Annotated in this window: 53 protein-coding genes, 2 tRNA genes, 1 pseudogene and 1 riboswitch (1 of these 57 only partly in view); of the genes and pseudogenes, 23 read left to right on the top strand and 33 right to left on the bottom strand. The window is 70.9% G+C overall.

From position 1 onward, the window contains the following. Together ABZ725_RS03970 and mctP are read left to right on the top strand one after the other, a co-directional pair. Positions 1–14, top strand: the end of a protein-coding gene (locus ABZ725_RS03970) for a DUF3311 domain-containing protein (RefSeq protein ID WP_358801165.1). 253 nt of this gene lie to the left of the window's left edge; the window shows 14 of its 267 coding nt (coding positions 254–267); its start codon lies off the left edge, out of view; its stop codon occupies positions 12–14. Beyond that, positions 11–1,627 (top strand): monocarboxylate uptake permease MctP, encoded by a 1,617-nt coding sequence (mctP, locus tag ABZ725_RS03965; RefSeq protein ID WP_358801164.1) that lies wholly within the window; start codon positions 11–13, stop codon positions 1,625–1,627. Before ABZ725_RS03970 ends, mctP begins: the two co-directional genes overlap by 4 nt. A gap of 47 nt (positions 1,628–1,674) precedes the next feature. Here mctP and ABZ725_RS03960 read toward each other — a convergent pair whose 3' ends face one another. After that, complete coding sequence (locus ABZ725_RS03960) at positions 1,675–5,274, bottom strand: ATP-binding protein (protein ID WP_358801163.1); 3,600 nt, start codon at positions 5,272–5,274, stop codon at positions 1,675–1,677. Positions 5,275–5,389: 115 nt separating this feature from the next. On the opposite strand from ABZ725_RS03960, the pseudogene ABZ725_RS03955 reads away from it, so the two are divergent. The 3 genes and pseudogenes from ABZ725_RS03955 to ABZ725_RS03945 form a co-directional block, all read left to right on the top strand. Continuing rightward, positions 5,390–5,488, top strand: a pseudogene (locus ABZ725_RS03955) (GNAT family N-acetyltransferase); the annotation flags it as partial. Positions 5,489–5,565: 77 nt separating this feature from the next. After that, positions 5,566–5,655, top strand: a riboswitch (cobalamin riboswitch). A 143-nt stretch (positions 5,656–5,798) separates the two neighbouring features. Continuing rightward, complete coding sequence (locus ABZ725_RS03950; RefSeq protein WP_358801162.1) at positions 5,799–8,168, top strand: ribonucleoside-diphosphate reductase subunit alpha; 2,370 nt, start codon at positions 5,799–5,801, stop codon at positions 8,166–8,168. Next, entirely contained in the window at positions 8,168–9,193 is a 1,026-nt protein-coding gene (locus ABZ725_RS03945; protein WP_358801161.1) for a ribonucleotide-diphosphate reductase subunit beta, read from the top strand. Before ABZ725_RS03950 ends, ABZ725_RS03945 begins: the two co-directional genes overlap by 1 nt. On the opposite strand, the gene ABZ725_RS03940 is transcribed toward ABZ725_RS03945, so the two are convergent. Then, a complete protein-coding gene (locus ABZ725_RS03940) occupies positions 9,106–9,357 on the bottom strand; it encodes a hypothetical protein (RefSeq protein ID WP_358801160.1) in 252 nt (83 codons plus the stop codon). The two genes, ABZ725_RS03945 and ABZ725_RS03940, sit on opposite strands and share 88 nt — an antisense overlap. Positions 9,358–9,536: 179 nt before the next feature. On the opposite strand from ABZ725_RS03940, the gene ABZ725_RS03935 reads away from it, so the two are divergent. Next, positions 9,537–10,505, top strand: a complete 969-nt coding sequence (locus tag ABZ725_RS03935) for a helix-turn-helix domain-containing protein (protein ID WP_358801159.1) — start codon at positions 9,537–9,539, stop codon at positions 10,503–10,505. A 10-nt stretch (positions 10,506–10,515) separates the two neighbouring features. Here the strand turns inward: ABZ725_RS03935 and ABZ725_RS03930 are convergent, their stop codons facing one another. The 10 genes from ABZ725_RS03930 to ABZ725_RS03885 form a co-directional block, all read right to left on the bottom strand. Continuing rightward, a complete protein-coding gene (locus ABZ725_RS03930) occupies positions 10,516–11,886 on the bottom strand; it encodes a cytochrome P450 (protein ID WP_358801158.1) in 1,371 nt (456 codons plus the stop codon). Continuing rightward, the gene (cyc1, locus tag ABZ725_RS03925; RefSeq protein WP_358801157.1) at positions 11,883–12,941 is read right to left on the bottom strand and encodes an epi-isozizaene synthase; all 1,059 of its coding nucleotides are present in this window, start codon (positions 12,939–12,941) and stop codon (positions 11,883–11,885) included. The genes ABZ725_RS03930 and cyc1 overlap by 4 nt, the downstream gene beginning before the upstream one ends. 336 nt (positions 12,942–13,277) lie before the next feature. Then, entirely contained in the window at positions 13,278–13,928 is a 651-nt protein-coding gene (def, locus tag ABZ725_RS03920; RefSeq protein WP_351903211.1) for a peptide deformylase, read from the bottom strand. 147 nt (positions 13,929–14,075) lie between these two features. After that, positions 14,076–15,056, bottom strand: a complete 981-nt coding sequence (locus ABZ725_RS03915) for a hypothetical protein (protein ID WP_358801156.1) — start codon at positions 15,054–15,056, stop codon at positions 14,076–14,078. A gap of 125 nt (positions 15,057–15,181) precedes the next feature. After that, on the bottom strand, positions 15,182–16,480 hold the full coding sequence (locus ABZ725_RS03910; protein ID WP_358801155.1) for an HD domain-containing protein: 1,299 nt from the start codon (positions 16,478–16,480) through the stop codon (positions 15,182–15,184). Continuing rightward, positions 16,477–17,817: an HD-GYP domain-containing protein gene (locus ABZ725_RS03905; protein WP_358801154.1), complete on the bottom strand. Its 1,341-nt coding sequence runs from the start codon at positions 17,815–17,817 to the stop codon at positions 16,477–16,479. The genes ABZ725_RS03910 and ABZ725_RS03905 overlap by 4 nt, the downstream gene beginning before the upstream one ends. A gap of 214 nt (positions 17,818–18,031) precedes the next feature. Continuing rightward, complete coding sequence (locus ABZ725_RS03900) at positions 18,032–18,433, bottom strand: roadblock/LC7 domain-containing protein (RefSeq protein ID WP_351903199.1); 402 nt, start codon at positions 18,431–18,433, stop codon at positions 18,032–18,034. A 59-nt stretch (positions 18,434–18,492) separates the two neighbouring features. Beyond that, positions 18,493–18,651 (bottom strand): hypothetical protein, encoded by a 159-nt coding sequence (locus ABZ725_RS03895; RefSeq protein WP_351903605.1) that lies wholly within the window; start codon positions 18,649–18,651, stop codon positions 18,493–18,495. Between the two features lie 242 nt (positions 18,652–18,893). Beyond that, complete coding sequence (locus ABZ725_RS03890) at positions 18,894–19,775, bottom strand: hypothetical protein (protein ID WP_358801153.1); 882 nt, start codon at positions 19,773–19,775, stop codon at positions 18,894–18,896. After that, on the bottom strand, positions 19,772–20,137 hold the full coding sequence (locus ABZ725_RS03885) for a hypothetical protein (protein WP_358801152.1): 366 nt from the start codon (positions 20,135–20,137) through the stop codon (positions 19,772–19,774). The genes ABZ725_RS03890 and ABZ725_RS03885 overlap by 4 nt, the downstream gene beginning before the upstream one ends. A 164-nt stretch (positions 20,138–20,301) precedes the next feature. Between ABZ725_RS03885 and ABZ725_RS03880 the strand changes: the two genes are divergently transcribed. Further along, positions 20,302–20,667, top strand: coding sequence for a hypothetical protein (locus tag ABZ725_RS03880; RefSeq protein ID WP_351903190.1), 366 nt, complete (start codon positions 20,302–20,304; stop codon positions 20,665–20,667). A gap of 103 nt (positions 20,668–20,770) precedes the next feature. Here the strand turns inward: ABZ725_RS03880 and rsrA are convergent, their stop codons facing one another. The 4 genes from rsrA to ABZ725_RS03860 all read right to left on the bottom strand — a co-directional run bounded on the left by rsrA (position 20,771) and on the right by ABZ725_RS03860 (position 23,496). Beyond that, on the bottom strand, positions 20,771–21,100 hold the full coding sequence (gene rsrA, locus ABZ725_RS03875) for a mycothiol system anti-sigma-R factor (protein ID WP_351903187.1): 330 nt from the start codon (positions 21,098–21,100) through the stop codon (positions 20,771–20,773). Then, positions 21,097–21,792, bottom strand: a complete 696-nt coding sequence (gene sigR / locus ABZ725_RS03870) for an RNA polymerase sigma factor SigR (protein WP_351903184.1) — start codon at positions 21,790–21,792, stop codon at positions 21,097–21,099. Before sigR ends, rsrA begins: the two co-directional genes overlap by 4 nt. Before the next feature lie 257 nt (positions 21,793–22,049). Continuing rightward, positions 22,050–22,679 (bottom strand): alpha/beta family hydrolase, encoded by a 630-nt coding sequence (locus ABZ725_RS03865; RefSeq protein WP_358801151.1) that lies wholly within the window; start codon positions 22,677–22,679, stop codon positions 22,050–22,052. 1 nt (position 22,680) lies between these two features. Next, on the bottom strand, positions 22,681–23,496 hold the full coding sequence (locus tag ABZ725_RS03860) for an SOS response-associated peptidase (RefSeq protein ID WP_358801150.1): 816 nt from the start codon (positions 23,494–23,496) through the stop codon (positions 22,681–22,683). Positions 23,497–23,546: 50 nt separating this feature from the next. Here ABZ725_RS03860 and ABZ725_RS03855 point away from each other — a divergent pair, with 50 nt between their 5' ends. The 4 genes from ABZ725_RS03855 (at position 23,547) to ABZ725_RS03840 (ending at position 27,279) form a co-directional block, all read left to right on the top strand. Next, positions 23,547–24,269 carry a M50 family metallopeptidase gene (locus tag ABZ725_RS03855; RefSeq protein ID WP_351903176.1) on the top strand — a complete coding sequence of 241 codons (723 nt, stop codon included), beginning with the start codon at positions 23,547–23,549 and terminating at the stop codon, positions 24,267–24,269. Between the two features lie 206 nt (positions 24,270–24,475). After that, a complete protein-coding gene (gene aroA / locus ABZ725_RS03850) occupies positions 24,476–25,804 on the top strand; it encodes a 3-phosphoshikimate 1-carboxyvinyltransferase (protein WP_358801149.1) in 1,329 nt (442 codons plus the stop codon). 11 nt (positions 25,805–25,815) lie between these two features. Further along, positions 25,816–26,826 carry a ribosome small subunit-dependent GTPase A gene (rsgA, locus tag ABZ725_RS03845; RefSeq protein ID WP_351903170.1) on the top strand — a complete coding sequence of 337 codons (1,011 nt, stop codon included), beginning with the start codon at positions 25,816–25,818 and terminating at the stop codon, positions 26,824–26,826. Positions 26,827–26,955: 129 nt separating this feature from the next. Next, complete coding sequence (locus ABZ725_RS03840; RefSeq protein ID WP_351903167.1) at positions 26,956–27,279, top strand: multidrug efflux SMR transporter; 324 nt, start codon at positions 26,956–26,958, stop codon at positions 27,277–27,279. Between the two features lie 16 nt (positions 27,280–27,295). On the opposite strand, the gene ABZ725_RS03835 is transcribed toward ABZ725_RS03840, so the two are convergent. Next, positions 27,296–27,910: a helix-turn-helix domain-containing protein gene (locus ABZ725_RS03835; protein ID WP_358801148.1), complete on the bottom strand. Its 615-nt coding sequence runs from the start codon at positions 27,908–27,910 to the stop codon at positions 27,296–27,298. 137 nt (positions 27,911–28,047) lie between these two features. Here ABZ725_RS03835 and hisN point away from each other — a divergent pair, with 137 nt between their 5' ends. From hisN to ABZ725_RS03805, 6 genes are all read left to right on the top strand, one after another. Further along, positions 28,048–28,848, top strand: a complete 801-nt coding sequence (hisN, locus tag ABZ725_RS03830) for a histidinol-phosphatase (protein ID WP_358801147.1) — start codon at positions 28,048–28,050, stop codon at positions 28,846–28,848. A gap of 174 nt (positions 28,849–29,022) precedes the next feature. After that, entirely contained in the window at positions 29,023–29,415 is a 393-nt protein-coding gene (locus ABZ725_RS03825; RefSeq protein WP_351903157.1) for a CBS domain-containing protein, read from the top strand. 228 nt (positions 29,416–29,643) lie between these two features. Further along, positions 29,644–30,060, top strand: coding sequence for a Fur family transcriptional regulator (locus ABZ725_RS03820; protein WP_358801146.1), 417 nt, complete (start codon positions 29,644–29,646; stop codon positions 30,058–30,060). Positions 30,061–30,149: 89 nt separating this feature from the next. Continuing rightward, positions 30,150–30,917, top strand: coding sequence for an ABC transporter ATP-binding protein (locus tag ABZ725_RS03815; RefSeq protein WP_358801145.1), 768 nt, complete (start codon positions 30,150–30,152; stop codon positions 30,915–30,917). Positions 30,918–30,922: 5 nt separating this feature from the next. Beyond that, positions 30,923–31,807: an ABC transporter permease gene (locus ABZ725_RS03810; protein WP_358801374.1), complete on the top strand. Its 885-nt coding sequence runs from the start codon at positions 30,923–30,925 to the stop codon at positions 31,805–31,807. Then, entirely contained in the window at positions 31,804–32,961 is a 1,158-nt protein-coding gene (locus ABZ725_RS03805; RefSeq protein WP_358801144.1) for an ABC transporter substrate-binding protein, read from the top strand. Before ABZ725_RS03810 ends, ABZ725_RS03805 begins: the two co-directional genes overlap by 4 nt. A gap of 100 nt (positions 32,962–33,061) precedes the next feature. Here the strand turns inward: ABZ725_RS03805 and ABZ725_RS03800 are convergent. The 4 genes from ABZ725_RS03800 to ABZ725_RS03785 all read right to left on the bottom strand — a co-directional run bounded on the left by ABZ725_RS03800 (position 33,062) and on the right by ABZ725_RS03785 (position 38,394). After that, a tRNA-Met gene (locus ABZ725_RS03800) sits at positions 33,062–33,135 on the bottom strand. 82 nt (positions 33,136–33,217) lie between these two features. After that, positions 33,218–35,098: a tetratricopeptide repeat protein gene (locus tag ABZ725_RS03795; RefSeq protein ID WP_358801143.1), complete on the bottom strand. Its 1,881-nt coding sequence runs from the start codon at positions 35,096–35,098 to the stop codon at positions 33,218–33,220. A gap of 206 nt (positions 35,099–35,304) precedes the next feature. Next, positions 35,305–35,378, bottom strand: a tRNA-Met gene (locus ABZ725_RS03790). A 40-nt stretch (positions 35,379–35,418) separates the two neighbouring features. Then, complete coding sequence (locus ABZ725_RS03785) at positions 35,419–38,394, bottom strand: UPF0182 family protein (protein WP_358801373.1); 2,976 nt, start codon at positions 38,392–38,394, stop codon at positions 35,419–35,421. Between the two features lie 163 nt (positions 38,395–38,557). On the opposite strand from ABZ725_RS03785, the gene ABZ725_RS03780 reads away from it, so the two are divergent. Further along, positions 38,558–39,100 carry a PPA1309 family protein gene (locus ABZ725_RS03780; RefSeq protein ID WP_351903139.1) on the top strand — a complete coding sequence of 181 codons (543 nt, stop codon included), beginning with the start codon at positions 38,558–38,560 and terminating at the stop codon, positions 39,098–39,100. 37 nt (positions 39,101–39,137) lie between these two features. Here ABZ725_RS03780 and ABZ725_RS03775 read toward each other — a convergent pair whose 3' ends face one another. The 4 genes from ABZ725_RS03775 to ABZ725_RS03760 all read right to left on the bottom strand — a co-directional run bounded on the left by ABZ725_RS03775 (position 39,138) and on the right by ABZ725_RS03760 (position 42,362). After that, entirely contained in the window at positions 39,138–40,229 is a 1,092-nt protein-coding gene (locus tag ABZ725_RS03775) for a PDZ domain-containing protein (RefSeq protein WP_358801142.1), read from the bottom strand. 54 nt (positions 40,230–40,283) lie between these two features. Then, complete coding sequence (locus ABZ725_RS03770; RefSeq protein WP_358801141.1) at positions 40,284–40,448, bottom strand: hypothetical protein; 165 nt, start codon at positions 40,446–40,448, stop codon at positions 40,284–40,286. 186 nt (positions 40,449–40,634) lie between these two features. Beyond that, the gene (locus ABZ725_RS03765; RefSeq protein ID WP_358801140.1) at positions 40,635–41,096 is read right to left on the bottom strand and encodes a molybdenum cofactor biosynthesis protein MoaE; all 462 of its coding nucleotides are present in this window, start codon (positions 41,094–41,096) and stop codon (positions 40,635–40,637) included. A gap of 156 nt (positions 41,097–41,252) precedes the next feature. After that, positions 41,253–42,362 (bottom strand): SDR family oxidoreductase, encoded by a 1,110-nt coding sequence (locus ABZ725_RS03760; RefSeq protein WP_358801139.1) that lies wholly within the window; start codon positions 42,360–42,362, stop codon positions 41,253–41,255. A 192-nt stretch (positions 42,363–42,554) separates the two neighbouring features. Here ABZ725_RS03760 and ABZ725_RS03755 point away from each other — a divergent pair, with 192 nt between their 5' ends. Both ABZ725_RS03755 and ABZ725_RS03750 read left to right on the top strand, forming a co-directional pair. Continuing rightward, on the top strand, positions 42,555–44,006 hold the full coding sequence (locus tag ABZ725_RS03755; RefSeq protein ID WP_351903124.1) for a zinc-dependent metalloprotease: 1,452 nt from the start codon (positions 42,555–42,557) through the stop codon (positions 44,004–44,006). Next, positions 44,003–44,518 (top strand): NUDIX hydrolase, encoded by a 516-nt coding sequence (locus ABZ725_RS03750; RefSeq protein ID WP_358801138.1) that lies wholly within the window; start codon positions 44,003–44,005, stop codon positions 44,516–44,518. Before ABZ725_RS03755 ends, ABZ725_RS03750 begins: the two co-directional genes overlap by 4 nt. 70 nt (positions 44,519–44,588) lie before the next feature. On the opposite strand, the gene ABZ725_RS03745 is transcribed toward ABZ725_RS03750, so the two are convergent. From ABZ725_RS03745 to ABZ725_RS03730, 4 genes are all read right to left on the bottom strand, one after another. Continuing rightward, a complete protein-coding gene (locus ABZ725_RS03745; RefSeq protein ID WP_351903119.1) occupies positions 44,589–45,344 on the bottom strand; it encodes an AIM24 family protein in 756 nt (251 codons plus the stop codon). An 18-nt stretch (positions 45,345–45,362) separates the two neighbouring features. Then, a complete protein-coding gene (locus ABZ725_RS03740) occupies positions 45,363–46,043 on the bottom strand; it encodes an AIM24 family protein (protein ID WP_351903116.1) in 681 nt (226 codons plus the stop codon). A gap of 11 nt (positions 46,044–46,054) precedes the next feature. Further along, complete coding sequence (locus ABZ725_RS03735) at positions 46,055–47,734, bottom strand: TerD family protein (RefSeq protein ID WP_358801137.1); 1,680 nt, start codon at positions 47,732–47,734, stop codon at positions 46,055–46,057. A 145-nt stretch (positions 47,735–47,879) separates the two neighbouring features. Continuing rightward, positions 47,880–48,476 carry a M48 family metallopeptidase gene (locus tag ABZ725_RS03730; protein ID WP_351903110.1) on the bottom strand — a complete coding sequence of 199 codons (597 nt, stop codon included), beginning with the start codon at positions 48,474–48,476 and terminating at the stop codon, positions 47,880–47,882. Positions 48,477–48,717: 241 nt separating this feature from the next. Here ABZ725_RS03730 and ABZ725_RS03725 point away from each other — a divergent pair, with 241 nt between their 5' ends. Both ABZ725_RS03725 and ABZ725_RS03720 read left to right on the top strand, forming a co-directional pair. Beyond that, complete coding sequence (locus ABZ725_RS03725; RefSeq protein ID WP_358801136.1) at positions 48,718–49,932, top strand: TOMM precursor leader peptide-binding protein; 1,215 nt, start codon at positions 48,718–48,720, stop codon at positions 49,930–49,932. Beyond that, complete coding sequence (locus ABZ725_RS03720) at positions 49,925–51,313, top strand: AarF/ABC1/UbiB kinase family protein (RefSeq protein WP_351903104.1); 1,389 nt, start codon at positions 49,925–49,927, stop codon at positions 51,311–51,313. Before ABZ725_RS03725 ends, ABZ725_RS03720 begins: the two co-directional genes overlap by 8 nt. Before the next feature lie 186 nt (positions 51,314–51,499). On the opposite strand, the gene ABZ725_RS03715 is transcribed toward ABZ725_RS03720, so the two are convergent. From ABZ725_RS03715 to ABZ725_RS03700, 4 genes are all read right to left on the bottom strand, one after another. Continuing rightward, positions 51,500–51,826 carry a hypothetical protein gene (locus ABZ725_RS03715; RefSeq protein WP_351903101.1) on the bottom strand — a complete coding sequence of 109 codons (327 nt, stop codon included), beginning with the start codon at positions 51,824–51,826 and terminating at the stop codon, positions 51,500–51,502. Next, the gene (locus ABZ725_RS03710; protein ID WP_030038270.1) at positions 51,823–52,191 is read right to left on the bottom strand and encodes a WhiB family transcriptional regulator; all 369 of its coding nucleotides are present in this window, start codon (positions 52,189–52,191) and stop codon (positions 51,823–51,825) included. Before ABZ725_RS03710 ends, ABZ725_RS03715 begins: the two co-directional genes overlap by 4 nt. Positions 52,192–52,368: 177 nt before the next feature. After that, positions 52,369–52,686, bottom strand: a complete 318-nt coding sequence (locus ABZ725_RS03705; protein ID WP_358801135.1) for a hypothetical protein — start codon at positions 52,684–52,686, stop codon at positions 52,369–52,371. A gap of 189 nt (positions 52,687–52,875) precedes the next feature. Beyond that, positions 52,876–55,092, bottom strand: a complete 2,217-nt coding sequence (locus ABZ725_RS03700) for an ATP-dependent DNA helicase UvrD2 (protein ID WP_358801134.1) — start codon at positions 55,090–55,092, stop codon at positions 52,876–52,878. A 202-nt stretch (positions 55,093–55,294) separates the two neighbouring features. On the opposite strand from ABZ725_RS03700, the gene ABZ725_RS03695 reads away from it, so the two are divergent. Beyond that, a complete protein-coding gene (locus ABZ725_RS03695; protein WP_351903091.1) occupies positions 55,295–55,537 on the top strand; it encodes a mycoredoxin in 243 nt (80 codons plus the stop codon). Positions 55,538–55,644: the final 107 nt, after the last annotated feature.

The raw sequence follows: 55,644 nt of genomic DNA, 5'->3' as shown, positions 1-55,644 counted from the left end.
GTGCGGCGGAATGAACGACGGCGTGAACGGCGTGGCACTCGCCGTCTTCATCTTCTTCTTCCTGGCCGTCACGGCCATGGGCTTCCTGGCCGCGCGCTGGCGCAAGGCCGAGAACGAGAACAGCCTCGACGAATGGGGCCTGGGCGGCCGGTCGTTCGGCACCTGGGTCACCTGGTTCCTGCTCGGCGGCGACCTCTACACCGCGTACACCTTCGTCGCCGTCCCGGCGGCGATCTACGCGGCGGGCGCGGCCGGCTTCTTCGCGGTGCCCTACACGATCCTCGTCTACCCGCTGATCTTCACGTTCCTGCCCCGCCTGTGGTCGGTCTCCCACAAGCACGGCTATGTGACGACCTCCGACTTCGTGCGCGGCCGCTGGGGCTCGAAGGGCCTGTCGCTGGCGGTCGCCCTCACCGGCATCCTGGCAACGATGCCATACATCGCACTGCAGCTCGTGGGCATCCAGGCGGTGCTCGACGTGATGGGCGTCGGCGGCGGCGAGGACACCAACTGGTTCGTGAAGGACCTGCCGCTGCTGATCGCGTTCGGCGTGCTGGCCGCCTACACCTACTCCTCGGGTCTGCGGGCCCCCGCGCTGATCGCGTTCGTGAAGGACACGCTGATCTACATCGTCATCGCGGTGGCGATCATCTACATCCCGATCAAGCTCGGTGGGTTCGACGACATCTTCGCCAAGGCGGGCGAGGCGTTCAGCCAGACCAACCCGGCGACGGGCAAGCCGCGCGGCGCACTGGCGCCGGGCGAACCCGGTCAGTGGACGTACGCGACACTGGCGTTGGGCTCGGCGCTGGCGCTGTTCATGTACCCCCACTCGATCACGGCGACGCTCTCCTCCCGCAGCCGTGAGGTGATCCGCCGCAACACCACGATCCTGCCGCTGTACTCCCTCATGCTGGGTCTGCTCGCACTGCTCGGCTTCATGGCGATCGCCGCCGGGGTCAAGGTCACCAACGGGCAGCTGGCCATCCCGCAGCTGTTCGAGGACATGTTCCCGGCCTGGTTCGCGGGCGTGGCGTTCGCGGCGATCGGCATCGGCGCGCTCGTGCCTGCGGCCATCATGTCGATCGCGGCCGCGAATCTCTTCACGCGCAACATCTACAAGGACTTCATCAAGCCGGACGCGACGCCCGCGCAGGAGACCAGGGTCTCCAAGCTGGTCTCGCTCCTGGTGAAGGTGGGGGCCCTGGTCTTCGTCCTCACCATGGACAAGACCGTCGCCATCAACTTCCAGCTGCTGGGCGGCATCTGGATCCTGCAGACGTTCCCGGCCCTGGTCGGCGGCCTCTTCACCCGCTGGTTCCACCGCTGGGCCCTGCTCGCCGGCTGGGCGGTCGGCATGGTCTACGGCACGGTCGCCGCGTACGGCGTCGCCTCCCCGACCCAGAAGCACTTCGGCGGCTCGTCGAAGGAGATCCCGGGCATCGGCGAGATCGGCTACATCGGCCTGACGGCGTTCCTCCTGAACGTCGCCGTCACGGTGGTCCTGACCTTCGTCCTGAAGGCGGCGAAGGCCCCGGAGGGCGTCGACGAGACCAGGCCGGAGGACTACACGGCGGACGCGGGGGACGCGGGCGTCCAGAAGGAACTGCCGGCGGCGACGCACTAGTCCGCACCGGCCGGACCTCTCCGACGGCCAGGCGTGTCCCGCGCTGTTCAGCGGGTGCGCCTGGCCATCGCGTCCCAGAAGTCGTCCAGCTCGCCTACACGCATGCTGACCCAGTGCGGTGTCTTGCGGCGCAGGAGCCTGGGGAGGCGCCGCCGCAGCCGTCCCGGCAGCAGGGCCTGTTGCTGGCGGCAGAAGGGCTCGCGGATCTCGTCCCGGGGCACCGAGCCGCGCGGCGGGTACGGGCAGAGCTGGAACTTGCAGTCGGGCAGGCACTGGGAGCCCGGGGCGGGCGGCTCGGCCTTGCCGGCCGGCCATCCGGGGTGCAGCGGTCCGCGGTCGGTGCGAATGCACGGCGGGAGCGGCATGCCGGGCTGCTCCACGCGGGCCATCCGCTCCTCGACCTCGTCCGGGTGGCCGTCCCGTTCGATGAGGTTCACCATGACCAACACATCGGCGACCAGGCGCTGGGCGCGCCCGTCGAGCGTGCTCCAGCCGACCGAGGGCGGGATCCACAGGTTGTGCCTGCGGGAGCCGCCGTCACGGCCGACGCGGGCGCCGATGTTGTCGGCGGTGCCCTTCTCGTCGATCCACAGGAAGCGCTCGGGCTGCCCGGTCTCGAGGGCCAGGGCCACCAGGTCGCCCGCCTCGGCGACGAACGGGTGGAGCAGGCACCGCGGCGAGTCGCCGTTCACCCCCGGCGGGCCGGGCGCCCGGTTGACCGTGCCGGCCATCGACAGCCAGCGCCGGACGGTCTCCACGGCGGTGGCCCCACCGACCGTGCGGGACGCGGGGTTCGATCCGCCGCCGCGGGCGTGTGCCGGCCGGCCGCTGTCGTCCGGGAGTTCCCACAGGCACAGCGCCTGGAGCAGGCTCAGTTGTGCGTACCAGCACCGCGAGCGCTCCAGGAGCGTCACCGCCTGGCGGATCAGGCCGGCCCGGCTGCCCGGGTCCGACTGCGGGTGGCGGATGCGCCGGTTGGCCGCGTACTTGAACCCCTGGGCCAGTGCGGCCTCCAGCGCGAGCGGCATGTCGGGGGTGCCGCCGGTGTGTACCGGGTCCAGGTGGCGCAGCCACTTGGCGAGGCGTTCGGACGCCTCGTCACGGTGGGCGGCGTCGACGGAGCCCAGGAGCATGGGCAGGATCCAGGCCCGCATCATGAAGTTACGGAGCAGCCGCACCCGCCGTTCCTCGTACTCGTCGTTGAGTTCGCGCCGTTTCTGCTGGAGCTGTTCGAGGGTGAGCTGCTGGCGGCGCAGCCCTTGGCGGCGGTTGGACGACACAGGGGTGGCGTAGGTCGCCAGCGCCATCTGCGCCGCCCATGTCTGGTAGTTCTGCCTCCTTTCGTTCTTGAGGCGGTTGACCTGATCGATGTACTCGCGGACGGGGTCGCTGTCGAGGCGGAACCGCTCGCGGATCACGGTGAACGCCTCGTTGCCTCCGGCGCCGCACTCCTGGGCGGCGGCCAGGCGGATCGCGTAGGAGGGCTCCTCGAGGGCCATGTCGAAGAGCTCCGAGTACAGCGTCGACATGCCGAGCCGCCCGGAGACCGTCCGCAGTGTCGCCCCGAGCTGCCTGACGAAGGCCAGTTTCGCGTCGTCGAGGCTGCGGCGTTCCCCCTTGATGCCGGACCAGCACGCGTGCACCGAGTGCACGATGTCGTCCAGGTGCCCTGGGGACTCCTCCGCGCTCTCGACCTCCAGCGCCGCCGCGTAGAGGTCGAGGACTTTCGGGTCGTAGGTGCGGTGTTGGGCCGCCGAGCGGAGCCGGTGGGTCAGGGTGCGGCCGTACACGGGTGCCTGCCGTACCCACTCCTCGGCCTCCTTCTTCACCTCGGCCCGGACACCGCGGCCCCGGTCGGCGAGTTTCGCGGCCCGCCGCCGGGAGAGGAACACCAGGGCGATGAGCAGCTCCCGGCTGGGGCCGGGCGGTCGCAGCGCCTGGTCGACCAGCTCTCCGGCGACCCGCTCCCCCAGCTCGTCCAGGACGCGGAATCCCAGATAGGCCTGGATGATGCTGTGCGGGAAACGGACCTTTCGCCCCAGGCTCTCCACCAGCTTGAGCTTGTGCGCGTTGGCCGCGTGACAGGCGAGCGCGGCTTGGCACTGTTCCATGCTGCCCTCGCTGAGCCGCTTGCGCTCCTCCTCGCCGAGCAGCCTGCACAGGGCGTTCCAGATCTGTTCGCGGTGCCACTCGGAGAAGACGTTGACGCGCTTGCCGTACCGGTCGAAGCCGCGGGCTCTGGTCCACAGGTGCTCCGCGTGGCCGGCCGCATACCGCACCGGACCAGGGTGCACGTCCGTGCTCAACAACTCGTCGAAGCCGACCTCCAGTTTGTCCTGGAGCAGGCCGACACAGGCCATCGCGGCGACCACCGCCACGGTGTCCTGGCGCTCCTGCAGGTTCAGCGCGACCTTCTCCCGCAGCCGACCCGCGCACAGCTCCTCGGCCCATCGGTCCAGCAGCCGCAGGCGCAGCATGCCCCGGTCCCGGCCCGAGGTGTCCAGGTGGCCCGGCTCGTCGGGGCGCAGCCGGCCGTGGTGATGCAGATCGCGGACGATCTGGAGGTAGATGGGCGACTCGGTGACCTCCGCCCGCTCCACGAGGTCGTCCAGGTACCGCTCCTCGGCGTCCGAGGCGCGCGCCTCGACGAAGTACAGCGCCTCCTCCTCGCTGAGCGGCTCCAGCTCCACGATGGCGGCGACGGTGTTCTCCAGCGGGCTGTGCGGCCGGGAGGCGATGACCAGCGGCAGCCGCTCCTTGTAGGCCCGTTCGATGGCCCGGCGGATGATGTTGTCCCGGTTCTGCTGGAGTCCCTCGTCGAGCAGGGCCTCCTCCAGCCCGTCGGCGATGACGACGGGCTTGTCGTCGGCGAGCAGTTGCTGCCAGACCCGGTCGATCTTGGTGCGGGCCAGGGTCCCCTGAGGCGTCTCCTCGGCGAACCTCTTCTTGGCCAACCGCTCGAAGTTCAGGGTGGCCTCGTCCGTCGCGTCCCGGAGCCGGATCGGCACGGGTACGGCGTCCTGACGGGCCAGCAGTTCGGTGAGCCGTACGAGGACGGCGGTCTTGCCGACGCCGACGCCTCCGACGAGCAGATAGGGCCGGCGGGTGTCGCGGTCGCGCAGCCGTTGGGCGATGACCTCGGCGACCTCCTCGCGGCCCACGATCTCGTCGGTCTCCGGGCCTGCGGTGAGCACCAGCTTGTCGGGCTTTGTGCGGGCGTCCAGGAGATAGCGTCGCTTGGTCCAGCTGTACCAGCAGAACAGGAACAGCGCTGCGGCGATCGAGGCGGTGAGGACGGGCCCGATGAAGCGCAGCAGGGCGTCGAAGCCGCCGTTGCCCTTGCGCCACTCCTCAAAGCCGGTCGTCTCCCCCGTGATCAGGATGTACAGGCCTTCCCCGCACCAGGCGAACACCGTGAGCAGAGCGAGCAGCCAGACGAACCGGGTCACGTTGGCGTAGGAGAACCACCTCCGCCATTTCCTGGGCCGGGTGGTTCCGCGCCGGGCCTCCCGGCGGATGGTGTGGGTGTGCCAGCGGCCGACGAGGGCGCCGCGGATCCGTTTGCCCCAGCGTCTGAGTTCCAGTGTGGCCATCGGCGCGTTGGGCAGACGGGTCTTGCCGGGCGGGTGGCGGACGACACTCGTCATGAGTCTGCTCCCTCCGAGAGGGTTCTCGGGACGGGGGACTGTGCGGTGTCGGCACCTACCTTCCATGGAAGCACTCCGGGGACGACCCGCAACCCGGCCGTCCCCGGCTGTCGGCTACGAACGCCTCGGTTTCGTCCGCACACCAGAGCGGGACTGGAATCCCCTGCCACAGCTGGACGACATCACTCTCCTCACCTACGAGTTGACGCTCTGAAATCAGCGCGACACAACATCTGGGGGTGACACGACAGGCAGGCACAAGATGTATGCTCATGCTCGCTGTCGCCGCAGGGGAATCCGGTGCGAATCCGGAACTGTCCCGCAACGGTGTACACGCGTGCATCTCCATCCATATGTGCACGCCTGTTCAGTCCGAGGTCCTGCCGACAGCGCGCCCGGCCGTCCCGGTCCGGGTGCCCTGACGTCCGGGCCTCGCGGAGTGGGCCGGTGGACGCGACGCCCCGTGCGCTCGTGTGCTGCCCTGCCCTCCGCCAGGCCCCCTGCCGAGCGAGGGAGAGCCTCACGTGACCATCGCGCCAGCCGACCCGGTTTCAGTCTTCGAGCTGGAGACCGACGGTCCCGGGAACGCGTTGCTGCGGACCCTGACCGAGCTGACCGCCGACCTTCCCGACGCCGCCCCCGGCCGGGTCGCCGCCGCCGCCCTGCGCGGCCGGTCCTCGCGGGCCGACGAGGCGGAGCTGCGCGAGCTGGCGACGGAGGCGGCCGCCGGTCTGATCTCCGAGGACCCCGCCTACTCGAAGCTGGCCGCCCGGCTGCTGACCATCAGCATCGCCGCGGAGGCCGCCTCCCAGGGGGTCACGTCGTTCACCGGCTCGGTCTCCGTCGGCCACCGCGAGGGTCTGATCGCGGACCGCACCGCCGAGTTCGTGCGCGTCCACGCGGCCCGCCTCGACGCGCTGATCGACACGACCGCCGACGACCGCTTCGGCTACTTCGGGCTGCGCACCCTGCACAGCCGCTACCTGCTGCGGCACCCGATCACCCGCAAGGTCGTCGAGACGCCCCAGCACTTCCTGCTGCGCGTCGCCGCCGGCCTGGCCGAGGACGACAGCACACGGGCGCTGGACGAGGTCGCCGCGCTGTACGGGCTGATGAGCCGCCTGGACTATCTGCCGTCCTCCCCCACGCTCTTCAACTCCGGCACCCGGCACCCCCAGATGTCGTCCTGCTACCTCCTCGACTCCCCGCTGGACGAGCTGGACTCCATCTACGACCGCTACCACCAGGTCGCCCGTCTCTCGAAGCACGCCGGCGGCATCGGGCTGTCGTACTCCCGGATCCGCAGCCGCGGTTCGCTGATCCGCGGCACCAACGGGCACTCCAACGGCATCGTGCCGTTCCTGAAGACGCTGGACGCCTCGGTCGCCGCCGTGAACCAGGGCGGCCGGCGCAAGGGCGCGGCCGCGGTCTACCTGGAGACCTGGCACTCCGACATCGAGGAGTTCCTGGAGCTGCGGGACAACACCGGCGAGGACGCCCGCCGTACGCACAACCTGAACCTCGCGCACTGGATCCCGGACGAGTTCATGCGGCGCGTGAACGCGGACGAGCAGTGGTCGCTGTTCTCGCCGTCGGACGTGCCCGAGCTGGTCGACCTGTGGGGCGCGGAGTTCGACGCGGCCTACCGCAAGGCCGAGGAGGCGGGCCTCGCGAAGAAGACCATCCCGGCGCGTGACCTGTACGGCCGCATGATGCGCACCCTCGCGCAGACCGGCAACGGCTGGATGACCTTCAAGGACGCCGCCAACCGCACCGCCAACCAGACGGCCGAGCCGGGCCACGTCGTGCACTCCTCCAACCTCTGCACGGAGATCCTGGAGGTCACGGACGACGGCGAGACGGCCGTGTGCAACCTGGGTTCGGTGAACCTCGGCGCGTTCGTCGACACGGCGGCCGAAGACGGCGACGGCATCGACTGGGAGCGGCTGGACGCGGCCGTCCGCACCGCCGTCACCTTCCTCGACCGGGTCGTCGACATCAACTTCTACCCGACCGAGCAGGCGGGCCGCTCCAACGCCCGCTGGCGGCCGGTCGGTCTGGGCGCGATGGGCCTGCAGGACGTCTTCTTCAAGCTGCGGCTGCCGTTCGACTCCGCCGAGGCCAAAGCCCTCTCCACCCGCATCGCCGAGCGCATCATGCTGGCCGCGTACGAGGCCTCCGCCGACCTGGCCGAGCGCAGCGGCCCGCTGCCCGCCTGGGACAAGACCCGCACCGCCCGCGGTGTGCTGCACCCCGACCACTACGGCGTCGAGTTCACCTGGCCGAAGCGCTGGGCGGCGCTGCGGACGCGGATCGCGGCGACGGGCCTGCGCAACTCGCTGCTGCTCGCCATCGCGCCGACCGCCACCATCGCGTCCATCGCGGGCGTGTACGAGTGCATCGAGCCGCAGGTGTCCAACCTGTTCAAGCGCGAGACGCTGTCCGGCGAGTTCCTCCAGGTCAACTCCTACCTGGTGAACGAGCTGAAGGAGCTCGGCGTCTGGGACGCCCGCACCCGTGAGGCGCTGCGCGAGTCCAACGGCTCGGTGCAGGAGTTCGCGTGGATCCCGGCCGAGGTCCGTGCCCTGTACCGGACGGCGTGGGAGATCCCGCAGCGCGGCCTGATCGACATGGCCGCCGCCCGTACCCCGTACCTGGACCAGGCGCAGTCGCTGAACCTGTTCCTGGAGACGCCGACCATCGGCAAGCTCTCCTCGATGTACGCGTACGCCTGGAAGTCGGGCCTGAAGACGACGTACTACCTGCGCTCGCGCCCGGCTACCCGGATCGCCCGCGCCGCCCAGGCGCAAACCCCGATTCCCGTACAGGCGACCCCTGAAGACGCGGTCGCCTGCTCTCTTGAGAACCCCGAGTCCTGCGAGGCCTGCCAGTAATGTCCACCGCCCCCGAAAAGACCGAGAAGAACCTGCTCGACCCGGGCTTCGAACTGACGCTGCGTCCGATGCGCTACCCGGACTTCTACGAGCGCTACCGGGACGCCATCAAGAACACCTGGACCGTGGAGGAGGTGGACCTCCACTCGGACGTGACGGATCTCGCGAAGCTGTCACAGGGCGAGCAGCACATGATCGGCCGGCTGGTCGCGTTCTTCGCGACGGGCGACTCGATCGTGGCGAACAACCTCGTGTTGACGCTGTACAAGCACATCAACTCCCCCGAGGCGCGGCTCTACCTGAGCCGTCAGCTGTTCGAGGAGGCCGTCCACGTCCAGTTCTATCTGACGCTGCTGGACACCTACCTCCCCGATCCCGAGGACCGGGCGGCCGCCTTCGACGCGGTGGAGAACATCCCCTCCATCCGCGAGAAGGCCGAGTTCTGCTTCAAGTGGATCAACGAGGTCGAGAAGCTGGACAGCCTGCAGACCCAGGCCGACCGCCGCCGCTTCCTGCTCAACCTGATCTGCTTCGCCGCGTGCATCGAGGGCCTGTTCTTCTACGGGGCCTTCGCGTACGTCTACTGGTTCCGCAGCCGGGGCCTGCTGCACGGCCTGGCGACCGGCACCAACTGGGTGTTCCGCGACGAGACGATGCATATGAGCTTCGCCTTCGAGGTGGTCGACACGGTCCGCAAGGAGGAGCCGGAGCTCTTCGACGACCAGCTCCGGCAGGAGGTCACCGACATGCTGCGGGAGGCCGTCGAGGCCGAGCTGCAGTTCGCCCGTGACCTGTGCGGCGACGGCCTCCCGGGGATGAACACCGACTCCATGCGGCAGTACCTGGAGTGCGTCGCCGACCAGCGTCTGGCGCGGCTCGGCTTCGCCCCGGTGTACGGCTCGGAGAACCCGTTCTCCTTCATGGAGCTGCAGGGCGTTCAGGAGCTGACCAACTTCTTCGAGCGCCGTCCGTCGGCGTACCAGGTCGCGGTGGAGGGCACCGTCGACCTGGACGAGGACTTCTGATCCTCCTGGGTCTCCCGGCTCTCGCGGTTCTCCTGAGCCTCCCTGATCTGCCGGTCGGCGCGCCTGTCGCGCACGATGCCGACCACGGACGGGAGGATCAGGAGAACCATGATCCCGAGGACCATGAGGATTCCGATCAGGTCTTCTATCTGGTTCGTGTTCATGGACACCACTGTCCTGCCTGAGACTCCTGACCGGGAGTGGCAGGACTGCCGTACACCTTCAAATTCCTGCCACTGTGGTGGCACACTGGCACCATGCTGCTGTGCTCTCCCGGGGGACAACCCCCGGACCCCCGGCCGAAAAGCGAGAAACGAACCTCGGCAGAGAAGCGAGGTGGGCCATGCTGAAGAACGTGGTCGCCGTCCTCCTCGACGGTGTGCATCCCTTCGAGCTCGGCGTCCTGTGCGAGGTGTTCGGCCTCGACCGCAGCGACGAGGGGCTGCCGTCGTACGACTTCACCGTCGTCTCGGCGGAGGGCCCGGTCCTGGGCACCCATGTCGGCGGACTCACCGTCTCCACGCCGTACGGCCTCGACCGGCTGGAGGAGGCCGACCTGATCGCCGTGCCGGCCTCGGACGCGAACGTCGAGCGGGAGTATCCGCCCGAGTTGCTCGCCGCCCTGCGTCGGGGCGTGGACCGGGGCGCCCGGGTGCTCAGCGTCTGCTCGGGCGTCTTCGTGCTGGGCGCGGCGGGTCTGCTCGACGGGCGGCGCTGCGCGGTGCACTGGCGGCACGCGGATCTGCTGGCCCGCCGGTATCCGCGGACGACCGTCGAGCCGGACGTCCTCTACGTCGACGAGGACCCGGTGATCACCTCCGCCGGCACGGCCTCAGGGATCGACGCGTGTCTGCACCTCGTGCGCAAGGAGCAGGGGCCCGAGGTGGCCAACGGCATCGCACGGCGGATGGTCGTACCGCCGCATCGGGACGGCGGACAGGCGCAGTACGTCGCACGGCCGCTGCCCCGGTCGGCGTGCGACACGGTCGGCGGGGTGCTGGTGTGGATGGAGGCGCATCTCGACCAGGAGGTCACGGTCGAGCAGCTCGCGGAGCGCGCCCATATGTCCCCGCGCACCTTCGCCCGCCGCTTCCAGCAGGAGACGGGCACCACCCCCTACCGGTGGCTGCTGCGCCAGCGGGTGCTGCTGGCACAGCACCTGCTGGAGGCGACGGACGAGACGGTGGACACGATCGCCTGGCGGGCCGGCTTCGGCACCGCGGGAGCCCTGCGCCACCAGTTCGTGCAGGCGTTGGGGACGACCCCCAACGCCTACCGACGCACGTTCCGCGGCCCGCAGGCGGTCGCCTGAGCCGCGGCTCTCATCCGGGTATCGCCCGCAGCAGCAGCTTGCGCGGCCGCAGCGTGATGCCGACGTGCGTCCGGGAGTCGGAGCCGGGCGCCGGCTCGAAGCGGAACGCGGACGCCACCACGGCGGCGATCAGCGTCAGCTCGGCCATCGAGAAGTGGTCGCTCGGGCACTTCCGGTTGCCGACGCCGAACGGCGTCATGGCGTATTTCGGCACCTCCGGGGAGCCGCCGGGCAGCCAGCGGTCGGGGTCGAACTCCGTGTGCCGCTCGTACGACCGCGGATCGCGCTGCACCGCGTAGGGGCTGTAGACGATGTCGGCGCCGGCGGGAATGCGGTATCCGCCGAGCTCGGTGTCGGTCACCGCGCGCCGGGTCAATATCCATACGGCGGGATACAGCCGCATGGTCTCGACCACGACATTGGCGGTGTGCCGCAGCTTTCGGACGTCGCCGAATGCGACCGGCCGGTCACCGACGACGCTTTTCACCTCCTCGCGGATCTTGTCCACCTGGTCGGGGTGCTCGGTGAGGACGTGGAGCAGCGACATGACCACGGAGCCCGCGGTTTCGCTGCCCGGGGTGAGTATCGCGATGACCTGGTCGTGGATCTCCTGTTCCCCGATGGGGTCGCCATTCTCGTCCTTCGCCTCCAGCAAAGCCGTCAGCAAATCGTCCGGTTTTTGACCGGATGCGCGACGCTCGGCGATGATCTCGTCCACCAGCCGATGCAGATCGGCCAGTGCCCGGTTGAATACGCGGTTGGCCGGAATCGGTACCCGATAAAGCGGTCCGAGGGGTACCACCATGCGCTGGTACATACCGGCGAACAGGGTGGCGAGGGCGGAGGTGATGCGCTCGGACCGGGCGTCCATATAGCTGCCGCGCATCAGACAGCGGGCGGAGATGCGCACGGACACCCGGAAGGACTCGGCGGTGACGTCGAGGACCTCGCCCCGCTGCCAGCGCTCGACGAGCGCGTGCGCCTCCTCCTCCATGATCGGCCCGTAGCCGGGGATGGCGTCGAGCCGGAACGCGGGCTGGATCGTGCGTCGCTGCCGGCGGTGCAGCGGGCCGTTGGCCGTGGCCACGCCCTCCTTGCCGAGCAGGTCCTCCAGGGTCTCCCACAGGGGTCCGGAGATGATGTAGTCCGGGCTGAGCGCGAGGGCCCCGACAAGATCCGGCGCGGTGACGGCGTACACCGTCTTGGGGCCGAGCCGCAGACGCACGATGTCGCCGTGGTCGCGCAGCCGGGCCATGAAGGCCAGCGGATCGCGGGCCAGCTTCCAGCCGTGTCCGAGCAGCGGAACCCCGCCACCGGCCAATGGCGGCTCACCGGGTTCGGATGCCCCGGGGGTCGCGGGCTTCACCGACTCGACGGTCATTTCTCACCTGCCGCTTCGTTGTTGACGTACGGGGGCGTGGACCGGTCGTCCCAGCTGTCGACCATGTATCGGCCGGACTCGTGGTGGAACCAGTAGACGGAACTGAACCAGTTCCGCATATTGCCGAGGCAGGACCGCACGGCGGTGCCGAGTTCCCTTCCGCGGACGGTCCCGTCGGTGAGGCGGTCGGCGAGCAGCAGGACGTCCTTTTCGACGGCGAGGAACTCGGATACGCATTCCTCGACGCGTCGCCGTAGTTCCTCGATCGCTTCTTCCAGAGTCAGTCCCTGATGGGCGATGAGACTGATTCCGAGATTGTGCACCTCATCGCCCGCCAATTCCTTGGGAAGCGAGCAGAGGTCGTTGTACCAGGCGGCGAATTCCTGACTCAGCAGGGCCGCGCGCCGAAAGGCGGGGTTTTTCCGTACCGGGTCCGGGAGTTCGCAGCCCGCACTCGGTTCGAGCAGGTCGGTCCATATCCAGTGGGCGAAGGTCAGCCGACGCAGTGCGAGGTATTCCTCGACGCCGGGAATGCGTCCCTCGACGCGGTTGCGGAATTCCCGGTCGTACGCCTCGATCACGGTGTGGAAGTGCCGGGCGAACCGTGCGTTCCAGGTGTCGGGAAGGAAGGCGTACAGCCGGCCCACGCTGTCCGCGAGTCCGGCGACCAGCGGATCCGGGTGCCGCAGATACACGGCCGGGACGTCCAGCGCCGCATGTAAGCGGAACCGCAGTTGCCGCCAGGAGGAGGACCGGGCGTGCACGACGTCACGGTCGTGCCGGTCGTCCCAGACGAAGAACCACGCGCTGTAGTCGGCGATGGCCTGCATCACCTCGTCGGGCGCGCCGAGGTAGTAGCCCGCCATCAGGTCCGTATAGCAAAGACCGTCGGCATATTCTGCGACCTTGTCCGCCGGCATCAACCGCTTTTTCAGCAGCCAGGAGCGCGTGTTCTCCTGCAACCGGGGCCAATACGGATGCAGTTGCCGGGGAAACGCCGCCTCGATGACCGGAAGAGAGAGCGAGGGAGGAACCGCGGGCACGGCCACCGTCACTGTGGTGCTGTATGTGGTGCTGCATGGCAAAGCTGGCACGAACAACCCCTCTCAGCCGCCAGTGGGCACACACCCCTCCAGCCGTGCCGGGCGTGCGCCGTTGCGTATCCCCGCACTTCCTATTCAGCACTACAACTGACCGTCCTGGGAACGGATTTGCTTCATTCACTACCCCGACATGCTGAGAATCCACGTCTGCCTGACTGATTACGGATCAGGAGATGTGCAGTAGATGTGCGGTAGATGTGCGTAAGCGATCGACCGTCCGTCGGACATACGAACGACGCCCGGCCGGGAGGCATCCCGGCCAGGCGTCGTGGTTCGTGCGGGTGGGGCTCAGTCGTTGGCGACCACGGGGTAGCGGGGCTCGTTCTCGGCCATCTGCCGCAGGGCGTCCTTGCGTTCGCGCTTGGACAGCCTGTCGATGTACAGGTACCCGTACAGGTGATCGGTCTCGTGCTGCAAACACCGAGCGAAGTAACCGGTCCCGCGCACCTTGATCGGGTTGCCCTGCTCGTCCTGCCCGGTCACCTCGGCGTAGTCGGGACGGGCGAGCGGCGCGTAGGCGGTGGGCACCGACAGACAGCCCTCGTTGCTGTCGTCCAGTCGGCGCCGGTCCGCGGGCAGCTCGACGAGCTTGGGGTTGCAGACGACACCGGTGTGCCGCGCGCCCTCGTCGTCGGGGCAGTCGTAGACGAAGACCTTCAGGTCGACGCCGATCTGGTTGGCGGCCAGGCCCACGCCCTCGGCGGTGTGCTGCGAGGCGAACATGTCCGCGACCAGCTGCCGCAGCTCGTCGTCGAACTCGGTGACGTCCCTGCACTCCTTGTGCAGCACCGGGTTCCCGACGACGGTGATCGGCCGCGAGGCGCCGGCCTCACGCCAGGCCAGCTCGCGCGCCTCCGTCTCCTCGGTGTCGATGACGAAGCCCTCGTCGTCCACGGGGAGCACGCCCGCGTGCTGCTGATCGGTGTCCTGCTGCGCCATGACCGACGATGCCTTCCTGAACAAAAACGGGGTGATGTTGCCGATACAGGGTACGGGGACGCGCCCCGTCAGGGGCGCGGGGCTGTGTCTGTCGGCGGCTCCGCCGCGGGGCGCGAGCAACCACGACGAACCCGCAGCCGAACGACGTCAGCACACCTCTTCAAGATCCCGCCAGTCCCTGGAATCCGGGCTGTCCGCAACCCACCCGTCCAGCAGCCCTCGGACGAGCGACGCCGGGGCGGCCACGCCGCATTCACGCTCAGGCACCCACAGCTGCCCGTCCGTCCGATGCCCCAGCGGCCCCGGATGCCCGGGCTCGCTGTGATCATGCGGATCGAGATGCTCGCCGTCGCCCTCGTCGGAGGGCATCCGGGACTCCGAGCACATCCGGCACAGCAGCCGCACCGAGGAGGACCAGTCCTCCGCCGCGAACCCCGCGTCGGCGGCCAGTTGCTCCAGCGCGTCCCGGTCCACCTCCGTGGCCGCCTCCAGGAGGACCACCCAGGTCGGCACCGGGGACGGCGCCCACAGCTCGATCTCGTCGAAGACCGGGTACGAGTGGCCGACGGAGGTGGTCCGCTCGCCGTGGGGCACCCCGTCGTGCAGCACGACCTCGCCCCAGCGCCGTCCGGAGGAGGGCAGCGGGATCGACAGCACCTCCATACGGGCGGGGTCCAGCCGCCGCCCCCACACCACCTCGGCCTCGCCCTCGGGCGACAGCCGTACGGCCGCGCTGCCCAGTTCCATGCCGACGGGCTCGCCGGCGCCCGTGGCGTGGCCCGGGACGTGCAGCCCGTACGCCTGCCAGGCACGGCGGGCCAGCGGCCAGTCCTGCAGCGCGGTGGCGGCGATGCCGACGTTCCACCAGTCGGGGGCCCCGGCCTCGCGGTCGAGCAGGGCGACCGCGCGCAGGCCTGCCGTGCGGGCCTGCTCCCAGTCGTGCCGGAACTTGTGCAGCAGGGCGAGGTTGAACCAGGACTCGGACAGCCAGGGTTCCAGGTCGGCGGCACGTGTCAGCAGCGCGCCCGCGTCCTCGTACCGCCCGTCGCCGATCAGCGTGAACGCGCGGTCGGTGGCCTGCCGCCAGGAGGCGGAGGGCCGGTGCCGTCCCTTGCCGAAGATCCTCACGATTCCCGCCTGCCAGTTCCGTTCTGTGGGCTGGCCAGTGCCCCCGGACACTCTCTCCCTCGCATCCAACCACGTGACGCCGGAGGGCCGCTCATTACCCATGGGTTACCCACCCGCAGGCAAGGTCAGACAGCCCGCCCGTCGCCCACCACCACCCTGCCCGAGGCTCCCCCAGGGCTGAACGCCTGGGGGCACCCCCAGCGCGCCGCCCCCATATTCCAAAGCACCCTGGCCAGCGCCTCCACCACCTCGGGCGCGTACTCCCCGCCGGTGCCCAGACGCAGTTCCTCCAGTGCGGTGAGGGGCCCGCCGGGACCGGCGCCCCGCACCTTCTCGTCATAGGCGTTCACCACCCGGACTATGCGGGCGGCCACCGGTTGCTCCGGGTAGGGGTCGGCCTGCCGCTCGACGACCGTCGCGACCTGGGCGCCGGCCCCGGTCTGGCGGACGACGGCCCCGCCGAGCAGCGCGATCCGCCGCTGCTCGGCCGCCGGGAGTCCGGCGGTGGCCCCGGCCGGGACCGGGTCGACGAGGCTGAGCTGCCCGATGTCGTGCATGAGGGCCGCGTACTCCAGGACGGCCCGCTCGGGCTCCGGCAGCCCGAGGTCGCGGCCCACGGCCTGGCTGAGGGCGGCGACGCGGCGGGCGTGCCCGGCCGGGGTGTACCCGGCGATCTCGGTGGCGCGGGCCAGCGAGGCGATGGTCTGCCGGTAGGTGGCCCGCACGGCCGCGTACCGGCGCAGGGACAGCTGGGTGAGCAGCAGCGGCACCGAGAACACGGGCAGCGCCCACAGGCCGACGACGGCGACCGCGAGTGCCATCACCGCGCCCGTGGCGCACACCGCCGACCCGATGCCGGGCACGGCCCGCAGCTCGTCCCGCAGCAGCGGGGCGAACGGCCAGCCGGTGCGGGAGCGGGCGAGCGCAGCGGCGACCACGGCGTCGCACAGCACGGTCAGGACGAGCAGCGCGAGCAGCAGCAGCGCGTAGGCGGGGCCGCTCCAGCCGTCGAACACACCGCGGTTGTAGAGGGGCTGGAAGCAGACGGCGGCGAACCCGACGGCCAGCACCCGCCGGACCAGGTGGTCGAGGACGGGTCCGTCGCCGCGCGCCAGCTGCGGCACGCTGCCCAGCAGGGAGGCGGCGACCACGACCGACACGACCTGCGCGACCCCGTGGTGCGTGGGGTGCCCGGCGTGCTCCCCGACCAGCGCGTAGGACAGCGACCCGGCGGCGCCGAGCGGCGCGGCCTCGCGCAGCCCGGGCCCGTTCCACCGGATGAGCTCGCCGACGGCGACGAGGATCCCGAAGGCGAGCGCGACGGGGCGTTCCTCGACGCCTGTCATGAACGTCACGAGGAGGGAGACGGCGACGAGGAGGGCGGCGGCGGTGTAGAGGGCGAGGAAGGGGCGGCGGGCGATCATCGGCGTACCTCGGACCGGTCGTCGTCGGGGGCCTGCGCGGGCGTCGGGACGGCGGAGGGCCGGGCCTCCTCGGCGGTGACGACCGGATGCCAGCCGTCCCGCTCGACGACCCGGGTCAGCGCGGTGACCATCCGGGGGTCGAAGTGGGCGCCCGCGCACCGCCGCAGTTCCGCCAGGGCCGCCTCCACCGGCCGGGCCCGGCTGTAGGAGCGGTTGGAGGTCATCGCGTCGAAGGCGTCGGCCACGGCGACCACCCGTGCGGACTCCGGGATCTGACCGCCGGCCAGGCCGTACGGGTAGCCGGTGCCGTCGATGCGTTCGTGGTGGTGGAGGATCGCCGAGCGGGCGTCGCCGAGGAAGGAGATCCCGCGGGTGATCTCGTGCCCGTACTCGGGGTGCAGTTCGATCACCTGCCGCTCCTGGGGCGTCAGCGGCCCGTCCTTGCGCAACAGGCGGGTGGGGACGCCGAGTTTGCCGACGTCGTGCAGGATCCCGGCGAAGCGGAGCACTTCGATCCGGCCCTCGTCCATGCCCAGTTCGCGTCCGATCAGCATCGAGGCCTGTCCGACGCGTTCGCTGTGGCCGCGCGTGTAGCCGTCCTTGATGTCGACGGCCTGCACCAGGGCGCGGATGGTCGCCTGGTGGGCGGCGCGCTCGCGGTGGTACTGCGCGAACACCCACCAGGACACGCCCATCGGGAACAGCACGAGCAGCGCGGCGACCGGCCCGTACGGGCTGCGCCACAGGACGGCCATCATCAGCCCGGCGAGCCCGTGCACGGCGACGGGGGCGAGCGAGCGAGCGAACAGCCCGCGCCCGGCGGCCCGGGCCGGCAGTCCCTCGGCGAGCGTGCGCACTCCGCCGTCCAGCACGCTCAGCACCAGGCAGAACACCAGCACGGCGGCCCCGGCGGGCCCGAGGGCGGCGGGGAAGTCGGAGTCGCCGATCGCGTCCCGCCCGCCCAGCGCCTCGTGCGTGCGGGACGCCGCCCAGACGGCGACGGCGAGCTGGGCGGCCCGCCAGATCCGGCGCAGCCCCCGGGGGCGCTGCTCGACGCGCGCGAGCAGCGCCCCCGGCAGCGGTACGAGCGCGGCGGCGGGCGGCGCCAGCAGGAAGGCCCCGGCGAGCAGCACGGGGTAGAAGGCGCCCAGGTCCCCGGCGGCGGATCGGCCGACCGGGCGGTACCGGGTGACCTGCTCGCAGCCGACGTACAGCCCGGCCAGCAGGGCCACCGCCCACCAGGGCGTCCGGACGGACGGCAGCCCCCAGAGGCAGGACGCGGCGCCGACCACGACACAGGCGACGTAGCCCCACGCCCGCGGCGGAACCGACCGCATCGCTCTCCTCCCCGGTGGCCCGAGGCGTCGGCCGGCCGTGCGGACCTGCTCGGGCTCAAGCCCGGTACGGATTACGGGACATGCTCGGGAGTTGGAGAATAGGACGGCCGACGGGGACCCCGGGGAGGCAATGGACGTTTCCGCGGTCCCAGCGGCGTGAGATTAGCCCGTTCGAGTGAGCGACCCGGCTGTCCGCCGGTCCGCCTCACACGTGTCACCTCGGCACGTCCGCCGCCAACGTCCGGTTCAGCTGCTCCACCGTGGCCGGCGACTCGCGCTGGAACGCGGCGAGGTCGAGGCCGTCGTCGGCGATGACGGTCAGCAGCGCCCGTTCGCCGACGCCCACCACGATGACGTGCCCGGAGCCGCACCTCGCGACCACCTCGCGCAGCGTGCCGGTGCCCGCCTGCTCGGCCATGCGGCTGGCGACCCCGAGAGTGGCGGCGGCGAGCGCGGCGACGGACTCGGGGTGGGCGGAGTCCGCGTCGGCGACGACGAGAAGACCGTCCACCGTGGACAGCACGCTTTCGGAGACCCCCATCACCCGGTCGCGCAGCGAGATCAGGATGTCGGTCAAGGGGTTCGGCTGCGGCTGCGGTGACGGGTCTTCACTCATGAACTACTCCTTGGTACCTTGCTGTTGGCATATTCTTCCGCAGTGTCGGCCGAGTCGCCTCAGTCGGATTCCGGCAGCGCGTCCAGGCCCCGCCGGACTCGGCGCAGCATGTCGAGGGAGGGCTGATCGGCGGCCAGGGCTTCGGCCGACAGCATGGGTAGGACGAACGGCAGGGCGCCTGCGGAGTCGGTGGACGGCGACGCGCCTCGCACGGGCAACGGCGGCTTCTGCGGGGTCGGTCGAAGAGGTGTCGGTCGATCGGGCAACGGCCGGTCAAACTGCGGTCGGTCAGGCTCAGGCGTCGGAGGTCTATCGGATGCCGGAGGTCTATCGGATGCCGGGGGTTGAACGGGCGTCGCGGGCGGGTCTCGGTACCGGTCCGGTTCCCGGGCCCGGAGCCGCTTCGCTTCGGCGTTCTCGCGCCGTCTGTTGCGCAGCTCCGCACGGCGTTGGCGTGAGTTCACCGACCGCCCCAACTCTCTGAGCCGTTCGGGCTCGTCGGGTCCTCTCCCTGGGCGTTCCCGCGCCGCCAGGCGTTGCCGCCGGGGGTGCGTCTGGGCAGCGGCGCGGCTCTCGCCGGCCGACTCGCCGCCTCGGGCGCCGCCCCGTTCGTCGGCAGCACGCGCGGCGCGGTGCTGGGCCGTTCGCGGGGTCCTGCGCCGGGCTCCCATCGCACGAACCCGAGCGTCCGCAGCCGGATCAGGTCGAGCATGACCGCGTACAGCCCGCGGCCCAGCGTGAAGGCGATGTCCCGGGCCGTACGGCGGCCGTTGACTCCGGCGAGCACGGACCGGTGGCGGAGCGACAGCCACTCGGGCGGCCCGTCGGCCGCGGCGTCCGGGGACGGGGTGGGCCGGACCCGGACGAGTTCGCCCGGCGGCCCCCACTGTTCGGCCAGCAGCGCGATGCGCCGGGTGGTCTCCTCGGTCACCTTCCTCGGCTCCACGCCCGGTTCGGCGCGGAGCGTGGGTTCGAGGCCGCTGAGCTGCCAGCTTCCCGGCGGGCCGAGCCCCATGGCGAAGGCGGCGTCGAACACGGCGGCTACGCACACCACCTCCAGCTCGGCGGCGCCGATCAGACCGGCGGCCACCAGCTGTCCGCCCAGCAGGTCCACGTCGGGCTGGGCGGCGCGGGCGGCGAGCCAGGCCTCGTCGTCGACCCGGCCCGGGGTGAGCAGCAGCGAGGTGGCGGGGGGTGCGCCCGGGGTCTCGATCGCGCCGATCAGGCCCTGCCGCAGATGAATCGTTCCCCCCGGGGTGCCGGAGACCCGGACCGTGCCGCTGAAGCCCTCGTCGCGCAGCCCCTGCAGCAGCGCGGGAAGATTGCGCGCGCCGGCGGTCATCCGAGGACCTCGGCGGCCAGCGAGTCCAGACTGCGGGTGGCGAGCGCCAGGTTGGCCCGTTCCCGGTCCAGGCCCGCGGCCAGCAGCAGGGGGTCGCCGCCCGGTCGCGCCACCGCGAGCAGCACCTGATGGCGCCGCGTGCTGGTGGTGATCACGCTCTCCAGCTCCCCCTCGGCGCCCGCCTGTCCCAGCCGTTCGGCGATGAGAGCGGCCAGTGCGGCGTCGGCCGCCCCGTCCCCGACCGCCCCGGCGTCGCCCGCCTCCCCGTAGGTGAGACCGGTGACGGCGTCGACCAGAGCCACGCCGGTGACCCCGGGGGAGTCGAGGAGCCGGGCCAGGGAAGCCTGGAGCGCGGTCGTCATTTCCGCGTTTCCCCCTTCACGTGCAGACGTCACACAGTACGTTGAACGTCATCTTTCAGAACAAGCAACAAAGTTGATGTTCCGTGACTCAGAAGTCGCTTACGTTCGATCGTAGTTGTACGTGCAGCGACCAGTCAGCGGCACTGGGGAATTGAGGCAACACCATGAACATCGAATCAGCGCTCAAGGAAGCCATGACCGTGGACGGCGCCCTCGGCGTCGCCCTCGTCGACTACGAAAGCGGCATGTCGCTCGGCACGCTCGGCGGCGGTCCGCAGCTCGACCTGGAGCTCGCCGCGGCGGGCAACACCGAGGTGGTGCGCTCGAAGATGCGCACGCTGGCGTCCCTGCACATGGACGACACCATCGAGGACATCCTGATCACCCTGGGCCGGCAGTACCACCTGATCCGGCCGCTCGCCGCCACCACCGGAACGCTCTTCCTCTACCTGGCCCTCGACCGCTCGCGCAGCAACCTGGCGCTGGCCCGGCACAGCCTCAAGAAGATCGAGAGCACGCTGGAGGTCTGACCCGGCACGGATGCCGGGCAGCAAGAACATCGGGCAGGACGGATCCCGGCCGGTCAGGGATCCCAGGCAGGTTCCGCTGCCGCCGCGACGGCAGCCGGGGGTCTCAGCCCTCGGCGGCCGTCGCGCCCGGCAGCTCGGCCGGCGCCGCCTCGTACACGTCATGCTCGGGAACGGTCTGACCGGAACGGATCAGATCGAGCCGGCCCATGACCTTGGCCCGCAGGTCGCTCGGCACGTCGTCATGCCCGCAGCACCGCTTGACCAGCTTCTTCACGGCCTCCTCGAGCCCGTACTTCTCCAGGCACGGCGAGCATTCCTCGAAGTGGTGCTGGAACTTGTCCCGGTCGAGAGGGGGCATCTCGCTGTCGAGATACTCGTACAGGTGGTCGAGGACCTCACTGCAGTCCGTCTCGTGCGGATCTCCGCAGCTCATGAGCCCGAACCTTTCACTTCGTTCGACTCTCCGGCGCCCGCCGGAACCAGCCCGCGCTCACGGGCGTAGTCCTCGAGCATGCCGCGCAGTTGACGGCGGCCCCGGTGCAGCCGGGACATCACCGTACCGATGGGTGTCCCCATGATGTCCGCGATCTCCTTGTACGCAAAGCCCTCGACGTCGGCGAGGTACACGGCGATGCGGAACTCCTCGGGGATGGCCTGGAGCGCTGCCTTCACGTCCGAGTCGGGCAGGTGGTCCAGCGCCTGCGACTCCGCGGAGCGCAGACCGGTGGACATGTGCGACTCGGCGCGCGCCAGCTGCCAGTCCTCGATCTCCTCGGCCGCACTGCGCTGGGGCTCGCGCTGCTTCTTGCGGTACGAGTTGATGAAGGTGTTGGTGAGGATCCGGTACAGCCAGGCCTTGAGATTGGTGCCCTCGCGGAACTGGTGGAAGGACGCGTACGCCTTGGCGTACGTCTCCTGCACCAGGTCCTCGGCGTCCGCCGGGTTGCGCGTCATGCGCAGCGCGGCCGAATACATCTGGTCGAGGAATTCGAGCGCGTCCCGTTCGAAGCGCGCACTGCGCTCCACGGTGGACTCCGTGCCCGTCTCCGCGCTCACGCCCTGGCCCTCGGGCAGCTCCGCCTGGCCGTTGTCGGTCCCTGCGTCGGTACCGGTGACCGGACCCACCTCCTCAAGATCGCGGGTGGGAACGAAACCGATCCCACTCGAATCGGAGGATAGACGACTACCCGTGCCTGCCGCCGCTCGAATAGGAGCGGCCTTGGTCGCATGCAGCACCGTCCAGTCCAGGTCGGTACGGCTGCTACGGCTCGGGCATACGGTCGAACCCATGCGGCGGACTTCCTTCCCACTGGCGTCGGTGCCGGGCGTTCAGCACTTCTGTCCGCCTCAACAGCGACCCGCCCCTCGACATTCCCCGCTCTTTACCCGAGTGACGTGATCCACCGGACGACACCGGCGGTGACGGCCTCCAGAGCCTCCTCCTGGGTGGTCGCGGCCCTCTTGGGCAAGGCGAGCCCGTGGTCGCCGTACGGCACCTCCAGGAGCTCGTAGGCCCCCTCGGGGAACTCGTCCGGCCTGCCGAAGGGGTCGTTGGCGCCCTGGACGACGAGGGTGGGCGCCCCGGCGCCGAGCAGTTCGTCGGCGCGGGACTTCTCGGGTCTGCCCGGCGGGTGCAGCGGAAAGCTGAGCGCGAGGACGGCGTGGGCGCCGAGCTCGACGGCGGTACGGCAGGCCACCCGCGCGCCCGCCGACCGCCCGCCGGAGATCACCGGCACTCCCGGTGCGGCGACGGCCGGCCAGATCCCGCGCCAGCCGACGTCGAGGGTCTTCGGCGCGGTCGCGACCTTCTTGCCGGCCACCCGCCAGGGCTGTTCGACGAGGGCCACGCTCACCCCGTGTCCGGGCAGCACGGCGGCCAGCGCCCGGAGGTCACGGGCCTCGATGCCACCGCCGGCGCCATGGCTGACGGCGAGGACGAGGCGGGCCTTCTCGGCCTGGTGCCAGGTGACGCGGGCGTCACCCGCGTCCGTGGGAACGATCTCGGTGCTCACGTCAGAAGAGTGTGCCCTCCTCGGGCCCCTCCAGCTCCTTGAGCAGCTCCGGCGCGTTGTTGCGGACGTTGCTGACGGCCGTGGACACCGGGTAGGCGCGCATCAGCCCGGCCGGCGGGGGTTCGAGCAGCGAGCGCAGGTCGTCGACGTCCGTCCGGGCCGGGTCGAGCCAGGCGTCCCAGCGGTCCGGGGTGAGCATCAGCGGCATCCGGGGGTGGATGTCGGCGAGGGCGTGCGGCCCGTCGGCGGGGGCCACGGCGAGCGGCGACGCCTCGGCCTCCGTGGTGATGACCGAGCACGTCACCCACCAGGCCCGCGGATGGTCGTCGGGGAGGGTGCGGTCCCGCCAGAACTCGTACAGCCCGGCCATCGCGAAGACCGAGCCGTCGGCCGGGAGCACGAAGTAGGGCTGCTTGCGGGCCCGCTTCTTCTTGCCCTCGACCTCCAGCTCGCGCTCGTCCTTGGCGGTGACCCACTCGTAGTAGCCGTCGGCGGGCAGGATGCAGCGCCGGGCGGCGAAGGCACGGCGGTACGAGGGCTTCTCGTGGACGGTCTCGGCGCGCGCGTTGATCATCCGGGCGCCGCCCTCGGGCGTCTTCGACCAGGAGGGCACGAGCCCCCACTTCAGTGTGCGCAGCTGGCGAACCGGTCGGCGGTCGTCGGCGTCTTTCAACGGACGGTCGAGGACGGCGTAGACCTCCTTGGTCGGCGCCACGTTGTAGTCGGGCTCCAAGGTCTCCTCGGGCTCCCACTTCTCGATTTCAAAGACTCCTGCGAGATCCTCGGGCCTGCGACTCGCTGCATACCGTCCGCACATACGTGCCACACTGCCAGACTCCGTACGTCGATTGGGAGCCACCACACACCATGGACAGCACCGCCGCCACCGCGCTGCCCGACCTGTGGGACCGTCTCGTCGGCACCCAGTCCGACCCCGACCTGTGGGTGGTGATCGCCACCGCGGTCGCGGCCCTCGCGGTCGTCGTGCCGCACAGCCTGTGGCGCGTCTCCCGCAACGCGATCACCATCGCCCACGAGGGCGGTCACGGCCTGATAGCCCTGCTCACCGGCCGCCAGCTCACCGGGATACGCCTGCACTCCGACACCAGCGGCCTGACCGTCAGCCGCGGCAAGCCGCACGGCCTCGGCATGATCCTCACGGCCGCCGCCGGCTACACCGCTCCCCCGCTCCTCGGCCTGGGCGGCGCCTCCCTGCTCGGCGCCGGCCGCATCACCCTGCTGCTGTGGCTGGCCACGGCCCTGCTGGTGGCGATGCTGGTGATGATCCGCAACGCGTACGGCGCCCTGACGGTGGTCCTCTCCGGCGGCACGTTCCTCCTGGTCTCCTGGCTGGCGGGCCCCCAGGTGCAGGCGGCGTTCGCGTACGCGGTGGTCTGGTTCCTCCTCCTGGGCGGCGTCCGCCCGGCCTTCGAGCTGCAGATGAAGCGATCGAGGGGCGGCGCGGGCGACTCGGACGCCGACCAGCTCTCCCGGCTGACCCACGTCCCGGCGGCGCTGTGGCTGTTCCTGTTCCACACGGTGAGCCTGTGCGCACTGCTGGGCGGCGGACGCTGGCTCCTGGGCCTGTAGAAACGCCCTCTTTCCAAGGGCGCGGGGGACTGCTTTCAAGGGGCGCGGGGTTGTGTCGACATGCGGCTCCGCCGCGATGGCAGTTCCCCCGCTCGAGCGAAGCCGAAAGTGGGGAGCGACAAGCCCCGACGGCGCCGCACCCGACCACGGCCGGCCGCAGGCCTACGCGCCGCACCCGAACCACGGCCGCAGACTAAAGTGGGCGCATGCCCGTGAACCCCGCCGCAACCACCGCCCTCTGGCCCGCCCCGCATGCGAGCGAGGCCGTCGACGCGACGGTCCACGTGCCGGGGTCCAAGTCCGTCACCAACCGCGCCCTCGTCCTCGCCGCCCTCGCCTCCGAGCCCGGCTGGCTGCGCCGCCCGCTCCGCTCTCGCGACACCCTGCTGATGGCGGGCGCGCTGCGTGAGATGGGCGTCGGCATCGAGGAGGGCGTGGGCCCGGACGGCACCGGCGAGGCCTGGCGGGTGCTGCCCGCGGGGCTGCGCGGACCGGCCACGGTCGACGTCGGCAACGCCGGCACGGTGATGCGCTTCCTGCCGCCGGTCGCCGCCCTCGCCGACGGCCCCGTCCGCTTCGACGGCGACCCGCGTTCGTACGAGCGTCCCCTGAACGGCGTCATCGACGCGCTGCGCGTCCTGGGCGCGCGGATCGACGACGACGACCGCGGCGCGCTGCCCCTGACGGTGCACGGCTCGGGCGCGCTGGACGGCGGCCCGGTGGACATCGACGCGTCCTCGTCGTCCCAGTTCGTGAGCGCCCTGCTGCTCTCCGCCCCGCGTTTCAACCAGGGGGTGGAGGTCCGCCACACGGGCTCGACCCTGCCCTCCATGCCGCACATCCGGATGACCGTGGACATGCTGCGCGCGGTCGGCGCCCAGGTGGACACCCCGGAGTCGGGCGGCGAGCCGAACGTCTGGCGGGTCACGCCGGGCGCGCTGCTCGGCCGGGACCTGACGATCGAGCCGGACCTGTCCAACGCCCAGCCGTTCCTGGCGGCGGCGCTGGTCACGGGCGGCCGGGTGCTGATCCCGGACTGGCCGGCCCGCACCACCCAGCCGGGTGACCGGCTGCGGGAGATCTTCACCGAGATGGGCGGTTCCTGCGAGCTGGCCGACTACGGCCTGGTCTTCACCGGCTCGGGCTCGATCCACGGCATCGACGTCGACCTGAGCGACGTCGGCGAGCTGACCCCGGGCATCGCGGCGGTCGCCGCCCTCGCGGACTCCCCGTCCACCCTGCGGGGCGTGTCCCACCTGCGCCTGCACGAGACGGACCGGCTGGCGGCCCTCACCAAGGAGATCAACGAGCTCGGCGGGGACGTCACGGAGACAGCCGACGGCCTGCACATCCGCCCGCGCCGGCTGCACGGCGGGATCTTCCACACCTACGACGACCACCGCATGGCCACGGCCGGTGCGATCATCGGCCTGGCGGTGGACGGCGTGCAGATCGAGAACGTGGCGACGACGGCGAAGACCCTGCCGGACTTCCCCGACCTGTGGACCGGGATGCTCGAGGCGTCCGGGGTATAGGGACTTCCGCCATGCGCCGCTACGGCAAGCACACCGACGAGGACGACATCCGCAGCCGCCCGAACCGCAAGGGCAACCGGCCGCGTACGCATATCCGGCCCAAGCACGAGGACTCCGTCGAGGGCATGGTCCTCACCGTCGACCGGGGCCGGCTGACCTGCCTCGTCGAGGACCGGATCGTCCTCGCGATGAAGGCCCGTGAACTGGGCCGCAAGGCCGCGGTCGTAGGCGACCGGGTCGACATCGTCGGCGACCTGTCCGGCAAGAAGGACACCCTCGCCCGTATCGTCCGCATCGCGGAGCGCACCTCGGTGCTGCGCCGCACCGCGGACGACGACGACCCGTTCGAGCGCGTGATCGTCGCCAACGCCGACCAGATGGCCGTCGTCACCGCGCTGGCCGACCCGGAGCCGCGCCCCCGGCTGATCGACCGCTGCCTGGTGGCCGCGTTCGACGGCGGTCTGACCCCGCTGCTGGTCATGACGAAGTCGGACCTGGCGTCCCCGGACAAGCTGCTGGAGCTGTACGGCCACCTCGACATCCCGTACGTCGTCACCAGCCGTGAGGAGCTGGAGAACGGCGACGCGGTGGGCCGGGTGCGCGAGCTGCTGGCCGGGCGGATCACGGCGTTCGTCGGACATTCGGGCGTCGGCAAGACGACCCTGGTCAACGCGCTGGTCCCGGAGGAGCGACGGCGGGTGACCGGCCATGTGAACGCGGTGACCGGCCGCGGCCGCCACACGACGACCTCGGCGCTGGCCCTGCCCCTGGCGGGCACGGAGGACTGGGTGATCGACACTCCGGGCCTACGGTCCTTCGGCCTGCACCACGTCGACCCGTCCCGGGTGATCCTCGCCTTCCCCGACCTGGTGCCGGGCACCGAGGGCTGCCCGCGCGCGTGCAGTCACGACGAGCCGGACTGCGCGCTGGACGCGTGGGTGGCCGAGGGCCACGCCGACCCGGCGCGGCTCTACTCCCTGCGACGGCTGCTGTCCACGCGCGAGCGCACGGAAGGCGACTGAACAGCTGATGGGCAACTGAACAGCTGATGGGCAGCCGACGAACAGGCTGTTGACCACCGCGTTGTTTGCATACACCCGAGTCCGGTAAGTGCATAATCGCACCGAGCCGGACACACGGAGGGACAGCTCATGGCGTGGCTGCTGGTCGTCGTAGCCGGATTGCTCGAGACCGGTTTCGCCGTGTGCCTCAAGTTGTCCCACGGTTTCACCAGGCTCTGGCCCACCGTCGCGTTCTGCATCTTCGCCCTGGGGAGCTTCGGCCTGCTGACCCTCTCCCTGAAGAAACTCGACGTGGGCCCCGCCTACGCCGTGTGGACGGGCATCGGCGCGGCGGGCACCGCGATCTACGGCATGATCTTCCTCGGCGACCTGGTGTCGGTCCTGAAGATCGTCTCGATCAGCCTGGTGATCATAGGAGTGATCGGACTGCAGCTGTCGGGGTCGGCGCACTAGGACGCCGGGGCGGCGGCTAGACGGCCGGTTGGCGCTGCAGGGCTCCCCGTACCAGCTCGGCGACCCCGTCCTCCCCCGGCGGCGGTGCGGCCACGCAGGACAGGGCGAGGCGGACGGCGAGTTCGCAGGCGCGGGCCAGGTCGGCGGCGTCGGCCCGGACGGCGCCGGGTCCCGAGAGCACGGCCACGGCCCGGTCGCGGACGGCGCCCACCAGATCGCCGGGCGAGGGCAGCGGCCCGTCCGCCCGCCGCTGCGCGGGCACGGCGGAGGAGGACGGCACCGCCGCGAGCGTCGGCGCGGGCAGCCGCTCGCTCCAGAACCCGGTGAGGACGGCCCGTACGAGGACGTTGTCGCGGGCGGCGGCGGTGGTCCACTCGGCGGCGGCGGTGAGCCGGTCCCGGGCGTCCCCGCGCACGGCCAGCGCCCGGTCGACCCCGGCCAGATATCCGTCGGCCTCGCGTCTGACGAGTGCCCGGGCCAGGCCCTCCTTGCTGCCGAACTCGTTGTACAGCGTCTGCCGGGACACCCCGGCCGCCGCGGCGACGTCCACCATCCGCACCGCGGCCCACGGCCGTAGCGCAAGCGCCTCGAAGGCGGCGTCCAGTAGGGATTCCCGCGCTGCAGGCATCATCGCCTCCCTGGAACGAGCGGCTCTGCGCCCCAGGTTTGACGCGCACGACGGCACTGTCAAGGGTTCGCGAGAGGGACGGCGTCCACACCCCGGTCCCCTGTGGCCCCTGCTCGGCCCCGCCGGATACGGTTCGTTCCATGCCGGACTACCTGGACGACCTCCGACTCGCGCACGTCCTCGCGGACGCCGCCGACGCCGCGACCATGGACCGTTTCAAGGCCCTCGACCTCAAGGTCGAGACCAAACCGGACATGACCCCGGTGAGCGAGGCCGACAAGGCCGCCGAGGAGATCATCCGCGGCCACCTCCAGCGGGCCCGCCCCCGGGACGCGATCCTGGGCGAGGAGTACGGCATCGAGGGCACCGGCCCCCGCCGCTGGGTGATCGACCCGATCGACGGCACGAAGAACTATGTGCGGGGCGTCCCGGTCTGGGCCACGCTGATCTCGCTGATGGAGGCGGGCGAGGGCGGCTACCAGCCCGTCGTCGGCGTGGTCTCCGCGCCCGCGCTGGGCCGCCGCTGGTGGGCCGCGAAGGGGCACGGCGCGTTCACCGGCCGCAGCCTTTCCTCCGCGAGCCGGCTGCACGTCTCCCGCGTCTCGAAGCTGTCGGACGCCTCCTTCGCGTACTCCTCGCTCACCGGCTGGGAGGAGCGCGGGCGGCTGAACGGCTTCCTCGACCTGACCCGCGAGGTGTGGCGCACGCGCGCGTACGGCGACTTCTGGCCGTACATGCTGGTCGCCGAGGGCGCGGTCGACCTGTGCGCCGAACCGGAGCTCTCGCTCTGGGACATGGCGGCCACCGCGATCGTCGTGACGGAGGCCGGCGGCGTCTTCACGGGCCTCGACGGCCGTCCGGGCCCGCACAGCGGCGACGCGGCGGCGTCGAACGGGCTGCTCCACGACGAGCTGCTGGGCTATCTGAACGAGCGCTCCTGAACATCACGCCCGAGAACCACAGATGAGCGCGCGCGCCCTCAATTGGACGCGCGCGCCCTCTTGTTGACCCCCGCTTTACCTGCCACGCTGACACCACCCCCACTTGTGAACTTGTGAATTCATGAACTAATCCATGAACCGACAAGTCACGGATTCATAGGAGGTGCTCAGCCCATGCTCGTCCGCGACGCCATGAGCACGGTGGTCCTGACCATCGGCCCCGCACACACCCTCCGGCAGGCCGCCGCCCTGATGTCCGCACGCCGTGTCGGCGCGGCCATCGTCCTGGACCCGGACGCCGGCGGCATAGGCATCCTCACCGAGCGGGACATCCTCAACTCCGTGGGCCTGGGCCAGGACCCGGACAGCGAACACACCCACGCCCACACCACCAACGACGTCGTCTTCGCCGCCCCGACCTGGACCCTGGAGGAAGCGGCCCGAGCAATGGCGCACGGCGGCTTCCGCCATCTGATCGTCCTCGACCGCGGCGAGCCGGCCGGCATCGTCTCGGTCCGCGACATCATCCGCTGCTGGGCGCCGGCCCGGGAGCAGGTACCGGCCTGAAGACGCCGGCCCGAACGACGAACGGGCCGGCCCCCCGAGGGGGAACCCGGCCCGTTCGCTCACGACAAGCGGTCCAGTGCTGTCAGCCGCGCAGGGCCTGGACCGCGACCTCCAGCCGCTTGCCGCAGTCTCATGGTTGATCCTACAATGGACTTTGTCCAAGTCAAGTTGGGCTCTAAAGTCACACTCGTTCGGGACCTGTTCCCGCTGGCTGTTAGGCTGGGCTCCATGAGTGACCTTCTGGGACGACTGCGCGGACGCGGATGGCGAATGACCGCGCAGCGGCGTGTCGTGGCCGAGGTGCTCGACGGCGATCATGTCCATCTGACCGCCGACGAGGTGCACGCCAGGGCCGTCGTCCGGCTGCCGGAGATCTCCCGGGCGACCGTCTACAACACGCTCGGCGAACTGGTCTCGCTCGGCGAGGTGCTCGAGGTCGCCACCGACAAGCGCGCCAAGCGGTACGACCCGAACGCGCACCGCCCGCACCACCACCTGGTGTGCGCCCAGTGCGGCGCGATCAAGGACGTGCACCCGAGCGGCAACCCGCTGGCCGACCTCCCCGACTCCGAGCGCTTCGGCTTCAAGGTCTCGGACGTCGAGGTCACGTACCGCGGGATCTGCCCGAACTGCGCCGCGACGTAACCCCCCTTCCGCGCACCGGCACTCCCGCCCGCACCCGCTCCGGCACACGGGGTTCCCGAATCTGACGGCCCGTCATATCGTCGGGAGCTGTGGGAGAGCCGTATCCGAAACTCAGCGCACGTGATCTGACCCGAACCTTCGGCCGGGGCCCGGGCGCGGTCGACGCCCTCGGTCCCCTCGAACTGGCCGTCGCCCCCGGCGAGTTCACCTGTGTCGTCGGCCCCTCGGGCTGCGGCAAGTCGACCCTGCTGCGCATCGCGGCGGGGCTGCTGCGCCCGAGCACCGGCACGCTGGAGATCCGCACCTCCGACCCCCGCCCCGCGGCCATGATCTTCCAGGACTACGGCATCTACGACTGGAAGACCGTCCGCGCCAACGTCCGCTTCGGCCTGGACGTCCAGCGCGTCCCACGCCGCGAGGCGACCGCCCGCGCCGACGACTGGCTGGCCCGGATGGGCCTGGCGGGCTTCGCGGACGCCTACCCGGCGACCCTCTCGGGCGGGATGCGCCAGCGGGTGGCGATCGCCCGCGCACTGGCCGTCGAGCCCGAGATCCTGCTGATGGACGAGCCGTTCGCGGCCCTGGACGCCCAGCTCCGCACGATCCTCCAGGACGAACTCCTCGACCTCACCCAGGCCACCCGCACGACCACGCTCTTCATCACCCACAGCCTGGAGGAGGCGATCGTCCTCGGCGACCGCGTCCTGGTGATGTCCGCCCGCCCGGGCCGGATCATCGCCGAACACCGCCCGCCCTTCCCGCGCCCGCGCACCGGGGACATCCGCTCGACCCCCGAGTTCACGGCCCTGAAGGACGAGCTGTGGGACCTGCTGCGCAGAGAGGCGGTGCTCGCGTGAGCACGCTGCTGAAGAACGCGGACTCGAACCCGAACTCGAACTCCGACTCGGGCGGGCAGGTCCTGGTCCGCCGCCCCGGCCCCGAGGAACTGCACCCCGTCCGCACCCACCGCCGCCGCAGGGCCCTGGAGAGCTCCCTGGCGCTCGCGGTCCCGCTGCTGCTGGTCCTGCTGTGGCAGCTGGCGGCCGTCCGGGGCTGGATCGACGACCGCGTCTACCCGGCCCCGTCCACGATCCTCGCCGACGGCTGGGACCGGGCCGCGGCCGGCGAGCTGTGGCCGGACGTGTGGGCGACGCTGAAGCGCGTCCTGGGCGGCTACGCCATCGGCACGGCGGCGGGCTACGCCCTCGGCCTGCTGATGGGCTCCCTCTCCCTGGTCCGGGCGGCCCTGGAGCCCCTGCTGGACGCCCTGTACGTCGTCCCGAAACTGGCCCTCCTGCCGATCTTCCTGAACATGTTCGGCCTGGGCGAGGGCCCGCAGGTGGCCCTGGTGGCAGCGACGGTCTTCTTCTTCGTGTGGATCTCGACCATGTCGGCGGTGCTGGCGATCCCTGCCGGCCACCGCGACGCGGGCCGCGTCTTCGGCGCCTCGCCGTGGCAGATGTTCCGCCACGTCCTGCTCCCCGCCTCGCTGCCCGCCGTCCTGGTCGGCGCGCGGATCGCGGCGGGCGTGGCGGTCCTGGTCATCGTCGCCTCGGAACAGATCGCCGCGGCGAACGGCCTCGGCCATCTGATCTTCGACTCGCGCGCGCTGTTCCAGAACGACGTGATGTTCGTCGGGATCGTCTGTGTGGCGGTGCTCGGAGTGGTCTTCTCCGAGCTGGTACGGATCGTGGGACGGCTGCTCACGCCGTGGGCGCCGCGGGACCGGGGCCGGGGGCAGGCATGAGGAGACGTTTTCGCGGGCTGGTACCGGCCGTACTGGTCACGGCCGCCCTGCTGGCATCGGCGGCGTGCTCCTCGTCGCAACCGGACGACGACGCCGACGCCCAGGCAGGCGCCCAGGGCACGACCCGTGCGATCCGCCCGGTGGAGGGCTGCACCACCGCCGCCCGGACGGACCCGGCGGACCTCTCCCCCACCCGCGCCCCCGCCCGCTGCCGTACGGGCTCCCCGGCCCCCTCACCCCTCGCCGAGCGCCGCAGGCTCACCATCGCGACGGGCACCCTGAGCGCGGAGTACGTGGCCCCGCTCCAGGTCGCCCTCGACAAGGGCGAGTTCGCACGGGAGGGCCTGGACGTCGCCCTCAAGGTGCTGCCCACGCCCGACGCCCTGCCCCTGCTGGCCAAGGGGGACGTCGACGCCCTGTGGGCGGCCCCGGAGGCGGCGGTCATGAACGGCGTCAGGGGCGGCTTCGACATCCGCTGGGTCGCGGGGAACTTCTCCCCCGGCCCCGGCTCCAAGAGCGGCCTGTGGGTACGCCTGAAGGACGGCGAGCAGGCCGACGACGTCTCCATGGCGAGCAGCAGACTCGGCACGATGATCGGCAAGGGCTCGGTGATCGCGTACCCCATGGAGAAGGCGCTGGAGGAGCACGGCGGCGCCCTGGACCGCATCCAGTACCAGCAGCTGGGCTCGGCCGACGTCCTGACCGCGCTCCAGAACGGCGGGGTGGACTCGGCCTGGCTCCTCGACCCGGTCTGGCGCAAGGTCGACGGCGACCCCTCCTACGCCTTCCTCGGCGGCCAGCCCCAGGGCGAGCCGCTGGGCGGCCTGCTCTACGGCCCGAGCCTGCTGAACGACGACATGGACGCGGGGGTGGCCCTGCTGAGGGCGTACATCCGCACGGTGAACACGTACTTCGCGGCCGACTACAAGAAGGACGAGGCGTTCGTCACGTATCTCGCGAAGCTGCTGAAGATCGACGAGGCGATCCTGCAGTCCACGCCCTCGCTCCGCATGGACTGGGAGATCCGCTCCGGCACGACGGACCGCCTCCAGGCGGCCTACCAGGCCCAGGGGGTGACCGACGGCGACCCGCTCCCGGAGTCACGGACCGTGAACCGCCGCCTGTACGAGGAGGCGGTCGGCCGCAGCGGCTGAAAGCCCTGAGGGCGACAACGACCCAGGGACATAGTCGGCTGAGGGGGATAACGACTGAGGGCCGGAATCCATGTTCTGGATTCCGGCCCTCGGCCTTCAGTAGCGGGGACAGGATTTGAACCTGCGACCTCTGGGTTATGAGCCCAGCGAGCTACCGAGCTGCTCCACCCCGCGGCGATGAATGCAACGTTACGTGAAGGGGGAGGACGAAGGCAAATCCATTAGACGGCCGCCCGTCTTCGCAGGTCGGACGAGGTCACGCGGAGAGCTCTTCGCGCAGCGCGTCCCGCAGCCGCGCCGCCCGCTCGGAGACTTCCGCCGGCCCGAGCGACACCGCCCGGTCCGCCCAGCGCTGCCCTTCGGCCAGCTCGCCGCGACGCGCGTAGACCAGGGCGAGCCGCAACGCCGCCCGCCCGTGCCCCGCGTCGGCCGCCCGGGTCCACCACACCGCGGCCTCGGGCTCGCTGCCCTCCCGCGCGAGCAGCAGCCCGAGGTTGAAGGCGCCGTTGCGCGATCCGGCCTCCGCGGCCGTCCGGTACCAGCGCGCCGCCTCCACGACGTCGCCGCGCGCGGCGGCCAGCATCCCGACCCGCACCTGTGCGCGGCGGTGACCCTGCGTCGCCGCCCGCTCGTACCACTCCTCGCACTCGGTCTTCTCGTGCACGATCTCCCCGAGCTCGTGCGCCGGCTGCTGCGGCCGGCGCGCGTCGAGCACGGCCGCCAGCCGGTAGGCGGCCTCCGCGCTCCCGCCGCCGGCGGCGCACCGCAGATGCCGTTCGGCCTCCTGCTCGTCGCCGTCCCGCAGCCGCGCGATGCCGACCTGCAGCGCCGCCTCGGTGTGCCCGGCGGCGGCCGCCCGCTCGTACCAGCGCAGCGCGACGGGCTCCTCGCCCCGCCCGGCGAACAGGATGCCGAGGTTGAACGCGGCGTCGACGCTGCCCGCCTCCGCGGCCTTGGAGAACCACGGTTCGGCGCCGGCCGTGTCGCCGCCCTGGAGCAGCAGGATGGCGAGCGCGTTGGCCGCCTCCCGGTGCCCGGCGTAGGCCGCGCGCCGGTACCACTGCTCGGCCTGCGCCGTGCGGCCCTGCTCGGCGCAGAGCAGGGCGAGGTTGTAGGCGCCGTTGTCGTCGCCGGCGTCCATGGCGGCCCGGTACCAGCGCTCGGCGGTCTGGGTCTGCCCCCGCTCGGCGTGCAGCGCGCCCAGTGCGTTCGCCGCGTTGCCGTCGCCCTCCTGGGCGGCCCGCAGCCACCAGATGGCGGCGTTCTCGGTGTCGCCGGCGTCGCGCAGCAGGAAGCCGAGCGCGCAGGCGGCCCGTGCCTCGCCGTCCTTGGCGGAGGTCAGATACCAGCGCCCGGCCTCCTTCAGCTCGCCCCGCTTCTCCAGGATGGTGCCGAGGTGCAGGGCGGCCCGCCGGTGTCCGCGCGCGGCGGCCTGCCGGTACCACTGCTCGGCCTCGGCCCGCGCGGCCGCACCGTTGTCGTGGCCGTGCCCATCCCGGTCGCCGTCCGTGACGGCGCTCCGGCGCTCCCCGCTCTGCTCGTATTCCTTCTGGTCGAGGGCGCGGGCCAGCCGGTACGCCGCTTCCCGGTGCCCGCGCTCGGCGGCGGCCCGCATCCAGCGCTCGGCCCCCGCGTCGCCACGGTGTTCCAGCAGGTCGGCGAGGGCGTACGCGCCCAGCGCGTGCCCCTGTTCGGCGGACTGGCGCAGCCAGTACTCGGCGGCCGGCTCGTCCCCGCACTCACGTCGGTGGCGGCCCAGCGCGTGCGCGGCCGCGGCGGAGCCGGCGACGGCGGCGACCCGCCACCAGCCGGCGGCGTCGTCGGGGTAACCGCGCTGATGGAGGAGAACGCCCAGGTTGTTGGCGGCGGCCCGGTCGCCCTCGGCGGTGGCGGCACGCAGATGGGGCTCGGCACCGTCGAGGTCACCGCGGCGCAGCAGCATGGCCCCGAGGACGCTCATGGCCTCGGCGTCGCCGGCTTCCGCCGCGAGCCGCAGGCGCATCTCCTCGACGGCCTCACCCGTCTCGACGGCGTCCGCCGTCTCGTCCCGGCTCTCGTCCGGGGTCGCTTCCTCGCCGGAAGGCTGCACAAACCGCCCTGTCTCGAACAGAGTTGCCTTGTCCCCCATAACGTCCATCGTCGCACCACCCGCAACCCGGGTACACCTGGTATACCGCGGCCCGTAAGGTCACTTCAGCGTTTTGTCGACATGCCCACAGAGAGACAAGTCAAACACAGATCCCTCAACTCCCCACAGCGGCGCGGCCATCACGTCCCCCGGCACATGCGTTCGCACATCACGAAGGCCCGGATCCGTTTCTGGATCCGGGCCTTCGTTTTCAGTAGCGGGGACAGGATTTGAACCTGCGACCTCTGGGTTATGAGCCCAGCGAGCTACCGAGCTGCTCCACCCCGCGTCGTGTTCCACAACCGTACCACGACGCGGGGCGGGCATGATCAGCCGCTGGTCGGACTGGGACTCGGGCTCGGACTCGCACTGCTGCCGGAGCCCGAGCCGCCGCTGGGGCTCGCCGAGCCGGTGGGACTCGGTGTGCTGCTGGCCTTGGCGCCCTTGTCGGCCTCCGCCTGCGCGGCCTCGGCCCGCTTGAGCGCGGCCTCAAGATCCTTCTGCGCCTTGGCGTACGCGTCCCAGTCGGGCTTCTTCAGCGCCTCCTGGCCCGCGGTGAATGCCTTCTGGGCGTCGGCGAGCGCCTCTCTGACCGTCGGGTTGGTGGACGTCGGCGGCGGCGTGGTGCCCTCGCCCTCGTCAGCCGGTGGCGTGGTCGTGCTCTCCGCGCCGAAGACCTTGTTGAGGGCCTCGTCCAGGGTGTCCTCGAAGGCGGTGTTGCCTCCGTAGGTCACCAACACCTTCTTCAGGAGCGGGTACTTGAGCCCGCCACCGCGCACGTAGACGGGCTCCACGTACAGCAGGCCGCCGTCCAACGGCACCGTCAGCAGGTTGCCGTACTCGATGTCGGAGTCGCCGCCCTTCAGGAGTCTGATGGACTCGGCGATGTCCTGTTCGGAGTTGAACTGGCTCTGCACCTGTTTGGGTCCGTCGACCGTCGTACTGGTCGGCAGTTTCAGCACTCTGATCTTGCCGTAGTCCGGAGTGCCCGCCTCGGAGTCGACCGCCATGAACGCACTGAGGTTGTCCCGGCCGTTGGGCGTGAACGTCGTCGTGAGCGAGAACGCCTGCGCCTTCTGGTCGGGCATCTTCATGCTCAGGTAGTAAGGCGGCACCGCGTCGCCCGACTTGTTGGACGGGTCGTCCGGCACCTGCCACACCTCGCTGCCGCTGAGGAACGTCGTGGCGTCCTTCACGTGGTAGCGGGTGAGCAGCTCACGCTGGACCTTGAACAGGTCCTGCGGGTACCGGAGATGGGCCATCAGGTCGCTCGAGATGGACGACTTGGACTTCACCGTGCCGGGGAACGCCTTCATCCAGGTCTTCAGGACCGGGTCCTCGGTGTCCCACTGGTAGAGCTTGACCTCGCCCGTGTACGCGTCGACGGTCGCCTTCACCGAGTTGCGGATGTAGTTGACCTGGTTCTGCTGGGCCACCACCGCGCGGTTGTCGTTGGTCGCGGTCAGCGAGTCGGCCGTCGTGTCGCCCAGGGTCGTACGGGAGGCGTACGGGTAGCCGTTCGTGGTCGTGTACGCGTCGACGATCCACTGGATCTTGTTGCCGACCACGGCCGGATAGGCGTCGCCGTCGATGGTCAGCCACGGGGCGACCGCCTCGACGCGCTCCTTCGGCGTGCGGTTGTACAGGATCCGCGAGCCGTCGCCGATGGCGCCGGAGTACAGGATCTGCGGCTCCCCGAACGCCACCGCGTACGCGGCCCGGTTGATCGGGTTGGAGAGGTTGACCCCGCTCTTGCCGGTGTAGCTGGTGGTCTTCTCACCCTGGTCGTCGGAGTAGTCGATCTCCTTCTGGGGACCGCCGACGATCGAGTACGTGGTCGTCTTCTCCCCGTAGTAGACCCGCTGCTCGTACGTGCCGAGCTCGCCCACGGAGGGCAGGTTGGACTCGGTGAAGAGCGGCCGGCCCTCGGCGTCGGAGGTGGTGCCGTTGGCGGCGACCACGCCGTAGCCATGGGTGTAGCGGAAGTGGTTGTTGATCCAGTTCTGCTTGTCCACGCCCGCGAGGTTCAGCTCGCGCAGACCGATGACCGTGTCCTCGTCCGTGCCCTTGATGTTGTAGCGGTCCACATCGAGGTTGGTCGGGAAGGCGTAGTACTTCCGCATCTGCTGGAGCTGCTGGAACGTCGGGGACACGATGTTCGGGTCCAGGACCCGGATGCTCGCGGCGGCGTCGGCGTCGTCGCGCAGCTTCGTCTTGTCCTTGGTGGTGCCGGTGCCCGAGTACTCGGTGACCTGCGCGTCTTCGATGCCGTACGCCTCGCGCGTCGCCTTGAGGTTCTTCTCGACGTACGGGGCTTCCTTGGCCTGCTCGTTCGGCTGGACCTGGAACTTCTGGACGATCGCCGGGTACAGCCCGCCGATGAGGATCGCCGAGAGCACCATCAGGCCGAAGCCGATCACGGGCAGCTGCCAGGTGCGCCGCCACAGGGTGGCGAAGAACAGCAGCGCGCAGATGACGGCGATGCAGAACAGGATCGTCTTCGCCGGCAGGTAGGCGTTGGCGTCGACGTACCTCAGGCCCGTCCAGTTGTCCGTCGCCTTGAAGTCGCTGGACTTCACCGCCAGTCCGTAGCGGTCGAGCCAGTAGGCGACCGCCTTCAGCGTGACGAAGATGCCCAGCAGCACCGACAGATGCCCGGTGGCCGCGGCCGTGGCGCGCGCGCCCGGGCTGGTGACCCGCAGCCCGCCGTACAGGTAGTGGGTGAGCGCGGCGGCGATCAGGGAGAGGATCGTGGCGGCGAAGCCGAAGCCGAGCAGGAACCGGTACCAGGGCAGGTCGAAGGCGAAGAAGGACACGTCGAGGTGGAACTGCGGGTCCTTCTGTCCGAAGGACACACCGTTGACCCACATCAGCCAGGTCCGCCACTGGCCTGCCGCCGAGGCGCCGGCGATGAGGCCGACCAGGGCGGTGATGCCGAGCAGCAGCCACGTCTTGTAGGGCGCGATGCCCATGCGGTAGCGGTCCAGGCTCTGCTGTTCCACCGACATCGCGCTCAGCGGCGGCCGCAGCCGGTGGGCCAGCCAGATGTTGAAGCCGACCGCGAGTGCCATCAGCAGGCCGAAGACGAAGAACAGTCCGATCTTGGTCGACAGCGTGGTGGTGAAGACCGACGAGTAGTTCACCGAGCGGTACCAGAGCCAGTCCGTCCAGAACCCGGCGAACATGGTGAACGCCATGCCGAGAACGGCAAGGACGCCCAGTGTCAGGAGCAGGGTCCGGACGCGCCGGGACGGGCGGCCCACTCTCATCCGCGGCCCTGTCGGGCCTCCGCCGCGGTCCGGCATCTGGAAAGCCAAGGTGCGCACCTCGAAGTCGAAATTGATCCGTCAGGCCCGCGTGTTCGTGGACCGTTCGTGGCCCCCCGTGATCGCGAGCCCACATCTATGCAACTTACTCACCGTTTACTCGGTTCCCGATTCCGGCCAGGAACGAGAGAGGATTGTGACCATGTCCAACACTCCCATGGCGGCGAGCCCGCTCACCCGGGCCGTACTCGAGATCGACGAGTACGCCTCCGGCCTCGGCTGGGACCAGCCCGCCCGCCTTTTCGCCCTCGTAGACACCGCTCGGCTGCGAGCCCAGGAACCGTCACTCGCCGCCCAGCTCGGCCTTCAGGACGAGCCCCAGACCACCGGTCTCACCCCGATCGAGCAGGACGAAGTGCCAACGGACAAGCCGCTCGACGAGTTCCTCGCCACGATCGCCTGGCCCGACGCGGTGGTCGGCTGCGCCCTCACCGTGGAGCGGTTGATGCTGCCCCCGTCCGCCGAGGCCCAGGTCCCGCAGGGGCTGAGCGGGGCGAAGCTCACGAAGTGGGTGGCGGACCACCCCGACCGTCAGGAGGTCCGGATGACGGTCGGCGTGCTGCGCGACGGCACCCGCGACTCGGCCCTCCGGCTGCGCGAGAAGGACGCCCCGACGGAGGTCCTCACGGGCGCGGGCCTGGTGCCGGGCCTCGCGGAGGCGCTGTCGGCGACCTTCGCGGAGTAGCTCCTGCCGAAGGTCCGCGCAGTGGTCGGTCCTGCGGCTACTTCGTGCACTTCGGCAGGTCGGCGGTGTCGCCGCTGCGGATGTCCTTGAGGGCGGTGAGGGCGTCGTCGATGGTGTTCACCTTGACGAGCCTGAGCCCCGAGGGGGTGTCCTTGGCGGCGGCCGCGCAGTTGTCGGCGGGCGTCAGGAAGTACTGGGCGCCCTGGCTGCGCGCGCCGACGGTCTTCATCTCGATGCCGCCGATCGGCCCGACCTTGCCGGCGTCGTCGATCGTCCCGGTGCCGGCGACGAACTTGCCGCCGGTGAGGCTGTCCGGGGTGAGCTTGTCGTAGATGCCGAGCGCGAACATCAGACCGGCGCTGGGCCCGCCGACGTCGGCGAGCTTGATGTCGATGGTGAACGGGAACGTGTGGTCGGTCCCGGCCGAGATCCCGACGATGGCCCGCTTCTCGCCGGTGTCGTCGGAGGCCGCGGTGGTGATGGTGACGTCCTGGGTCTTGGTCGCCGTCTTGTTCGCCTTCTCGGCGGCCGCCTGCTCCTTGGCCGGAACGATCGTGAAGACGACGTTCTCCCCCGCCTTGTGCTTCGTCACCAGCTTCGCGACGTCGCCCGGCTCCTTCACCGCGGTGCCGTCCACGGCCTTGATCACGTCACCGGCGTGCAGCTTGCCCTCCGCCGGGGAGGCCTTCACCACGGTCGAGACGATCACCCAGGAGGACACCGGGATGTCCAGCTCCTTCAGGGCGGCGACCTTGGCGCTCTCCTGGGACTGGCTGAACTCCTCGGCGTTCTCCTGGGTGGACTGCTCCTCGGTCTTGCCGTCCGGGTAGAGCGTGTCGTGCGGCACGACCTTGTTGTCGTGCGCGAGCCATCCGTAGACGGCCTCGACGAGGTTCATCCGGTAGTCGGCGCTGGTGACCCGCACGGTGGTCATGTTGAGGTTGCCGCTGGTCGCGTAGGTCTTGCGCCCGGAGATCTGCAGCACCGGCTCGCCGTCGTGGTCGCCGAGTGTGTTCACCGTCGGCCCCGGGGACATCTCCGCATACGGCACGGGGATGAGTACTCCCGCGCACAGGAGCGCGATCAGCATCAGGGTGGAGGCGAGCATCGTCGCGGTGCGGCGTGGCATGACTCGACATTACGTGACGCCTCTGTCAGCGCACCGTCAGGGCTGCCACCCGGGTCAGGTATGCGAGTGGGGCTTCTCCATGGCCGCGCGGAAGCGCGCGTATCCGTCCAGCTCAGGGCCGTCGCTGCGGGCCTTGCGGGTTCGGTTGGCCCAACTGCCCCACAGACCGGCACCGATCCCGGTGGCAAGCGGAATCAGCAACCAGGCGAGCGCAGCCATACCGACCTCCCAACCCCAATGAGCTACCGCAACTGACTGATCAGCAGATTAACCATCCGCACTGACAACGCTCATGGCAGGGGTCCGGTTACGCAACCGGACGGGTGGCCCCGGGAACGGGCCTGGAAGGGAAACGGAACGGACAGGGGCCAGAGGCAGGGGAACGGGACCGGGAACGGGACCGGTTCAGCAGGCGCCGACCCACTCCTCCGTCCCGTCCGAGAACTTCTGGTGCTTCCAGATGGGCACCTCGTGCTTGAGGTCGTCGATCAGCTTCCGGCAGGCCTCGAAGGCCTCCCCGCGGTGCGGGCAGGAGACGGCGACGACGACGGCGAGGTCGCCCACGCGCAGGTCCCCCACACGGTGCACGGCCGCGAGCGCGCGCACCGGGTAGTCCGCGACGACCTTCTCCGCGATCCGCCGCATCTCCGCCTCGGCACTGGGGTGGCAGGAGTAGCCGAGCGCGTCGACGTCGGCGCCCCCGTCGTGGTTGCGCACGGTGCCCACGAACAGCGCCGTCCCGCCGGCCGCGTCGTCCCCGACGGCGCGGAAGACCTCGTCCAGGGAGAGCGCGGTGTCGCAGACGGCGATCAGCTTGACGGGATCCTGCGCCGCCCGCTCGCCGGGGTGGTCGTTGGTGGCTGCCATGCCCCCATCGTGCCGCACGCCTGGGACCAGGGGGAATAGCGTCATCGCCCGGTACACGCGTGTGACGCTTCGGAGCCTCCTACAGGAGCCTTCCAGGTAGGCCTCCGGTATGAGGCGGCCCGGCCGGGGCTTCCCAGTGGCGGGAAGCCCCCACGCTCATCGCCGCCGGGCCTTCCGGGCCCTGCGCACCACTGCCGCCGCACCCAGCAGGGCCACCGTCGCGCCTGCCGCGCCCGCGGCGGTCGCGTCCTTGCGGCCCAGCCGCCGGCCGACGACGGTGTGCCGCCCGGACACCTCCGCCAGGAGCTCCGCGAGGACCTCCTCGTTGGTCCACTGCGGCCGCCACCCCGCGTCGTGCAGCCGGCTCCCGCTCACCACCCAGGGGTGCATCGTGTACGCCAGGTCACCCGCCGGAGACGGCGTGAGCCCGATCCGGTGCAGCCGGGCGGCAGCGCCCAGCGCGACCGCCGACGGCAGCTCCATCCGCCGGATCCCGCTGAGCTCCTCGACCTCCTCCTGCTCCAGCCACCCGTCGCACCCGACGGCCAGCTCTCCGTCGACCTTCTCCAGGACGGCGTACTCCAGAGCGCCCACCAGGTCCTCGACGTGGCAGAACTGCCAGGCCGGCCGCGAACCGGCGACGACCAGCAGCCGCGGGGACTCGAAATACCTGGTCAGCGCGGTGTCGGTGCCGCCGACCAGGATCGCGGGCCGCACCACGGTGACGTTGAGCCCCGGATGCGCCCGGGGCGCACGCCGTGCGAGCCGTTCGATCTCCAGGAGGTCGCCGACGCCGGTCGCCTCGGCCGTCGCGCGCAGCTCCGCGTCCTCCGCGAGCGGCAGCTCGTTGTCCTCCAGCGCGCCGTAGACCATCGCGGAGGTGCACAGCACCACGCGGTGCACCCCCGCCGCCGCGGCGGCCGTCAGCACGGTCTGCGTTCCGCGCACGTTGTAGGCCGTCCGGGCGGCGGCGTCACTCCCCAGGTCGAGGTCGAGGGCGAGGTGGACCACGACGTCCGCCCCGCGCAGCTTCTCGGCGATCGCCGGGTCACGGACGTCGAGGATGTGCCACTGCGCCGCGTCGCACTCGCCTCGCCGCTCGTCGATGGCGACGACCTGCTTGACCTCCTCCGATGCGGCGAGCCGCTCCGTGAGCAGCGCGCCGACCCCGGTCGCGGCGCCGGTCACGGCGACGACGGGCCCGCGCGCACCGCTCGGGGTTGAGTGGTTTCGCGCTGCGCGAACCTGCGGATCTGGGGAACTCACCAGGTGTCTCCAGCGGTTGTCTTGGCATACGGGCGTGAGTGACGCGTACGTACCAGGTGGCATCCATCCTGCCGCAGGCCAGGAGTCGGCGAAGCACCGAGGCCCGATCGAGCCGGGGTGTCTACGCTGGGTGGTGTTGCAGGGCAGTCGCCGCCGGCGGACAACCGGTGGCCTTACCAGCCGAGGAACCCCGTGAGTGACACCCCATTCGGATTCGGCCTTCCGCCGGAGGAGCCGGAAGACGGCGACGAGGGCAAGAAGAAGGACCCGCAGAGCGGCGGTGGTCAGGGACAGGCCAACCCGTTCGGTTTCGGCGGGCTGCCCGGCGCCGGCGGCTTTGGCGGCCCCGGCGCGGACAATCCGCTCGCCGCGATGTTCGGTTCACTGAACCCCAACGACCTGGGGGCCGCGTTCCAGCAGCTGGGCCAGATGCTCTCCTACGAGGGCGGCCCGGTGAACTGGGACATGGCCAAGCAGATCGCCCGCCAGCAGGTCTCCCAGGGCACCTCCGACGGCGTGAAGGACGCGAGCGTCGGCCCCACCGACGTCACCGCGGTCCAGGAGGCCGTCCGCCTGGCCGACCTGTGGCTGGACGACGCGACCTCCCTGCCGTCCGGTGCCGGCTCGGCGGTGGCGTGGTCCCGCGCGGAGTGGGTCGAGGCGACCCTGCCCGCGTGGAAGGAGCTCGTCGACCCGGTCGCCGAGCGCGTCGGCGCGGCCATGGGCGACGTCCTGCCGGAGGAGATGCAGGCCATGGCGGGCCCGCTGATCGGCATGATGCGGTCGATGGGCGGCGCGATGTTCGGCTCGCAGATCGGGCAGGCCGTGGGCGTGCTCGCGGGCGAGGTCGTCGGCTCGACCGACATCGGGCTGCCGCTCGGCCCGGCCGGGCGCGCGGCGCTGCTGCCGGTGAACATCGAGGCGTTCGGCAAGGACCTGGGCGTGGCGAAGGAGGAGGTGCGGCTCTACCTCGCGCTGCGCGAGGCCGCCCACCAGCGCCTGTTCGCGCATGTGCCGTGGCTGCGCTCGCACCTGTTCGGTGCGGTCGAGGGCTACGCGCGCGGGATCAAGGTCGACACCGCCAAGCTGGAGGACGTGGTCGGCCAGTTCGACCCGCAGAACCCCGAGCAGCTGCAGGACGCACTGCAGCAGGGCATGTTCCAGCCGGAGGACACTCCGGAGCAGAAGGCCGCCCTGGCCCGTCTGGAGACGGCCCTGGCGCTCGTCGAGGGTTGGGTGGACGCGGTGGTGCACGCGGCCGCGAAGCCGCGCCTGACGTCCGCGGACGCGCTGCGCGAGACGCTGCGCCGCCGCCGTGCCACGGGCGGTCCCGCGGAGCAGACGTTCGCGACGCTGATCGGTCTGGAGCTGCGCCCGCGCCGGCTGCGCGACGCCTCCCGGCTGTGGGCCTCGCTGACGGACGCGCGCGGGGTCGACGGCCGTGACGCCCTGTGGGCCCACCCGGACATGCTGCCCACGGCGTCCGACCTGGACGACCCGGACGGCTTCGTGCACCGCGAGCAGCTGGACTTCTCCGAGCTGGACAAGATGCTCGGCGAGGCGGCGAGCGGCGGCGGCCACACCGAGAAGCCGAATCTGAAGAAGGACGACGAGAACGACTCCAGGGGCGACGACACCGAGTGAGCCTGCACGAAGACGCGGTCCTCGTCCTGAAGGGGTACGAGGGCCAGGAAGAGCTGCGCCAGACCTACCTGGACCATCTCTCGGCGCATCCGGACGGCATGCGGAAGGCCTGCGGGGACGGCCATCTCACGGCGAGCGCGCTGGTGATCGACCCGGGGCAGGGGCGGGTGCTGCTCACGCTCCACAAGAAGCTGCGCATGTGGCTGCAGACGGGCGGCCACTGCGAGCCGACCGACGCGACGCTCGCGGGTGCGGCCCTGCGGGAGGGGACCGAGGAGTCGGGCGTCCCGGGGCTGACCCTGCTGCCCGGCGGCCCGGTCCGGCTCGACCGGCATCTCACTCCCTGCGCCTGGCACTACGACGTCCAGTACGCGGCGCTCGCTCCGGCCGGGGCGGTGGAGGCCATCAGCGACGAGTCCCTCGACCTGCGCTGGTTCGCCTACGACGAGGTGGCGGGCGTGGCCGACGGGTCGGTCGTACGGCTGCTGGAGGCGACCCGCGCGCGGCTGTGAGCGGCGAGGGTCTCAACGGGTAAGGGGCGGCCCTCCAGGTGGTCGCCCCTTACGTTCGCTCTCCTGAGGATCAGCTCCAGACGTTGCCCTGGTTCTGTCCGCGGACCCCCTGCTGCCCCATGCCGTACTGGGCGGCCAGGCCGGAGCCGATCTGGGCGTTCTGCGGCGGCAGCAGCTCGCTGGGCTGGACGAGCGCGTAGCCGCTGCCCATGAAGCTCAGCTCCCAGCCCTCACCGGTGTTGCCGCGCCGGCGCCACACCCCGGAGGTGTGCGTCTGGGCCTGCATCTGCACCCGCAGCCCGGTCGACCAGGCGACGATGGCGTCGGCGTCGCAGTTGACGTACTTGTCGGGCGTGACCTGCATCATCAGGGGCGCGCCCGAGGTCATCAGCGCGACCTTGCCGCGGCCGGTGATGTTGAGCTGGTACTTCCCTGAGCCGGAGATGCCGTAGAGGCTGTCGACGGCGATGACCTCGTGGTGCAGCGCGGAGTCCATGGCCAGCACATAGCTGCTGTCCACGGTCAGACCGTCCTGCTCCACCTCCACCACATGGACGTGCTGGGCGAGGTTGGCGAGGTAGACCGTGCCCTGCCCGTGGCACCGCATCAGGTCCAGGCCCTCGCCGGTGTGCGCACGCGCGCGTCCCTGGTTGTTGCTCTGGTACTCGGCGTCGAACTCCATCAGGCCCTGATAGGCGACCATCGTGCCCTTGCGGGCGAGGATGTCGTCGTGGCCCTCCAGGGTGACCCGGAGCATCTGCTTGTTCTGCAGACTCCAGCGTTCCTGGGTCTGCGAGTCGTTGTGCGCGAAAAGTGGGCTCTGCATGGCGTTTCTGGCTCCCCCTCAGCCCCGGACCCGGAGGCGGTCGGTGCTGTCCTCACTGGGCTGGACGACGACGATGCCCTGACCGGAGAAGGCCATCTGGTAGGCCTCGCCGCTGCCCCGGCCGATGAGCGACTGCGCCTTGAAGCTGCGCTTGCCCTTCACCTTTAGGTTCGGGGACCAGGCGACGAGCGCGTCGGGGTCGACGTACGTCTCGTCCTCGCCGCCACCGCAGTCGACGACGATCGGCTTGCCCCGCGAGGTCAGCGCGACCCAGCCCTGCCCGGAGATCTTGGTGTTCCACAGGCCCTGACCGGCGAACTTCGCAAGCCCCTTGACGCGCTCGACGCCCCAGGTGAGGTGCGCGTCGAAGGCGAGCAGGTTGGTGGCGTTGACGGAGATGCCGTCGCCGTTGAGCTGGATGACGACGACGTTCGCCCCGTAGTCGGCGAGGTAGAGCAGGCCGTCGCCGGTGCACTTCATGAGGGGCGCGCCCTCGCCGGTCATCCAGTCACGGGCGATCTGGCGGACGGCCGGCGGGTTGGGCTCGTACTGGACGAAGCCCTCGTAGGCGACCATCGAGCCCACGCGCGCGAAGAGGTCGTTCCCGGTCTGCATGGCGACCTTCAGCATGTGGTTGCCGTGGTTCTCCATGCGGGCGGTGACGGGTGCGGGGGCGTAGCCCGCGAGCGGCTGGTTCATGACGGGCTCCCTCAGACCTCGTACGGCTGGACGACGATGAAGTTGCCGGGAGCTCCCCGGAACTGGAGGTTGACGCTCTCTCCGGTGTCGCCCGGGTAGGCGTTGCGGCGCATCCGCACCTGGCTGGAGACGACCACCTGGGAGGCGGCCGACCAGGCGACGACGGCGTTGCAGTCGGCGAACGTGGTGGGCGTGACCGGCAGGACGACGGGCGTGCCGTGCGTCTTCACGACGATCGTGCCGGTGCCCTGGAACTGCATCGTGAACAGCGCGCCGCCGGGGATCCCGTGCCCCTCGACGCGGCGGACCTCGTACTGGAGGCTCTCGTCGAAGGCGAGGACGTTCTCGGAGGAGACGCAGATCGCGTCGCCCTGGAGTTCGATGGGGTGCAGTTGGGTGGAGTTCTCGGCGAGGAACACCTGCCCCTGGCCGGTGCAGCGCATCAGCTGCATCTCCTGGCCGGTCGCGTTGCCGACGATCCGGCCGGCGAACCCGGCGCCCTTGTAGCTGAAGTCGACCTTGCCCTGGTAGAGGACCATGCTGCCCTGGCGGGCGAGCACGGGCTGGCCGCCGATGGCGAGGTCGACGCGGATCATCTTCTTGGTCTGGGGCGTCCAGCGCTGTCCGGTGGGCGTCTCCTTGAACTGCTGGAGTGCGGCGGTCACACCCGCGCCGCCCTGGGGCGCGCCCTGCGGCACGCCGTACGCCTGCTGCCCCGGGACCTGCCCGAACGGCGGCTGCTGACCGTAGCCGGGCGGCGGGGTCGGCTGTCCGTAGCCGGGCGGGGCCTGCGGTGCCTGGGGCTGCTGGCCGTAGCCGGGAGGCATGGGCGCGGTCGGCGCGGGGCCCTGGCCGTACGGCTGCTGCTGGGGCGGCTGGCCGTACGGAGCCGGTGCCGGGGCGGGGGGCGGCACGTGGCCGCCGCCGGGCGGGGTCAGGGGCGCGACGATGGTCGGCGCGGCGTGCATCGACGGCGCGGGGGCCGGGGCGGGCGGCGGAGTCGCTGCGGGCGGGGGCGCGAAGCCCTGCGCAGCGGGCTGCGGCTGCTGCGGAGCGGGCACCGGGGCCGGGGCGGGTGCGGAGGGTGCGCCGAAGGCGGGCGGGGCGAAACCGGGAGCCGCCCCGGCCTGCGGCTGCTGCTGCGGTGCGGCAGGCGCCTCCTCCTCGGCGACCTCGCCGCCGAAGTTCTTCAGCAGCGCGTCCAGGCCGCCGTCGAAGCCCTGTCCGACGGCCGCGAACCGCCACACGTCCTTGAAGTAGAAGTCGCCCAGCATCACGGCCCGCTCGGTGGTGAACTCCGAGCCGTTGAACGCGTAGCGGGCCACTTCCTCGCCGCCGGCGACGATGCGGATGTAGCCGGGGTTGATCTGCGACATCTGTCCGGCGCCGTCGAGGGTCGCGGTGAAGGACAGTTTGCGGATCTGCTGCGGGATCCGGTCCAGAGTGATCCGGAAGGATTCCGTGTCTCCCGCCTGGGCGCCCAGGAGCTGGACGGACTCCTCAGGGGACTTCGGCTGGTTGAAGAAGACGAAGTACCGGTCGTCCGAGAGCCGCTCGTCGGCGTCGAGGCCGAAGCAGCTGATGTCGAAGGTCAGGCCGGGAGCGGTGATCTGCACGCCTACGTACAGATCGGTGCCCGCGGTGAGGTCACTGATCTTGGCCTTGTGGCCGCGCTGGAATTCCCTGGGCATGCGTAACGACCGTCCCCCATCCCGATGTGTGAGTGCGTCGCGTCAGGCTAACGGCAAAGTCTGACAACGCACGATGTCGGTACAGACCCGGTACACAACCCGCGTCACCTGATACCGACCGGGTTCGCTCCGCGCGCGCCGCAGGTCACTCCCCGCCCGCGCCGGGCGGGTGGGGCAGCCGTTCGGCCGCTACGACGCCCTCGAGGTAGCCGCGGGCGCGCTCGGTGCGCGGGTAGGACTCCAGGAGCCGCCAGAAGTCGGGGCCGTGGCCGGGCACGAGCAGATGCGCGAGCTCGTGGGCGAGGACGTAGTCGATGACGTACTCGGGCATGCCCTTCAGACGGTGCGACAGACGGATGCTGCCCTCGGCCGGTGTGCACGAGCCCCAGCGGGTGTTCTGGTTGGTCACCCAACGGACCGAGGTGGGCCGGGCCCGGCCGCCGAAGCACTGGGCCGACAGTCGCTCCGCGCGCTCGGCCAACTCGGCGTCGCCGGGCACCCGCCGACTCTCCTGGGCGGCGAGCTTGTCGAGCATGACGCTCACCCAGCGTTGCTCCTCGGCCTCGGACATCCGGGCAGGGATGAGCACGATGGTGCGATCGCCCTCGCGGTACGCGGAGACCGTCCGACGTCGACGGGCGCTTCTGCGGACCTCGATCGCGCTCGCCCCCGAGCCGCTCGGCGGCTGGCTCGTCGCGCTGCGCTGTGGGCTTCCGGCGCGGTGCAGTGGGTCGGCGGACACGCCCCGACGTTACCCGCTGCACACGGGGGAAGTCCCGACTCCGGGACGGTTCGCTTCCGATCTCCTCCGCCGCCTTTGCCTCGTACGACGGATTTGTACGACGAACGCCGTTGCCTGTGGACAACTTTCGGCACGCCCGAGCGGTCCCGGGCATGCTGGCACTCGTCGGCGGAGCGAGGACACCCCCACGCCCCCGCTCCGCCGACCCGACGGGGAGATTCCAGGCATACGGGGGCCTTTGATGCATCCGATGGTGAAGCCCGCGCTGCGGCGCGGCTGGCGTGACCTCAACACGGTGCAGTTCGGTATGACACCGGCGCACGCGCTGACACTCGGCCCGGTGGACACGGCGACGGGCAGTTTCCTCGATCTGCTGGACGGCACCCGCGGCCTCGCGCTCCTGCGCGAGGAGGGCCGCCGCATGGATCTGCCCGACGGCCATGTCGACCGGCTGGTGGAGCGGCTGGCACGGGCCGGGCTGCTCGACGACGCGCGCGGCGGCGGGCCGGAGGCCTCCGCGCTGCGAGAGAAGAAAGAGGTCATGGACCGGCTGCGCCCGGATCTCGCCGCACTGTCCCTGATCACCTCGGAACCGGGCGACGCGATGGAGCATCTGACAGCCCGAGGCCGGCTGCGGGTCCAGGTACGGGGCGCCGGCCGAGTCGGCGCGGTGCTGGCCGCGTTGCTGTCGGGAGCGGGGGTGGGCGAGGTGGATGTGCGCGACGGCGGCCTGGTGGAGCCTGCGGACGTGGCACCGGGCGGCCTGCCCGCCGAGGCGGTCGGCGAGCGTCGGGACGAGGCCGCTCGCCGCGCCGTGCGCCGCGCCGCCCCCGGCCGCCCACCCCGCAGGAAGACAGGATCACCGGCCGGGACGGACACCCCCGGCCACTCCCTGGTGATCATCGCTCCACGTGACGACGTGTCGGTGCACGCGCCCGCTCCTTCCGCGGCGGAGCCGCTGATCGCCTCGGGCACACCGCATCTCTACGCGGGGGTCGTGGAGGGCACGGGCGTGGTCGGCCCGCTCGTGCTGCCGGGTGAGACGGGCTGCGCCGGTTGTCTGCAGCAGGACCGCACCGACCGGGACCCGGCCTGGCCTCGGCTGGTCTCCCAGTGGCACTCCGGGAAGCGGCGCGCGGCCCGCGCCTGTGACCTGACACTGGCCACGACGGTCGCCGGGCTGGCGGCGGCCCATGCGCTCGCCTTCCTCGACGGCCGGACCCCGTCGAGCGCGGGCGCCCGCTGGGAGGTCTCCGTCCCCACTCTCCAGTGGCATGCGCGACCGGTATGGCCCCACTCCGCCTGTCTGTGCGGGGCCGCGGGGAAAGGTAAGCAGGAACACACCTCCGAGTACCAGGCATCGCACGCGACAATGGGGGAGCAACGGCATTCGAAGGGGTTACGCCGTACGACGGACGCGGCGCGGCTGGCTGGGACTTGGAGGGCGCATGTCTGATCTTCCCCGGAAGGCGGTCACCCGGACCGCCAAGCTCGCCGCGCTCCCGCTCGGCTTCGCCGGGCGGGCGACCTGGGGTCTGGGCAAGAGGATCGTGGGCGAGTCCGCGGAGATCGTCAGCCGCGAGCTGCAGCAGCGCACCGCCGACCAGCTCTTCAAGGTGCTGGGAGAGCTGAAGGGGGGCGCGATGAAGTTCGGGCAGGCCATGTCCGTCTTCGAGTCCGCCCTCCCCGAGGAGGTGGCCGGCCCTTACCGGGCGGCCCTCACCAAGCTTCAGGACGCGGCGCCGCCGATGCCGACCCGCACGGTGCACTCCGTGCTCGCGGAGCGGCTCGGCGAGGACTGGTCCGAGCTGTTCCTGGAGTTCGACGACAAACCGGCCGCGGCGGCCTCGATCGGCCAGGTGCACCGAGCGGTGTGGCACGACGGCCGGGAGGTCGCGGTCAAGGTCCAGTACCCGGGAGCCGGTGAGGCCCTGCTGTCGGACCTGAACCAACTCAGCCGTTTCGCACGGCTGTTGGGCCCGCTCATCCCGGGTATGGACGTCAAGCCGCTGATCTCCGAGCTCAAGGACCGGGTCTCCGAGGAGCTCGACTACAGCCTCGAGGCGCAGGCCCAGCACGCCCATGCGGAGGAGTTCGCCGACGATCCCGACTTCGCGGTCCCGGCGGTCGTCCACCAGCGCGACCAGATCCTGGTCACCGAGTGGATGGACGGCGTGCCCCTGTCCGAGGTGATCGCCGACGGCACCCGGGAACAGCGCGACCGCGCCGGCCAGTTGCTGTCCCGCTTCCTCTTCTCCGGCCCGGCCCGCACCGGCCTGCTCCACGCCGACCCGCACCCCGGCAACTTCCGCCTGCTGCCCGGCGGTCCGGACGGCGAGGACGACTGGCGCCTGGGCGTCCTGGACTTCGGCACGGTGGACCGGCTCCCGGGCGGTCTGCCGGACCCGATCGGTGAGTCCCTGCGCATGACGTTGGACGGGGAGGCGGAGGCGGTCTACGAACTCCTCTGTACGGAGGGCTTCGTCAAGGACTCCATCGAGCTGGATCCCGACGCGGTCCTCGACTACCTGCTGCCGATCATCGAGCCGGCCGAGGTGGAGGAGTTCACGTTCACCCGCGGCTGGATGCGCAGCCAGGCGGCGAGGATCGCCGACCCCCGCTCCCCCGCCCACCAGTTGGGCAAGCAGCTCAACCTGCCTCCGGCCTATCTGCTGATACACCGGGTGACGTTGAGCACGATCGGTGTGCTGTGCCAGCTCGGCGCGACGGTCCGGCTGCGCGAGGAGTTGGAGGAGTGGCTGCCCGGGTTCCTCCCGGAGGACGCCCTGGAGGCTCTGGAGGCCCTGGAAGTGGAGGAGTCGGTGGCGGAGGCGTGAGCGGGCAGGTGTGAGCCGGCAGGTGTGAGTGACCCTGCCCACCGCACTGTGACGTACCTCACCGCCAGTCCGCGGTGGATCGCCCGGACAACGCACCGCGGGGGCCGGTCCGTTCGGACGGACCGGCCCCCGCGGGGGAGAGCTTCGCCTCCCCTGTCGGGAGGCCACCGCTTCAGGTGGGCGTGGTTACTGCATCACGGCGATGGCGAGCGCCCGGCGAGCACGCATCGAGGCGCGCTCGGCCCGGCGCTGCATCCGGCGAGCGGTCGCCAGGCGCACGGCCCGACGTTCCCGCTCGGCCTCTTGCAGTCGGTCGTGCATATGCGCACGAGCCAGGGCTTCTGGGATGAGTTGCATCTCCCGTGTCCTGTTCTGGCGCGAGTCGTACGCGCCGGTGGTGGTGATGTCTTCGGTCGCGGAGCCTGCGGGCTCGCTGGTGATCGGCTTCATCGGGGCCTGCTTCTTGGGGTCTTGCGTGAGGGGGCGGTCGATCGTTCCTGCGATGGTGTTCATGCCGTGACCGGGTTCTTGCGCGGGCGACCACGCGGCCGCTTCCGGGCGACGACGACACCCTGGACGAACAGCTCGCCACCCCAGACACCCCAGGGCTCGCGCCGCTCCTTGGCGCCGGCGAGGCAGGCCTCGACCAGCGGGCAGGTGCGGCAGAGGGACTTGGCGTACTCGACGTCGGCCGGCGACTCGGCGAAGAAGACCTCCGGGTCATAGGAACGGCAGGGGACGGGTACGCCGAGGTTCTCGATGGCGTCGTCGAGCGCGGTGAGCGCCGTGAGCGGGGTCAAGGTGGAGTCCTCCGTGAGGCCGGGCGGGGGGATCGTTTCGGAAGGCGGTACGGACGGGGCGTGCGCTTCGAGTTGCACGGTTCGTCTTCCTCGTCTGGTCGGTCCGGTCCTGTGGGACCGGTTGTCGGCTGGGTACCGGGTTCTTTTCTTGTCCCGAGGCCCCTTCGCTCCGTCGTCCCCGTTGTTCGGGGAAAACAGAAGGGCCGCGGATCCCGGATGGGGTTCCGCGGCCCTGAAGGCGCCGGCCTGAGTCGATCAGGCTGGATCACTCCAGGGTTCTGGCCCACGGAAGGCCCACATCTGGTGGTGCTGCGTCGTCTGCTTCCGGCTTCCGGCACCGGCTGCCGTAAAGGCATAGGTCAGCGCTTCTGCCTTTACTGCTTCCAGTGCCTCAGTCGGTCGCTCATTGCGCTCGCGGACGGGAAGGCCCACGGGAGCAGCGGAGGAGGACGCCGACCGGTCGGCACGAATGCCGGACAGACCGGTGCCCAGGACCGAGGTGCCGAGCATGCACGCGGAGACGATCGAGCGATCGTTCAGTTTCGCGGTGGAGCTGCTGTTGGTGATGATCACTGGAATCGCCTCCTCTCGGCGTCTCGGGGGACCGGGGGTGAACCCAGTCCGTCGGATATGCAAGTACAGCACGGAATCAGGGCCTTCGAGAAGGCCGCCGTTCCCGTGTCTAAGAACCTATGGGGATTGCTGGGGCATGCGCAAACTATTTTTTCGACGAGTTCGGATCAGTCCTCCGTCAGTCCCCCGTCACTCCTTCTCGTCGTCCCCTCCGACGTCGTGGCCTGCGCAGATGGCCAGGACGTCGGCTCCGTAACGGTTGAGCTTGCGCATGCCGACCCCGGGGATCCGTGCGAGCTCGCCCTCCTCCTCGGGGACGGTCTCGGCGATCGCCATCAGCGTCTTGTCGGTGAAGACGCAGAACGCGGGCTGGCCGGCGCGCTGCGCCTGCACCGCCCGCCAGTCCCGCAGCCGTTCGTAGAGCCCCTCGTCCATGTCGGAGGGGCAGTCCTCACAGCGCATCAGCTTCATCTCGCCGGCGTCGGTGAGGGTGCGCCCGCAGACCCGGCAGCGGGCCGGGGTGCGCTGGGTCCGGCGCGGCGCGGCGCGGCCGCCGACCGCGGCGGCCCCGGTGAAACCGCGCTCGATGCCTCCGGCGCCGCCGACGCTGCCGGTGCCACCGCGGGCGCCGGTGGTGCCGGAGCCGGGGCGCAGGCCGTCGAGGAAGCGGCTGGGGCGGCGACTCGCGCGACCGCCGGGCGAGCGGGAGAGCGCCCAGGAGACATGGAGGCGCTCACGGGCCCGGGTGACCCCGACGTAGAGGAGGCGGCGCTCCTCCTCGATCTGTTCGTCGGTCTTGGCGTAGCTGATCGGCATCATGCCCTCGGCGACGCCGACCAGGAAGACGACGTCCCACTCCAGGCCCTTGGCCGAGTGCAGGGAGGCCAGCGTGACGCCCTGGACGGTCGGGGCGTGCTGGGCGTTCGCCCGTTCGTCGAGCTCGGCGACCAGGTCGGCCAGTGTCGCGCCGGGCTGGGCGGCGGTGAAGTCCTGCGCGAGATTGACCAGCGCGGCCAGCGACTCCCAGCGCTCTCTGACGGCTCCGGAGCCGGCCGGCGGCTGCGAGGTCCAGCCTTCGCCGGAGAGGACGGCACGCACCTGGGAGGGCAGGTCGACGGTGTCTTCGAGGAGGGTGTCGTTGCCGCCGAAGCGGGCGGCGGCGCGCAGTGCGGCGATCGCCTTGCGTACCTCGGGGCGGTCGAAGAAGCGCTCGGCGCCACGCAGCTGGTAGGGGATGCCGAGGTCGGCGAGGGCCTGTTCGTAGGTCTCCGACTGCGCGTTGGTGCGGAACAGGATGGCGATCTCCGCGGCCGGGACACCCGCGCCGAGGAGCTCGCGGATGCGGCGGGCCGCGCCTTCGGCCTCGGCGGGCTCGTCGGTGTAGTCGGCGTAGCCGGGCTCGGGCCCGGGTTCGCGCTGGGAGATCAGCTCCAGGCGGTGGTCCGCCGCGCGGCCGCGGGCCTGGGAGAGCAGGCCGTTGGCCAGGTGGACGACCTGAGGGGTGGAGCGGTAGTCACGGACCAGCTTGACGACTGTGGCGCCGGGGTGGCGGGTGCGGAAGTCGAGGAGGTGGTCGGGGGTGGCTCCGGTGAAGGAGTAGATCGTCTGGCTGGCGTCCCCGACCACGCACAGGTTGTCCCGGTCGCCGAGCCACAGTTCGAGCAGGCGCTGCTGGAGGGGGCTGACGTCCTGGTACTCGTCGACCACGAAGTGCTGGTACTGGGCGCGGACCTGCTCGGCGATGTCGTGCCGGTCCTGCAGGACGGCGACGGTCAGCAGCAGGACGTCCTCGAAGTCGATGACGGCGCGCTCCCGCTTGAGGTCCTCGTAGGCGGAGTAGAGCTGGGCGATCTCGGCGGGGTCGCGGGGGATCTCGCGGCCCGCCTTGGCGGCTGCCAGGGCGTAGTCGGCGGGGACGGTCTGGGTGACCTTGGACCACTCGATCTCCGCGATCGCGTCCCGGAGCTCGCCCCGGTCGAGACGGAGGCGGCAGGCGGCGGCCGCGTCGGAGACGAGCTGGAACTTGCGGTCGACGAGCCGGGGCAGGGAGCCACCGATCGCTTTCGGCCAGAAGTACTGGAGCTGTCGCAGGGCCGCGGAGTGGAAGGTGCGGGCCTGCACGCCCTGGGCGCCGAGCTGACGCAGGCGGCCCCGCATCTCCCCGGCGGCGCGGTTGGTGAAGGTGACGGCGAGCACGCTGGAGGGGTGCAGGATGCCGGCGCGCACACCGTAGGCGATGCGGTGGGTGATCGCCCGGGTCTTGCCGGTACCGGCTCCCGCCAGCACACACACCGGACCGCGCAGGGCGGTGGCCACCTCGCGCTGCTCGGGGTCGAGCCCGTCGAGCACCGCGTCGGCCGAGTCCGGTGCCTGCGGGAAGAGGGGGGAGTGCGTTGCTGCTGTCACATGGCCATGCTGCCAGGTCGGCGGAGACGGGCGGGACGGTTGTCCACAGGCGGCCCTCGCAGTCGTACTAATGCGGCGGACATCACCTCCGGCCGTTCGCACCTCGGAGGCGTCCCGGGAATGGTGGCCCTTTCAAGTACGTTCTCCCTCTGCGACCACCCGACCGCTCGCCCCCCGGACCCGTCGAAGGAGCACAAGAGACATGCTGGGCACTGTGACGATGTACAGCACCACGTGGTGCGGCTACTGCCAGCGGCTGAAGAAGCAGATGGACCGCGAGGGCATCGCGTACACCGAGATCAACATCGAGCAGGACCCGGATTCCGCGGCGTTCGTGGAGAAGGCGAATGGCGGAAACCAGACGGTGCCGACCGTGCTGTTCCCGGACGGCTCGACGCTGACGAACCCGTCGCTGGCCCAGGTGAAGCAGAAGGTCGGCGCATAGGCGCATACAGAAGGGCGGCCCCCGGTTGTCGAGACGGTCCCGTGGTGGGAGGGCGCGTACGCGGCCGAGGTGCAGGCCTCGCTGAAGAAGTACGACCCCGGGGCGCG

The organism is Streptomyces sp. NPDC006872, assembly GCF_040635845.1.
Taxonomy (GTDB): Bacteria; Actinomycetota; Actinomycetes; order Streptomycetales; family Streptomycetaceae; genus Streptomyces.
This window is presented reverse-complemented; position numbering and strand designations above follow the sequence as displayed.

Excerpts from the sequence above, each read along its gene's own strand:
- mctP (WP_358801164.1), top strand. The coding sequence starts at position 11 with ATGAACGACGGCGTGAACGGCGTGGCACTCGCCGTCTTCATCTTCTTC.
- ABZ725_RS03960 (WP_358801163.1), bottom strand. The coding sequence starts at position 5,274 with ATGACGAGTGTCGTCCGCCACCCGCCCGGCAAGACCCGTCTGCCCAAC.
- ABZ725_RS03945 (WP_358801161.1), top strand. The coding sequence starts at position 8,168 with ATGTCCACCGCCCCCGAAAAGACCGAGAAGAACCTGCTCGACCCGGGC.
- ABZ725_RS03940 (WP_358801160.1), bottom strand. The coding sequence starts at position 9,357 with ATGAACACGAACCAGATAGAAGACCTGATCGGAATCCTCATGGTCCTC.
- ABZ725_RS03935 (WP_358801159.1), top strand. The coding sequence starts at position 9,537 with ATGCTGAAGAACGTGGTCGCCGTCCTCCTCGACGGTGTGCATCCCTTC.
- ABZ725_RS03930 (WP_358801158.1), bottom strand. The coding sequence starts at position 11,886 with ATGACCGTCGAGTCGGTGAAGCCCGCGACCCCCGGGGCATCCGAACCC.
- def (WP_351903211.1), bottom strand. The coding sequence starts at position 13,928 with ATGGCGCAGCAGGACACCGATCAGCAGCACGCGGGCGTGCTCCCCGTG.
- ABZ725_RS03910 (WP_358801155.1), bottom strand. The coding sequence starts at position 16,480 with ATGATCGCCCGCCGCCCCTTCCTCGCCCTCTACACCGCCGCCGCCCTC.
- ABZ725_RS03905 (WP_358801154.1), bottom strand. The coding sequence starts at position 17,817 with ATGCGGTCGGTTCCGCCGCGGGCGTGGGGCTACGTCGCCTGTGTCGTG.
- ABZ725_RS03900 (WP_351903199.1), bottom strand. The coding sequence starts at position 18,433 with ATGAGTGAAGACCCGTCACCGCAGCCGCAGCCGAACCCCTTGACCGAC.
- ABZ725_RS03890 (WP_358801153.1), bottom strand. The coding sequence starts at position 19,775 with ATGACCGCCGGCGCGCGCAATCTTCCCGCGCTGCTGCAGGGGCTGCGC.
- ABZ725_RS03885 (WP_358801152.1), bottom strand. The coding sequence starts at position 20,137 with ATGACGACCGCGCTCCAGGCTTCCCTGGCCCGGCTCCTCGACTCCCCC.
- ABZ725_RS03880 (WP_351903190.1), top strand. The coding sequence starts at position 20,302 with ATGAACATCGAATCAGCGCTCAAGGAAGCCATGACCGTGGACGGCGCC.
- rsrA (WP_351903187.1), bottom strand. The coding sequence starts at position 21,100 with ATGAGCTGCGGAGATCCGCACGAGACGGACTGCAGTGAGGTCCTCGAC.
- ABZ725_RS03860 (WP_358801150.1), bottom strand. The coding sequence starts at position 23,496 with ATGTGCGGACGGTATGCAGCGAGTCGCAGGCCCGAGGATCTCGCAGGA.
- ABZ725_RS03855 (WP_351903176.1), top strand. The coding sequence starts at position 23,547 with ATGGACAGCACCGCCGCCACCGCGCTGCCCGACCTGTGGGACCGTCTC.
- aroA (WP_358801149.1), top strand. The coding sequence starts at position 24,476 with ATGCCCGTGAACCCCGCCGCAACCACCGCCCTCTGGCCCGCCCCGCAT.
- rsgA (WP_351903170.1), top strand. The coding sequence starts at position 25,816 with ATGCGCCGCTACGGCAAGCACACCGACGAGGACGACATCCGCAGCCGC.
- ABZ725_RS03840 (WP_351903167.1), top strand. The coding sequence starts at position 26,956 with ATGGCGTGGCTGCTGGTCGTCGTAGCCGGATTGCTCGAGACCGGTTTC.
- ABZ725_RS03835 (WP_358801148.1), bottom strand. The coding sequence starts at position 27,910 with ATGATGCCTGCAGCGCGGGAATCCCTACTGGACGCCGCCTTCGAGGCG.
- hisN (WP_358801147.1), top strand. The coding sequence starts at position 28,048 with ATGCCGGACTACCTGGACGACCTCCGACTCGCGCACGTCCTCGCGGAC.
- ABZ725_RS03825 (WP_351903157.1), top strand. The coding sequence starts at position 29,023 with ATGCTCGTCCGCGACGCCATGAGCACGGTGGTCCTGACCATCGGCCCC.
- ABZ725_RS03820 (WP_358801146.1), top strand. The coding sequence starts at position 29,644 with ATGAGTGACCTTCTGGGACGACTGCGCGGACGCGGATGGCGAATGACC.
- ABZ725_RS03805 (WP_358801144.1), top strand. The coding sequence starts at position 31,804 with ATGAGGAGACGTTTTCGCGGGCTGGTACCGGCCGTACTGGTCACGGCC.
- ABZ725_RS03795 (WP_358801143.1), bottom strand. The coding sequence starts at position 35,098 with ATGGACGTTATGGGGGACAAGGCAACTCTGTTCGAGACAGGGCGGTTT.
- ABZ725_RS03785 (WP_358801373.1), bottom strand. The coding sequence starts at position 38,394 with ATGCCGGACCGCGGCGGAGGCCCGACAGGGCCGCGGATGAGAGTGGGC.
- ABZ725_RS03780 (WP_351903139.1), top strand. The coding sequence starts at position 38,558 with ATGTCCAACACTCCCATGGCGGCGAGCCCGCTCACCCGGGCCGTACTC.
- ABZ725_RS03775 (WP_358801142.1), bottom strand. The coding sequence starts at position 40,229 with ATGCCACGCCGCACCGCGACGATGCTCGCCTCCACCCTGATGCTGATC.
- ABZ725_RS03770 (WP_358801141.1), bottom strand. The coding sequence starts at position 40,448 with ATGGCTGCGCTCGCCTGGTTGCTGATTCCGCTTGCCACCGGGATCGGT.
- ABZ725_RS03765 (WP_358801140.1), bottom strand. The coding sequence starts at position 41,096 with ATGGCAGCCACCAACGACCACCCCGGCGAGCGGGCGGCGCAGGATCCC.
- ABZ725_RS03745 (WP_351903119.1), bottom strand. The coding sequence starts at position 45,344 with ATGCAGAGCCCACTTTTCGCGCACAACGACTCGCAGACCCAGGAACGC.
- ABZ725_RS03740 (WP_351903116.1), bottom strand. The coding sequence starts at position 46,043 with ATGAACCAGCCGCTCGCGGGCTACGCCCCCGCACCCGTCACCGCCCGC.
- ABZ725_RS03735 (WP_358801137.1), bottom strand. The coding sequence starts at position 47,734 with ATGCCCAGGGAATTCCAGCGCGGCCACAAGGCCAAGATCAGTGACCTC.
- ABZ725_RS03725 (WP_358801136.1), top strand. The coding sequence starts at position 48,718 with ATGCATCCGATGGTGAAGCCCGCGCTGCGGCGCGGCTGGCGTGACCTC.
- ABZ725_RS03720 (WP_351903104.1), top strand. The coding sequence starts at position 49,925 with ATGTCTGATCTTCCCCGGAAGGCGGTCACCCGGACCGCCAAGCTCGCC.
- ABZ725_RS03715 (WP_351903101.1), bottom strand. The coding sequence starts at position 51,826 with ATGAACACCATCGCAGGAACGATCGACCGCCCCCTCACGCAAGACCCC.
- ABZ725_RS03695 (WP_351903091.1), top strand. The coding sequence starts at position 55,295 with ATGCTGGGCACTGTGACGATGTACAGCACCACGTGGTGCGGCTACTGC.